The organism is Planococcus sp. 11815, from assembly GCF_051096385.1.
GTDB lineage: Bacteria > Bacillota > Bacilli > Bacillales_A > Planococcaceae > Planococcus > Planococcus citreus.
Map to the genome: position 1 here is coordinate 258,559 of NZ_CP096991.1, position 55,247 is coordinate 313,805.

At 50.0% G+C, this 55,247-nt stretch carries 62 protein-coding genes, 1 riboswitch and 1 other annotated feature (2 of these 64 only partly in view); of the genes, 41 read left to right on the top strand and 21 right to left on the bottom strand.

What is annotated here, in order from left to right; all coding sequences use genetic code 11:
- Positions 1-1,411, top strand: the 3' portion of a protein-coding gene (locus tag M1Q06_RS01420) for an ABC transporter permease (RefSeq protein ID WP_434401111.1). It extends 191 nt beyond the left edge of the window; 1,411 of the gene's 1,602 nt are visible here — the last part of the coding sequence; its start codon lies beyond the left edge, outside the window; the stop codon is at positions 1,409-1,411.
- 13 nt (positions 1,412-1,424) lie between these two features.
- Positions 1,425-1,802 (top strand): VOC family protein, encoded by a 378-nt coding sequence (locus tag M1Q06_RS01425; protein WP_434401113.1) that lies wholly within the window; start codon positions 1,425-1,427, stop codon positions 1,800-1,802.
- 100 nt (positions 1,803-1,902) lie between these two features.
- On the opposite strand, the gene M1Q06_RS01430 is transcribed toward M1Q06_RS01425, so the two are convergent.
- Positions 1,903-2,592, bottom strand: a complete 690-nt coding sequence (locus tag M1Q06_RS01430) for an LrgB family protein (protein WP_434401115.1) — start codon at positions 2,590-2,592, stop codon at positions 1,903-1,905.
- 2 nt (positions 2,593-2,594) lie between these two features.
- Positions 2,595-2,969 (bottom strand): CidA/LrgA family holin-like protein, encoded by a 375-nt coding sequence (locus tag M1Q06_RS01435; protein WP_434401117.1) that lies wholly within the window; start codon positions 2,967-2,969, stop codon positions 2,595-2,597.
- 334 nt (positions 2,970-3,303) lie between these two features.
- Between M1Q06_RS01435 and brnQ the strand changes: the two genes are divergently transcribed.
- Positions 3,304-4,677 (top strand): branched-chain amino acid transport system II carrier protein, encoded by a 1,374-nt coding sequence (gene brnQ / locus M1Q06_RS01440; protein ID WP_434401119.1) that lies wholly within the window; start codon positions 3,304-3,306, stop codon positions 4,675-4,677.
- 45 nt (positions 4,678-4,722) lie between these two features.
- On the opposite strand, the gene M1Q06_RS01445 is transcribed toward brnQ, so the two are convergent.
- Entirely contained in the window at positions 4,723-5,385 is a 663-nt protein-coding gene (locus M1Q06_RS01445; protein WP_058382044.1) for a GntR family transcriptional regulator, read from the bottom strand.
- Positions 5,386-5,548: 163 nt separating this feature from the next.
- On the opposite strand from M1Q06_RS01445, the gene M1Q06_RS01450 reads away from it, so the two are divergent.
- Together M1Q06_RS01450 and M1Q06_RS01455 are read left to right on the top strand one after the other, a co-directional pair.
- The gene (locus tag M1Q06_RS01450; protein ID WP_434401121.1) at positions 5,549-5,908 is read left to right on the top strand and encodes an STAS/SEC14 domain-containing protein; all 360 of its coding nucleotides are present in this window, start codon (positions 5,549-5,551) and stop codon (positions 5,906-5,908) included.
- A gap of 6 nt (positions 5,909-5,914) precedes the next feature.
- Positions 5,915-6,271, top strand: coding sequence for an STAS/SEC14 domain-containing protein (locus M1Q06_RS01455; protein ID WP_434401123.1), 357 nt, complete (start codon positions 5,915-5,917; stop codon positions 6,269-6,271).
- 1,485 nt (positions 6,272-7,756) lie between these two features.
- Here M1Q06_RS01455 and M1Q06_RS01460 read toward each other — a convergent pair.
- On the bottom strand, positions 7,757-7,960 hold the full coding sequence (locus M1Q06_RS01460) for a hypothetical protein (RefSeq protein WP_434401125.1): 204 nt from the start codon (positions 7,958-7,960) through the stop codon (positions 7,757-7,759).
- Positions 7,961-8,081: 121 nt separating this feature from the next.
- On the opposite strand from M1Q06_RS01460, the gene M1Q06_RS01465 reads away from it, so the two are divergent.
- The 6 genes from M1Q06_RS01465 (at position 8,082) to M1Q06_RS01490 (ending at position 15,015) form a co-directional block, all read left to right on the top strand.
- Complete coding sequence (locus M1Q06_RS01465) at positions 8,082-9,272, top strand: class I SAM-dependent rRNA methyltransferase (RefSeq protein WP_434401127.1); 1,191 nt, start codon at positions 8,082-8,084, stop codon at positions 9,270-9,272.
- Positions 9,273-9,416: 144 nt separating this feature from the next.
- Positions 9,417-10,631 carry an MFS transporter gene (locus tag M1Q06_RS01470; protein WP_434401129.1) on the top strand — a complete coding sequence of 405 codons (1,215 nt, stop codon included), beginning with the start codon at positions 9,417-9,419 and terminating at the stop codon, positions 10,629-10,631.
- Between the two features lie 32 nt (positions 10,632-10,663).
- A complete protein-coding gene (locus tag M1Q06_RS01475; protein WP_434401131.1) occupies positions 10,664-12,403 on the top strand; it encodes an ABC transporter ATP-binding protein in 1,740 nt (579 codons plus the stop codon).
- Positions 12,404-12,465: 62 nt separating this feature from the next.
- Positions 12,466-13,227, top strand: a complete 762-nt coding sequence (locus tag M1Q06_RS01480; protein ID WP_121300729.1) for a MerR family transcriptional regulator — start codon at positions 12,466-12,468, stop codon at positions 13,225-13,227.
- A 96-nt stretch (positions 13,228-13,323) separates the two neighbouring features.
- Positions 13,324-14,070, top strand: a complete 747-nt coding sequence (locus M1Q06_RS01485; RefSeq protein WP_121300730.1) for an endonuclease/exonuclease/phosphatase family protein — start codon at positions 13,324-13,326, stop codon at positions 14,068-14,070.
- Positions 14,071-14,166: 96 nt separating this feature from the next.
- A complete protein-coding gene (locus M1Q06_RS01490) occupies positions 14,167-15,015 on the top strand; it encodes an endonuclease/exonuclease/phosphatase family protein (RefSeq protein WP_121300731.1) in 849 nt (282 codons plus the stop codon).
- A 56-nt stretch (positions 15,016-15,071) separates the two neighbouring features.
- Here the strand turns inward: M1Q06_RS01490 and M1Q06_RS01495 are convergent, their stop codons facing one another.
- The 3 genes from M1Q06_RS01495 to M1Q06_RS01505 form a co-directional block, all read right to left on the bottom strand.
- Positions 15,072-15,701 carry a queuosine precursor transporter gene (locus tag M1Q06_RS01495; RefSeq protein WP_434401134.1) on the bottom strand — a complete coding sequence of 210 codons (630 nt, stop codon included), beginning with the start codon at positions 15,699-15,701 and terminating at the stop codon, positions 15,072-15,074.
- Between the two features lie 12 nt (positions 15,702-15,713).
- On the bottom strand, positions 15,714-16,208 hold the full coding sequence (gene queF, locus M1Q06_RS01500; protein ID WP_058382035.1) for a preQ(1) synthase: 495 nt from the start codon (positions 16,206-16,208) through the stop codon (positions 15,714-15,716).
- A 96-nt stretch (positions 16,209-16,304) separates the two neighbouring features.
- Positions 16,305-16,352, bottom strand: a riboswitch (PreQ1 riboswitch).
- Between the two features lie 704 nt (positions 16,353-17,056).
- On the bottom strand, positions 17,057-18,385 hold the full coding sequence (locus tag M1Q06_RS01505; RefSeq protein ID WP_434401136.1) for a cytochrome P450: 1,329 nt from the start codon (positions 18,383-18,385) through the stop codon (positions 17,057-17,059).
- A gap of 196 nt (positions 18,386-18,581) precedes the next feature.
- Between M1Q06_RS01505 and M1Q06_RS01510 the strand changes: the two genes are divergently transcribed.
- The 4 genes from M1Q06_RS01510 to M1Q06_RS01525 all read left to right on the top strand — a co-directional run bounded on the left by M1Q06_RS01510 (position 18,582) and on the right by M1Q06_RS01525 (position 21,007).
- Positions 18,582-19,511 carry a phosphotransferase family protein gene (locus M1Q06_RS01510; protein WP_121300733.1) on the top strand — a complete coding sequence of 310 codons (930 nt, stop codon included), beginning with the start codon at positions 18,582-18,584 and terminating at the stop codon, positions 19,509-19,511.
- Between the two features lie 77 nt (positions 19,512-19,588).
- The gene (locus tag M1Q06_RS01515; RefSeq protein ID WP_434401138.1) at positions 19,589-20,140 is read left to right on the top strand and encodes a TraR/DksA C4-type zinc finger protein; all 552 of its coding nucleotides are present in this window, start codon (positions 19,589-19,591) and stop codon (positions 20,138-20,140) included.
- 58 nt (positions 20,141-20,198) lie between these two features.
- Positions 20,199-20,564 (top strand): DUF4440 domain-containing protein, encoded by a 366-nt coding sequence (locus M1Q06_RS01520; protein WP_434401140.1) that lies wholly within the window; start codon positions 20,199-20,201, stop codon positions 20,562-20,564.
- A gap of 41 nt (positions 20,565-20,605) precedes the next feature.
- A complete protein-coding gene (locus tag M1Q06_RS01525) occupies positions 20,606-21,007 on the top strand; it encodes a thiol-disulfide oxidoreductase DCC family protein (protein ID WP_434401142.1) in 402 nt (133 codons plus the stop codon).
- A 71-nt stretch (positions 21,008-21,078) separates the two neighbouring features.
- On the opposite strand, the gene M1Q06_RS01530 is transcribed toward M1Q06_RS01525, so the two are convergent.
- Positions 21,079-22,272, bottom strand: a complete 1,194-nt coding sequence (locus M1Q06_RS01530; RefSeq protein WP_434401144.1) for a hypothetical protein — start codon at positions 22,270-22,272, stop codon at positions 21,079-21,081.
- A gap of 185 nt (positions 22,273-22,457) precedes the next feature.
- Between M1Q06_RS01530 and M1Q06_RS01535 the strand changes: the two genes are divergently transcribed.
- On the top strand, positions 22,458-23,309 hold the full coding sequence (locus M1Q06_RS01535) for an STAS domain-containing protein (RefSeq protein ID WP_434401146.1): 852 nt from the start codon (positions 22,458-22,460) through the stop codon (positions 23,307-23,309).
- A gap of 79 nt (positions 23,310-23,388) precedes the next feature.
- Here the strand turns inward: M1Q06_RS01535 and M1Q06_RS01540 are convergent, their stop codons facing one another.
- The gene (locus M1Q06_RS01540; protein ID WP_121300988.1) at positions 23,389-23,889 is read right to left on the bottom strand and encodes a metallophosphoesterase family protein; all 501 of its coding nucleotides are present in this window, start codon (positions 23,887-23,889) and stop codon (positions 23,389-23,391) included.
- 127 nt (positions 23,890-24,016) lie between these two features.
- Between M1Q06_RS01540 and M1Q06_RS01545 the strand changes: the two genes are divergently transcribed.
- The 3 genes from M1Q06_RS01545 (at position 24,017) to M1Q06_RS01555 (ending at position 25,741) form a co-directional block, all read left to right on the top strand.
- The gene (locus M1Q06_RS01545; protein ID WP_434401148.1) at positions 24,017-24,292 is read left to right on the top strand and encodes a hypothetical protein; all 276 of its coding nucleotides are present in this window, start codon (positions 24,017-24,019) and stop codon (positions 24,290-24,292) included.
- Positions 24,293-24,347: 55 nt separating this feature from the next.
- Entirely contained in the window at positions 24,348-24,881 is a 534-nt protein-coding gene (locus tag M1Q06_RS01550; RefSeq protein ID WP_434401150.1) for a dihydrofolate reductase family protein, read from the top strand.
- A gap of 236 nt (positions 24,882-25,117) precedes the next feature.
- Entirely contained in the window at positions 25,118-25,741 is a 624-nt protein-coding gene (locus tag M1Q06_RS01555) for a cell wall hydrolase (protein ID WP_121300739.1), read from the top strand.
- A 37-nt stretch (positions 25,742-25,778) separates the two neighbouring features.
- Here M1Q06_RS01555 and M1Q06_RS01560 read toward each other — a convergent pair whose 3' ends face one another.
- The 3 genes from M1Q06_RS01560 to M1Q06_RS01570 are packed head-to-tail and all read right to left on the bottom strand — an operon-like array spanning position 25,779 to position 28,747.
- On the bottom strand, positions 25,779-26,588 hold the full coding sequence (locus M1Q06_RS01560; RefSeq protein WP_121300740.1) for a carbohydrate ABC transporter permease: 810 nt from the start codon (positions 26,586-26,588) through the stop codon (positions 25,779-25,781).
- 16 nt (positions 26,589-26,604) lie between these two features.
- Positions 26,605-27,480, bottom strand: coding sequence for a carbohydrate ABC transporter permease (locus tag M1Q06_RS01565; protein ID WP_434401153.1), 876 nt, complete (start codon positions 27,478-27,480; stop codon positions 26,605-26,607).
- Positions 27,481-27,487: 7 nt separating this feature from the next.
- Complete coding sequence (locus M1Q06_RS01570; protein WP_121300742.1) at positions 27,488-28,747, bottom strand: ABC transporter substrate-binding protein; 1,260 nt, start codon at positions 28,745-28,747, stop codon at positions 27,488-27,490.
- Positions 28,748-28,937: 190 nt separating this feature from the next.
- Positions 28,938-29,139: a binding site (T-box leader), on the top strand.
- Between the two features lie 79 nt (positions 29,140-29,218).
- On the opposite strand from M1Q06_RS01570, the gene trpE reads away from it, so the two are divergent.
- Both trpE and M1Q06_RS01580 read left to right on the top strand, forming a co-directional pair.
- Entirely contained in the window at positions 29,219-30,571 is a 1,353-nt protein-coding gene (trpE, locus tag M1Q06_RS01575) for an anthranilate synthase component I (protein ID WP_434401155.1), read from the top strand.
- Entirely contained in the window at positions 30,568-31,176 is a 609-nt protein-coding gene (locus M1Q06_RS01580; protein WP_434401157.1) for an anthranilate synthase component II, read from the top strand. The genes trpE and M1Q06_RS01580 overlap by 4 nt, the downstream gene beginning before the upstream one ends.
- A gap of 50 nt (positions 31,177-31,226) precedes the next feature.
- Here the strand turns inward: M1Q06_RS01580 and M1Q06_RS01585 are convergent, their stop codons facing one another.
- The 3 genes from M1Q06_RS01585 to M1Q06_RS01595 form a co-directional block, all read right to left on the bottom strand.
- Positions 31,227-32,081, bottom strand: a complete 855-nt coding sequence (locus M1Q06_RS01585; protein WP_434401159.1) for a dimethylarginine dimethylaminohydrolase family protein — start codon at positions 32,079-32,081, stop codon at positions 31,227-31,229.
- Between the two features lie 169 nt (positions 32,082-32,250).
- Complete coding sequence (locus M1Q06_RS01590) at positions 32,251-32,628, bottom strand: nucleotide excision repair endonuclease (protein WP_101189296.1); 378 nt, start codon at positions 32,626-32,628, stop codon at positions 32,251-32,253.
- Positions 32,629-32,698: 70 nt separating this feature from the next.
- Complete coding sequence (locus M1Q06_RS01595; protein ID WP_434401161.1) at positions 32,699-33,343, bottom strand: SDR family oxidoreductase; 645 nt, start codon at positions 33,341-33,343, stop codon at positions 32,699-32,701.
- Between the two features lie 131 nt (positions 33,344-33,474).
- On the opposite strand from M1Q06_RS01595, the gene M1Q06_RS01600 reads away from it, so the two are divergent.
- The gene (locus tag M1Q06_RS01600) at positions 33,475-33,759 is read left to right on the top strand and encodes a DUF6509 family protein (protein ID WP_121300747.1); all 285 of its coding nucleotides are present in this window, start codon (positions 33,475-33,477) and stop codon (positions 33,757-33,759) included.
- A 325-nt stretch (positions 33,760-34,084) separates the two neighbouring features.
- Here the strand turns inward: M1Q06_RS01600 and M1Q06_RS01605 are convergent, their stop codons facing one another.
- Entirely contained in the window at positions 34,085-34,828 is a 744-nt protein-coding gene (locus tag M1Q06_RS01605) for a SurA N-terminal domain-containing protein (RefSeq protein WP_434401164.1), read from the bottom strand.
- Between the two features lie 229 nt (positions 34,829-35,057).
- Between M1Q06_RS01605 and hisC the strand changes: the two genes are divergently transcribed.
- From hisC to M1Q06_RS01640, 7 genes are all read left to right on the top strand, one after another.
- Positions 35,058-36,161, top strand: coding sequence for a histidinol-phosphate transaminase (hisC, locus tag M1Q06_RS01610; protein WP_434401166.1), 1,104 nt, complete (start codon positions 35,058-35,060; stop codon positions 36,159-36,161).
- Positions 36,162-36,303: 142 nt separating this feature from the next.
- A complete protein-coding gene (locus M1Q06_RS01615) occupies positions 36,304-37,212 on the top strand; it encodes an NAD(P)/FAD-dependent oxidoreductase (RefSeq protein WP_434401168.1) in 909 nt (302 codons plus the stop codon).
- Positions 37,213-37,282: 70 nt separating this feature from the next.
- Entirely contained in the window at positions 37,283-37,582 is a 300-nt protein-coding gene (locus tag M1Q06_RS01620; RefSeq protein WP_121300751.1) for a hypothetical protein, read from the top strand.
- Between the two features lie 61 nt (positions 37,583-37,643).
- Positions 37,644-37,826 (top strand): hypothetical protein, encoded by a 183-nt coding sequence (locus tag M1Q06_RS01625; protein ID WP_121300752.1) that lies wholly within the window; start codon positions 37,644-37,646, stop codon positions 37,824-37,826.
- Positions 37,816-38,187, top strand: a complete 372-nt coding sequence (locus M1Q06_RS01630) for a nuclear transport factor 2 family protein (RefSeq protein ID WP_135449617.1) — start codon at positions 37,816-37,818, stop codon at positions 38,185-38,187. The genes M1Q06_RS01625 and M1Q06_RS01630 overlap by 11 nt, the downstream gene beginning before the upstream one ends.
- Positions 38,188-38,454: 267 nt before the next feature.
- Positions 38,455-39,186 carry an ABC transporter ATP-binding protein gene (locus tag M1Q06_RS01635; RefSeq protein ID WP_434401171.1) on the top strand — a complete coding sequence of 244 codons (732 nt, stop codon included), beginning with the start codon at positions 38,455-38,457 and terminating at the stop codon, positions 39,184-39,186.
- Positions 39,183-39,932 carry an ABC transporter permease gene (locus tag M1Q06_RS01640; RefSeq protein ID WP_434401173.1) on the top strand — a complete coding sequence of 250 codons (750 nt, stop codon included), beginning with the start codon at positions 39,183-39,185 and terminating at the stop codon, positions 39,930-39,932. Before M1Q06_RS01635 ends, M1Q06_RS01640 begins: the two co-directional genes overlap by 4 nt.
- 31 nt (positions 39,933-39,963) lie before the next feature.
- Here the strand turns inward: M1Q06_RS01640 and M1Q06_RS01645 are convergent, their stop codons facing one another.
- Positions 39,964-41,034 carry a saccharopine dehydrogenase family protein gene (locus tag M1Q06_RS01645; RefSeq protein ID WP_434401175.1) on the bottom strand — a complete coding sequence of 357 codons (1,071 nt, stop codon included), beginning with the start codon at positions 41,032-41,034 and terminating at the stop codon, positions 39,964-39,966.
- 177 nt (positions 41,035-41,211) lie between these two features.
- Here M1Q06_RS01645 and M1Q06_RS01650 point away from each other — a divergent pair, with 177 nt between their 5' ends.
- Positions 41,212-42,201, top strand: coding sequence for a S8 family peptidase (locus tag M1Q06_RS01650; RefSeq protein WP_434401177.1), 990 nt, complete (start codon positions 41,212-41,214; stop codon positions 42,199-42,201).
- Positions 42,202-42,252: 51 nt separating this feature from the next.
- Here M1Q06_RS01650 and M1Q06_RS01655 read toward each other — a convergent pair whose 3' ends face one another.
- Positions 42,253-42,459 (bottom strand): hypothetical protein, encoded by a 207-nt coding sequence (locus M1Q06_RS01655; protein ID WP_121300766.1) that lies wholly within the window; start codon positions 42,457-42,459, stop codon positions 42,253-42,255.
- Between the two features lie 249 nt (positions 42,460-42,708).
- On the opposite strand from M1Q06_RS01655, the gene coaW reads away from it, so the two are divergent.
- Positions 42,709-43,512: a type II pantothenate kinase gene (gene coaW, locus M1Q06_RS01660; RefSeq protein ID WP_434401178.1), complete on the top strand. Its 804-nt coding sequence runs from the start codon at positions 42,709-42,711 to the stop codon at positions 43,510-43,512.
- Positions 43,513-43,546: 34 nt separating this feature from the next.
- Here the strand turns inward: coaW and M1Q06_RS01665 are convergent, their stop codons facing one another.
- Positions 43,547-44,104, bottom strand: coding sequence for a nitroreductase family protein (locus tag M1Q06_RS01665; protein ID WP_434402791.1), 558 nt, complete (start codon positions 44,102-44,104; stop codon positions 43,547-43,549).
- Between the two features lie 207 nt (positions 44,105-44,311).
- On the opposite strand from M1Q06_RS01665, the gene M1Q06_RS01670 reads away from it, so the two are divergent.
- On the top strand, positions 44,312-45,706 hold the full coding sequence (locus M1Q06_RS01670) for a protoporphyrinogen oxidase (protein WP_434401180.1): 1,395 nt from the start codon (positions 44,312-44,314) through the stop codon (positions 45,704-45,706).
- Positions 45,707-45,777: 71 nt separating this feature from the next.
- Here the strand turns inward: M1Q06_RS01670 and M1Q06_RS01675 are convergent, their stop codons facing one another.
- Entirely contained in the window at positions 45,778-46,821 is a 1,044-nt protein-coding gene (locus M1Q06_RS01675) for a LysM peptidoglycan-binding domain-containing protein (RefSeq protein ID WP_434401182.1), read from the bottom strand.
- Positions 46,822-47,120: 299 nt separating this feature from the next.
- Between M1Q06_RS01675 and M1Q06_RS01680 the strand changes: the two genes are divergently transcribed.
- From M1Q06_RS01680 to M1Q06_RS01690, 3 genes are all read left to right on the top strand, one after another.
- Positions 47,121-48,677: a fatty acid--CoA ligase gene (locus tag M1Q06_RS01680; protein WP_434401184.1), complete on the top strand. Its 1,557-nt coding sequence runs from the start codon at positions 47,121-47,123 to the stop codon at positions 48,675-48,677.
- 45 nt (positions 48,678-48,722) lie between these two features.
- Positions 48,723-49,106: a hotdog fold thioesterase gene (locus tag M1Q06_RS01685; protein WP_206662496.1), complete on the top strand. Its 384-nt coding sequence runs from the start codon at positions 48,723-48,725 to the stop codon at positions 49,104-49,106.
- Positions 49,107-49,248: 142 nt separating this feature from the next.
- Positions 49,249-49,803 (top strand): TetR/AcrR family transcriptional regulator, encoded by a 555-nt coding sequence (locus M1Q06_RS01690; RefSeq protein ID WP_434401186.1) that lies wholly within the window; start codon positions 49,249-49,251, stop codon positions 49,801-49,803.
- Positions 49,804-49,843: 40 nt separating this feature from the next.
- Here M1Q06_RS01690 and M1Q06_RS01695 read toward each other — a convergent pair whose 3' ends face one another.
- Positions 49,844-50,347 carry a methylated-DNA--[protein]-cysteine S-methyltransferase gene (locus M1Q06_RS01695; RefSeq protein ID WP_434401188.1) on the bottom strand — a complete coding sequence of 168 codons (504 nt, stop codon included), beginning with the start codon at positions 50,345-50,347 and terminating at the stop codon, positions 49,844-49,846.
- A 126-nt stretch (positions 50,348-50,473) separates the two neighbouring features.
- On the opposite strand from M1Q06_RS01695, the gene M1Q06_RS01700 reads away from it, so the two are divergent.
- From M1Q06_RS01700 to M1Q06_RS01725, 6 genes are all read left to right on the top strand, one after another.
- Positions 50,474-50,617, top strand: a complete 144-nt coding sequence (locus tag M1Q06_RS01700) for a hypothetical protein (RefSeq protein ID WP_157073521.1) — start codon at positions 50,474-50,476, stop codon at positions 50,615-50,617.
- Between the two features lie 113 nt (positions 50,618-50,730).
- Positions 50,731-51,672: a hypothetical protein gene (locus tag M1Q06_RS01705; protein ID WP_434401190.1), complete on the top strand. Its 942-nt coding sequence runs from the start codon at positions 50,731-50,733 to the stop codon at positions 51,670-51,672.
- 125 nt (positions 51,673-51,797) lie between these two features.
- Positions 51,798-53,462, top strand: coding sequence for a formate--tetrahydrofolate ligase (locus tag M1Q06_RS01710; protein WP_434401192.1), 1,665 nt, complete (start codon positions 51,798-51,800; stop codon positions 53,460-53,462).
- Positions 53,462-53,683: a hypothetical protein gene (locus M1Q06_RS01715; protein ID WP_434401194.1), complete on the top strand. Its 222-nt coding sequence runs from the start codon at positions 53,462-53,464 to the stop codon at positions 53,681-53,683. The genes M1Q06_RS01710 and M1Q06_RS01715 overlap by 1 nt, the downstream gene beginning before the upstream one ends.
- A gap of 134 nt (positions 53,684-53,817) precedes the next feature.
- Positions 53,818-55,101 carry a DUF4139 domain-containing protein gene (locus tag M1Q06_RS01720; RefSeq protein WP_434401196.1) on the top strand — a complete coding sequence of 428 codons (1,284 nt, stop codon included), beginning with the start codon at positions 53,818-53,820 and terminating at the stop codon, positions 55,099-55,101.
- Positions 55,102-55,129: 28 nt separating this feature from the next.
- Positions 55,130-55,247: the beginning of a TspO/MBR family protein gene (locus M1Q06_RS01725; protein ID WP_434401198.1), read on the top strand. It continues 380 nt past the right edge of the window; the window shows 118 of its 498 coding nt (coding positions 1-118); it begins with the start codon at positions 55,130-55,132; its stop codon lies beyond the right edge, outside the window.

Below are 55,247 nucleotides of genomic sequence, written 5' to 3' on the forward strand. Positions count from 1 at the left end.
CGCGATGGTCGGGCCCAATTACGGCGGGGCGGATTATACGACCGGCGCCATGACGGCACATGAAATGCTGGTCATGACCGCGGCGATTGTCGCCTTGATGAATATCCTGCTGGTCAGCCGCCATACACGCGGCGACGAGGAGGAAGGGCGGCTTGAGCTCGTCCGTGCGCTGCCAGTCGGGCAGTTGTCCAGTTTAACGGCGGTGTTGCTGGTGCTGACAGCTGTCAATGTGCTGCTTGCGATATTGACCGGTGTTTCGATGGCCGCGCTGCAAGTCGAGAGCGTCGACCTTCACGGTTCGCTCTTGTTCGGCGCAGCGCTCGGTGCGACTGGCTTGTTCTTCGCGGCGTTAACGGCCGTGTTTGCCCAGCTTACGCAAAATGCCCGCGCGACGACCGGCTTGTCGATTGCCGCTTTGCTAGTGTTTTACATGATCCGCGCGATTGGCGACGTCATGAGTGAGGCCTTGTCGCTCACTTCGCCGCTCGGCTGGATCCTGCGCGCCAAGCCGTTTGTCGAAAACTTATGGTGGCCGGTCATGCTATCGGTCGGTTTGGCGGTGGCGCTGTCTATCTTGGCGCTGTATCTGAACAGCATCCGCGATCACGACTCCGGCTTTTTGCCAACGCGCGCTGGCCGTACGCAAGCCCCGGCGACGCTCCGCGGGCCGTTCGGCTTGGCGTGGCGGCTTCAGCGCACCGGGTTGATTGCCTGGGCGGTCGCTTTGTTCATCCTGGGCATCTCGTATGGTTCGGTGCTCGGGGAAATCGAACGCTTTTTTGAAGGCATCGATTTGTTCCAGCAATTGATCGTCGAGCAGGAAGGCTTTAGCTTGATTGAGCTGTTCATCCCTGTGCTGTCTTCGGTCATGGCGATTCTCGCCTCGATCCCCGCAATCATGGTGATGCTGAAAGTGAAGACAGAAGAAAAGAACGGGCGCATGGAACACGTCATCAGCCGCTCGGTTTCCCGCTGGCGCGTGGCGTTCAGCTATTGGCTGCTTGCTGCATTGACGGCGATCACGATGCTGTTCTTGACCGGTATCGGGCTCGGCCTCGCAGGCAATGCCGTGCTTGCTGAAGATTTGCCGCTCGGCACGTATATCGGTGCTTCATTTGTGTATTTGCCGGCCGTGCTGATCATGATCGGTTTGGCGCTCGTGTTCATCGGCTTTTTGCCGAATTTTGCGAGCGTTATCTGGCTCTACTTAGGTCTATCGTTTTTCGTTGTTTATCTGGGCGAGCTGCTGCAGCTTCCGGATTGGGTGGAAAAGCTGACGCCTTACGGGCATATTCCAGCAATTCCACTGGATGAAGTCAATTACGGCGTGCTCGCGCTGATGATTGCAATCGCTGTTCTCCTGTCTGTGGCAGGGGCATACGGTTTCCGACGGCGTGATTTGAAAACTTAAGGAGGTTGATTACATGACTCAAACGATTACAACATTTTTATTGTTTCAAGGGCAAGCAGAAGAGGCGATGAAACTGTATACCTCCATTTTCAAAAATTCCCATATCGATTCAGTGAGGTATCGGGAGGATGGCAAAGTAGAGCAAGCGAGCTTTACGTTGGCAGGCACCGAATACATGTGCATCGATAGCCCGATTCCGCATGAGTTCACTTTTACGCCTGCTGTGTCGCTATTTGTCCAAGTGGATGATGAAGCGCAATTCGATAAAGTCTATAGTGCTTTAAGCGAAGATGGAAAAGTACTGATGGAACCTGGCGATTACGGCTTCAGCCGGAAATTTGGCTGGTGCAATGACCGCTTCGGCGTATCCTGGCAAGTGACGATCAAATAGAGAATCCCCGGTGCATCGGTGCACCGGGGATTTTTTTATGAAGCTATTGAATTGCGATGATAGTAAGAAGATATGATTCCTCGTTGTACTTGAAAACATGCTAAAGCAACAGCCAGGCAGCGAGCGGGCTGAGCAAGGCGCCAAGAACGGCAGACAAGGTCATCGCGACAGAACTCATCGAAGCATCTTCCGGGCCGTATTCGAACGCTTTCGCTGTGCCAAGCCCATGGGCAGAAGCGCCGAGGCCGATGCCGCGACCGATCGGGGAATCGATGTTCAATAACTGCAGCAAATACGGCCCGAGCAGGATGCCCGTGAAGCCGGCAACCATGACGAATACGGCGGCCAGCGATGGGATGCCGCCGATTGTGGTCGCGACTTGCATGGCGACAGGCGTCGTCAATGATTTCGGCAAGACCGTCAAGATCAATTCTTCCGTAAAACCGAGCCAACGCGTAAACAGGGTGCCGCTGACGAGGCCGGCGATGACACCCGCGACAATCCCGGCAGCAATCGGGACCAGGTTTTTCTGGAGCAATTCACGATGCTTATAGAGCGGGACGGCAAGCGCGACGACAGCGGGACCGAGAAAAGCCGCGACCCAGTCGCCGCCTTCCATATAGGTTTCATAAGGGACGTCGAACAGGATTAAAATAGCCACGAGCGCTACCGTCGCTGTGATGACCGGATTCAACGGCGTTTTACGAAAGCGCAAGTACACGAAATTGGCGATAACGTAAGTCGCTACGGTCAGGACAGAGAATACAATGGCTGCGGGAGTGAATGCCATGATTACGATTCCTCCTTTTGCGCTGCGCTTCGATTCGCAATGGACTGGCTTGCAAAACCGGCAGCTGCCATCGTGATAAGCGTACTGATGATCACAATCGGCAGCAGCAACACGCCTTTCCCGGAAAATAGGGGACCATAGTCAACGACGCCGACCGTTGCCGGAATGAAATATAAGGAAAGAAAGCTTAATAAAAAAGTAGCGCCGGCGTCTATCCACTCGAGTGGATAGATTTTCAGCAATAAAGCGCTGAACAACAGCAAAAAGCCGATGATGCTGCCGGGCATCGGCAAATTGAGTAAGGCCTGAATGGCTTCGCCGATCAGCAAAAAGCCATAAAGGACAAGCAATTGTAAAACGATGCGTACGATCTTCATTGGGAACCTCCGCCTTCCGGTCAGTTTTGGAAAACGATGGACGTCTTCATATATGTAGATATTTTACAGCAATCGACTGGAAATGCGAGCCCATAGTTTCGGGAATTGAAGCGGAATAACTGTAAGGAAAGGAAGAAAATGTTATAGCGCGAAAGCTCTATATAACAGGGTTTCAAGCGAATAATGAAATTTTCCGAAAATAAGAATTTAACACTTGCATTTTGTAGAGGATGTTGTAGTATTACCTTATGCAATATATCGCATACAATTATTCGCTGATAGTATTTTGGGATAAAGAAGAATGAATATTCAAAAAGTGAGGGAGTTAGTAAGTATGGACAGCAAATTATCGATGAAGGCTTATCTTATCATTGGGACAATGCTTTTCGCATTGTTTTTCGGGGCAGGGAATTTGATCTTCCCGGCGCAGCTCGGACAATACGCCGGTGAAAATGTATGGGTGGCAATGGCTGGTTTCTTGACGACAGGTGTCGGCTTGCCGCTTCTCGGCATCTTGGCGATCGGTTTTTCAAAAAGCCGGGACTTGCAAGATCTCTCAAGCCGTGTGCACCCGGTTTACGGCTTATTGTTTACCGCCGCGCTTTATTTGACGATCGGGCCGTTTTTCGCATTGCCGCGGACGGCAGCCGTTTCTTATGAAGTGGGCATCGTGCCATTTATCGGAGAGGGATCGATTACGATCGGTTTGATTGTCTTCTCGCTCATTTTTTATGTGGTTTCTTTATTGTTGTCGTTGAACCCAACGCAAATGGTCGACAGCATCGGTAAATTCCTAGCTCCGGCTATCTTGATCGTCCTTGGCGTCTTGCTAGTTGCGGCGTTCGTCTCTCCGATGGGCGAGGCTGGCCCTGCACAAGACGGGTACGCAAGCGGGGCCTTTTTGACCGGCTTTACGGAAGGATACAATACGATGGATGCGCTCGCTTCGCTCGTGTTCGGGATTATCGTCATTTCAGCGGTCCAGAAAATGGGCGTTACCTCATCTAAGGGCTTGCTGAAGGCGACGCTTCTCAGCGGTGCCGTGGCAGCTGGATTGTTGGCTGTCGTTTATACGGGAATCGCTTTCCTTGGCGCGACCAGCACTTCTCAGCTGGGCCTATTGGAAACCGGCGGGCCGGTTCTGAGCGGGGCTTCTGAACATTATTTCGGCACATTCGGCGCCATGCTATTGGCCGTGATCATCATCTTGGCATGCCTTACAACAGCAGTCGGCTTGACTGTCGCCACTTCAGAATTTTTCCATAAGCTGACGCCTGGCATCAGCTACCGCACATATGTCTTTATCTTCACCATCTTTTCGTTAGTGGTAACAAACGCTGGACTTTCGAATATCATCACGTATTCCATTCCGGTATTGATGTTCTTGTATCCACTCGCAATCGTCCTGATCATGCTGGCGTTCATGTCGCCGCTTTTCAACCACAGCCGCATCGTCTACGTATCGGCTATCGGCGTGACGTTCTTCATCGCGATCGTTGACGGATTGAAAACTTTGACAGGCTCGCTCGGCATTGAAAATCCAGCTTGGCTCCAAAGCATCATCGACTTTTATGCTGAGGTCCTGCCGCTTTACGGCGACGGGCTCGGCTGGCTAGTGCCGGCTTTGGCCGCTATCATCATTTCAGGTGTGGCCGCCCGTTTGAGAAATCGCGGGGAAGCGGAATCTCCAGCCTTCACAAATCGCTAAAAAAAGCTGTTCCCAACGTGTGCGACACGTTGTGGAACAGCTTTTTTAAATGCCTTTGGAAGCGGTCAATTCTTCAATAGTGCGGACCCAATTGGATTTCATCAAGTGTGAAATCTTTTCGGCGTCTCCGGCTTTGAGAGTTTCGATGATTTCGATGTGCTCGTCATGGGAGCGCATCGTCAAGACTAGGGAATGGTGGAAAAATTGTCTGCGGACATGTGATTGAAGCTGGCCGAGAATGGAATCTATATATGGATTTCCGGCTGCATCCACGATGATCTGATGGAATTCTTCATCGATTTTCAAAGCAGAGAAGGAATCGCTGTTGCGGATGGCGCGCGCAAATTTCCGGTTGGTTTCTTCCAACAGCCCAAAAATCTCAGGGGTCAAATTCGGAATGGCCAGCTCACCGGCAAGTGCTTGCAGCACAGCAAGAGGAGGCAGGAGGTGTTTGATGTCTTCGATATGGATATCCGTAACGCGTGTCGCTTTGCCGGGAAACATTTCAATGAATCCTTGTACTTCAAGAAGCTGCAGGGCTTCACGAATCGGCGTCCGGCTCAAATTGAGCGCTTCAGCGAGTTCGGTGTCAACCAGTTTCTCACCAGGCTGTAGGGTGCCGTCGATGATCCATTGCTGCAATTGTAAGTGGGCACTTTCTTTAGCGGAAACGCGTACCGGCCTTGTATGGTCTACAGGAATCGGCATAGTAAATCTCCTTTCGAAATTATCTGACTCCATTATACACTAATCTGCAAAGCAATAAAATGCAGAATGCGATATATCTAAAACGCTGATTTGCGAATGTCAGTTTGATGCCCTCTCTAGAGGGAATAACAGCATTATCAGGAAACTTTAAGGAGGAGCCGCCATGTTATCATTCGTTACCAGTAAAGACGAACAAACCCTTGCCATTGAAGTCGAAGGGAAAGTAACCAAAGACGATTTGAAAAAATTTGACAATGTGGTGTTCGAAAAATTCCGCAACGATCAGAAATTTAATGTGTACGCCGTGCTCGGCGATATCGACACGCCTACAGCGGGCGCCATGTTCGAAGAGTTGGCCATCGATGCCAAACGCTGGAGCCAATACAATAAACTCGCGGTCGTCAGTGAAAAAGACTGGCTCGACAAAGTATCGGGCGCACTCGACAAACTGCCTGGCGTGCAAGCCAAACATTTCCCAATGGACCAGATGGAAGCAGCCTGGGATTGGATAAAGGAGAGGTGACGAGATATGTTGTCAATTGTACCGAGCAAAGACATCGAAACGATTGCGATTGAAGTGGAAGGGCGTGCCAGCAAAGCCGATATAGAGAAACTGGATCACGTCATCCGCGACAAAGTGAGCGAAAAAGGACATTTCAATATGTATGCCATCATTTACAAAGTGGAAGATTCAACTTTGTTCGATGCGGCAGATGGTGCGGTAATCGACCGGCACAGCTGGAGCCAAGCGCGCAAATTCGCGGTTATCAGCGAAAGGGACTGGACCTCGGCAGCGAGCGGCTGGCAAGGCTTTGCAGACGGCCTGGAGACACGCCATTTCAAGCTCGACGAAATGAACGATGCATGGGAATGGATGCAAGAATAACCAATGAATATAAAGCGTTCCGCGTTACTGCGGAGCGCTTTTTTCTTTTGAGAGGATTATGCAGATATAAAGATAGAAGTTGAAATTTAGTGATTACAATAGCTTGCGCTATGAGACTTCGTTTCAGGGGGCTGCTTTCCGAGGGGCGGGTGTTGAGCCAATGTGCGGCAAAGAGAGCCGCACATTTGTCTCGCCAGCCCGCGCGGTCCCTCAGGAGTCAGCCCCCTTCCACTCCGTCTCTAGTTTTAGAGTGAAAGATCATTTTTTTGCTCATTAAATATTAAATGTAGAAACAATTCAGGTTTTCTAACTCAAGTTATCTTTGGAGTAGAGAAGCGAGCTAATCCTGATCCTGCCACCAACATTTTCGACTAAAGCACCAATGTGCCAGACTCTACATCACAGGAAGCGATTCCCCCGCTAGCCGGTAACTGACTAAAGAAGCAGACCTAGTTGAACGCACCTTAGGCAATGAAATCACTCAGCCGCCGAGCGACAAGGGTGAGCCGACGCAGTAAGACAAGTGTCCTTCTTGGCTTACGGCTAAAGGCCAACCCAAAGCACGGCGGCGACTACTCAGGCGAAACTCAAACAAAGGCAAAAACAATTCGACAAGTAAACTCTCACTAGCTTCTAGCTTCTAGCTTCTAGCTTCTTATACATTTCTTCCGGGAAGCGATTTCCCAACTAGCCGGTAACTGATTGCAGAAGCCGGACTGACTAAACATTCTTCACTCAATGAAATCACTCAGCCGACGAGCGTAAAGGGGTGAGCCGATGCCGTAAGACAGGCGTTCTTTCTGGCTTACGGCAAGAGGCCAACCCAAAGCACGGCGGCGACTATTCAGGCGAAACTCAAACAGAAGCAAAAACAATTCAACATCTAAACTCGCGCTATCTTTTCCAAACATGTCCCGGGAAGCGATTTCCCAACTAGCCGGCAACTAGCTACAGAAGCAGATCTGATTAAACAAAAGACACTCAATGAAATCTCACAGCGGCCGAGCGACAAGGGTGAGCCGACGCAGAAAGACAGGCGTTCTTCCTGGCTTACTGCTAAAGGCCAACCCAAAGCACGGCGGCGACTATTCAGGCGAAACTCAAACAGAAGCAAAAACAATTCAACATCTAAACTCGCGCTATCTTTTCCAAACATGTCCCGGGAAGCGATTTCCCAACTAGCCGGCAACTAGCTACAGAAGCAGATCTGATTAAACAAAAGACACTCAATGAAATCTCACAGCGGCCGAGCGACAAGGGTGAGCCGACGCAGAAAGACAGGCGTTCTTCCTGGCTTACTGCTAAAGGCCAACCCAAAGCACGGCGGCGACTACTCAGACGAAACTCAAATAGAAGCAAAAACAATTCAACATCTAAACTCCCACTATCTTTTCCAATCATGTCCCGGGAAGCGATTCCCCTACTAACCTGAAGCTCCGATAGAACAGCAAACGCATTTCCGCAAGCTAACCCTCACTATCTCCACTAAGCTTCTTCAATGCGCACAAGCTCAGCACGCACGATGTGGAAGAGGTTCAAGACAATCGTCTTGCCCGCTGCATCTTCTACCGGAAGCAGGCTGACGGCGATGCCGATGAAATGGTCTTCGAGTGCACCTTCAATGCGGACGCTTTCCAACATGTCTCCGTTTGTCAGCAGGATATTGTAGACGTAGAATTTCTTTTTCACGACGGCTCCTCCTTTCCTGATCCAATTCACTGAAAAGGGCGTTTGAAAGTGGGCAGGGCGACGGATTTCCTTTACACTGATTATAATGCAAAACGCAACGGCATAGATAGGATGAGGAATTGTGAGAAACGAAATGACGGTAACAGTGAAAGATGTTTTGAGAAATGAATTGGCGAAAGGGTCTCCGCTCATCACAAAAGACGGATTGATGAGTGAAATCGATGCTCCGGAAGGCACATTGCTGCGCCTCGTCGATAAAGATGGGGAATATTTGGGCACAGGTTATTACGGCGAACAGAACAAAGGCGCTGGCTGGATCTTGACGAGAAACCAGGACGAGGCAGTCGGCCAAGCCTTTGTCGAACGCAAGTTGGAATTGGCATTCAGCCGCCGCGAGAAATTCTTCAACAATCCGGAGACGACCGCTTTCCGTGTTTTCAACGGCGAAGGCGATGGTTTCGGCGGGTTGACGATCGATTATTATGCCGGATTCTACCTGCTGTCCTGGTATAGCGAAGGCGTCTATTCGTTCCGCGAAGACGTCGTGGCAGCTTTGGAGAATGTAGTGGAGTGCATCGGAATCTATGAGAAAAAACGGTTCGATACGAAAGGCCAGTATATCGAAGACGATGATTTCGTATCGGGCGAGCGCGGAGAATTCCCGTTGATCGTTCAAGAGAATGGGATGAACTTCGCGGTATATTTAAACGACGGCGCAATGACCGGCATCTTCCTCGACCAGCGCGACGTGCGCCAGGCGATTCGCACGAAATATGCGGACGGCAAAACGGTGCTCAATACCTTCTCTTACACAGGGGCCTTTTCTGTGGCGGCAGCGCTTGGCGGAGCGGACAAGACGACGAGCGTGGATCTCGCGAAGCGCAGCTCGGCGAAAACGATCGAGCAGTTCAGCATCAACGGCATTGATTTTGACGAGCAGGACATTCTGGTGATGGATGTCTTCAATTATTTCAAATACGCGAAGCGCAAAAACCTAAACTTTGATGTGGTCGTCCTCGATCCCCCAAGTTTTGCGCGCTCGAAAAAGCACGTTTTCAGTGCGGCGAAAGATTACACTAATTTGATGAAAGAAACGATCGATATTACGGCGCCGGAAGGCTTGATCGTCGCTTCGACTAACAGCGCTTCATTCAATATGAAGAAGTTCACTCAAATGATCGATAAAGCATTCAAAGATAAAAACCAGAAATACAAAGTAGTGGAAACTTATAGCTTGCCGGCCGATTTCCACGTCGACAGAAGATTTCCGGAAGGCGATTATTTGAAAGTGCTTTTCCTCCGTTTACTGTAAGGCGGGCTCATAAGCAGAAACAAAGAGCGCAGATGGGCATTCAAAGGCGAATGTGCAACTGCGCTTTTTGTGCATTTTATTGCTGGATAGGATTGGTTTATAATGGAAAAAAAGAACGTGATTACTTAATTTGGAGGCGGCATAATGGCAAAAGCAATATCCTCATCTTCGCTCGCAGGGAACCCGGTTTATCCGGTGATGTTCGCGATCGGCGGTGTCCATTTACTGAATGATTCCTTGCAGGCAGTGATTCCGGCGATGTTCCCAATTTTAGAGAAGGACCTGGGCTTGTCCTTCACACAGCTCGGGCTGATCGCTTTTGCGCTCAATATGGTGGCGTCTGTCTTGCAGCCAGTCATCGGGTTTGCGAGCGATAAAAAGCCGATGCCTTACGCATTGCCGCTCGGCATGGTGTTCTCGTTCATCGGGATCGCGGGCTTGGCGTTTGCGCCCGAGTATTGGCTCATCTTATTGTCGGTCATTTTTCTCGGTTTCGGTTCTGCGGTCTTTCATCCGGAAGGTTCGCGCGTGTCGTATATGGCAGCGGGATCAAGACGCGGTTTGTCGCAATCGATTTATCAAGTCGGGGGCAATTCTGGGCAAGCGCTGGCGCCTTTGATCAGTGCCTTTATCCTGGTGCCGCTCGGCCAAAAAGGCGCGGCGTTGTTTCTCTTCGTTGCAGCACTCGGCATTTTCGTGTTATCCAAAATTTCGGCCTGGTACAAGGCACAGTTAGAGCGTGACAAACTGGAGAAAGTGAAAAAAACGGTGCTGTCTTCTTTGCCGCCTTTGACGAAAAAGCAGGTGGGCACTGCTTTGACCTTGCTGTTATTGATCATTTTCGCGCGCACTTTTTACATAACGACGATCACCAGTTTTTATATCTTCCATTTAATGGATAATTATGGTGTGACGATTCAGCAAGGACAAATGTTTATCTTCCTATTTCTTGGAATCGGGGCGTTCGGGACCTTTTTCGGCGGCCCGCTTGCAGACCGCATCGGCCGCAAGCGCGTCATTGTGCTGTCGTTGCTCGTACCGATTCCGTTGGCGCTGGTGCTGCCGTATGTGGCCTTGCCGATTGTCGCTGTCATTCTTGCCGTATTGGGCTTTTTCCTTATGTTGAGCTTTTCTGTCATGGTCGTCTACGCCCAAGAACTCGTACCGAGCAGAATCGGCACGATGTCCGGGCTGACGGTCGGCTTGGCATTTGGCATGGGGGCCATTGGAGCGGTCGCGATCGGTGTGTTGATGGATTCGATCGGCGTTTATGAAACGATGGTCATCATTTCCGTGCTGCCGATACTCGGGCTGGTAGGCCTTGCTTTGCCGAAAGACCGGAAAATTGCTGCTGCGTAAATGGCTTGAACGGATAGATAGGAGATGAAGTTATGGAATCAATTCAGAGAAAACAAGGCATCAAGCCGTTTTTCACACTGTTAACCTCGATTAAAATCCCGAAATGGGCATTGATTTTTGGGTTGGCGACCAGTTTGGTCACGACGATCGTCGGCTTGCTCGTCCCGTTGTTGACGAGAGAGTTGGTGGACGGGTTTTCAGTAGAGGCATTGAGCGGAGGATTGATTGCCGCGCTTGCCGCTGCGTTTATCGTGCAGGCTGTCATTAACGGCGTATCGATTTATTTATTGAGCATGGTCGGGCAGCGGATCGTGGCAGGGCTACGCGAGCGCATGTGGCTTCATTTGCTGCGTTTGCGTGTCGGCTATTTCGACCAGCACGCAAGCGGGCAAACGGTGAGCCGTGTCGTCAATGATACCGGCATCGTCAGGAATCTCATCACCGATCATTTCCCGAATTTCGTGACCGGCATCATTACGATCATCGGGGCGGTCGCGATCCTTCTTGTGCTGGACTGGAAAATGACTTTGATCATGATGCTCGCAGTGCCGCTGACGATTGCCATCATGATTCCGTTAGGTCGCAAGATGGCGAAGATTTCCCGCAGCTTGCAGGATGAGACCGCCGTATTCACGGGCGATGTCCAGCAGACGCTCGGGGAAATCCGCTTGATGAAATCATCGACAGCGGAACGAGTGGAAGAGCAGCGCGGGCTTTCGGGCGTCCAGAAATTATACGGGCTCGGCATGAGAGAAGCGAAAGTCTATGCCTTGATCGGCCCGCTGATGTACTTGGTTGTCATGGTCGTTATCGTGATGATCATCGGCTACGGCGGTATCCGTGTTTCGGAAGGGTCGATGTCGACCGGATCCTTAGTCGCTTTTCTTCTCTATTTGTTCCAGATTGTTGTGCCGCTCGCTACGTTTGCGCGGTTCTTTACAGAGTTGCAAAAAGCGAGAGGAGCGACAGAACGCATTATCGATATTTTGGAATTGCCGCTTGAAGAACAACAGCGCGGCATCGAAATGGACATCACCGGCAAAACGCTGCGCCTCGAAGACGTCAGTTTTGCCTACGAAAACGGCGAGCCGGTGCTGCAGGGCGTGTCGTTTGAAGCACGGCCTGGCCAGAAGATTGCCTTTGCCGGGCCGAGTGGCGGAGGCAAGACCACCATTTTCGGGTTGATCGAGCGCTTTTACGAACCGACCGCTGGGACCATTACAATCGGTGATGTGCCGATTGGGGATGTGGCGATTGCTTCTTGGCGCGACCAGATCGGCTATGTGTCACAGGAAAGCGCCATGATGGGCGGGACGATCCGTGCCAATCTGACTTATGGTTTGCCGGATGCGGACAGTTATGCAGATGAAGAGTTGTGGCGCGTGTCCCGAATGGCGTATGCCGAGGAGTTCATCGCTTCGTTTCCGTATGGATTGGATACGCAAGTCGGGGAACGTGGTGTTAAATTGTCCGGTGGGCAGAGGCAGCGCATTGCCATCGCACGCGCATTTTTGCGCGATCCAAAATTATTGATGATGGACGAAGCGACCGCGAGCCTCGACAGCCAATCGGAAGGCATCGTCGGACAGGCGCTCGGGCGTTTGATGGAAGGGCGCACGACACTCGTCATCGCCCATCGCTTGTCGACGATCGTCGATGCCGATCAAATTGTCTTTATCGAAGGCGGGCGGGTCACCGGTATTGGAAACCACCGGGAGTTAACCGGGAAGCATATGCTCTACCGCGAATTCGCCGAGCAACAATTGACGTAATGTTTTTTCTTGACCTTGACGCTGCGTCAAGGTTTAAGATGAAGTCATCAGGAGGTGGCGGCATGTATACAGTGCAGAAATTGGCAACGCTTGCCGGTGTGAGCGCGCGCACTTTGCGCTATTACGATTCGATCGGCTTATTGACGCCGCAGAAAAACGAATCCGGCTACCGATTGTACGGGAGCGCAGAAATTGACCGTCTCCAGCTCATCTTGTTTTACCGGGAGCTCGGTTTTGGGCTTCATGACATCGCGAAGCTGTTGGACGAGCCGGGTTTTGATGAAACCGAAGCGTTGATCGGGCAGCGGGAACAGTTGATGCGGGAACGCAGCCGCCTGGACCTTTTGATTACAAATGTGGAGAAAACGATTTCCACAAAACAAGGGGAGAGTCGAATGGCAGATCATGAAAAGTTCGAAGGATTCAAGAAGCAGCTGGTCGAGGACAATGAAGCGGCTTTTGGGAAAGAAATCCGCGAGAAATACGGCGACGCGGAAGTCGACCGTTCAAATGCCAAAATGCTCGGCATGGGCCAGGAACAATATGAAGCATTCAAACGCCTTGAGCAGGAGATCCTGGAAAAGCTGGAGCATGCGCTGAAAGAAGGCGAACCGGCGGGAGCCGCGGGACAGGAAATTGCCGATTTACACCGGCAGTGGCTTGGGTTTACATGGGGCAGCTACGAGCCGAAAGCGCATGCCGGACTGGCGGAAATGTATGTCGCCGATGAACGCTTCGCGGCTTATTATGAAAAAGCCGGCGAAGGGGCAGCACAATATTTGCGGGATGCGATCATCGTCTATACAGATCAGCAAATTGAATAAAAATGGGCCCGCCTGCTTGCGGGCCTTTTTTGGTTTCAATCGGCAAGGCACGGGAATGGAAGTAAACAATAATAAGAGAAGACGGGGGTGGGGAAGATGCTAACAGTGATGAGCTTTAATATTGCATCAGGCAAGCGAATCGACGGAAAGCTGGACCTTGAACTAACGGCCCAAGCGATTGAACAAGGACAAGTGGATGTTGCCGGATTACAGGAAGTGGACCGGAACTTTTCTTCCCGCAGCCGTTTTTGGGATCAGGCCAAATGGCTTTCCAACCGGCTTGGCATGCACATGGCGTATGGGCCAAATCTGGTTGACAGGGGAGCCGGGGGCGTGCGGCCGAAGCGTGAATACGGCAACGCCATATTGAGCCGCTATCCGGTCGTGTCATTCCGCAACCATGATTTGAGCGCAGTCGAAGTCCATCCCGAAGAATTCGAGCCGCGCGGGATGCTCGAAGCGGTCATTGAAATGGAGGGGTTCCGGTTTTCTTTCTATAACACGCATCTATCGCTGATTGATGAGGAAGTGGACCGCAGCTTGACGGAAATCATTGCCATCACGACCGATAATCCGCTGCCGCAAGTGCTGGTGGGGGATTTCAATGCTGCGCCTTCTACCAAACATATCCAGCGATTTTCCAAGCATTTTTATAACGCGTTCGGTTCGGGTCCTTATCCCGATACGTATAAAAAACAAGGTGACCACGGACAAAAAATCGATTATATTTTCCACGATGCCCATTTTCAATCATTGGAGACATGGACCATCGATACCGAAGCATCGGATCATGTTCCAATTGTGGCAAAAATCAGAAATTTACAAAACTCTAACAATTTTTAACCTGTTTTTAACTTACAAAAGCGCCATCCTTGCTATAATTAAGGAGACAATTGCAGCTGCCACTGATTCGTTTCAACCAGAAAAGGAGATGGTCTCATGCACGGCGATGCCAGCAGGACACCAACAGTGAAAGTGATGTCGTTCAATATTGCCCATGGAATGGGAATGGATGGCGAAGTGGATTTAGAAAGAACCGCACAAGTGATTGAAGCGTCGGGAGCTACCATAGTGGCACTTCAGGAAGTCGACCGTTATTTTTCAGCCCGCAGTTTTTATATGGATCAGGTCGAATGGCTTTCCGAACGGCTCGGGATGTACGCCGCATATGGCGCCAATTTGAACCAAGCGCCGGATGACCCAGAACGCCCGAACCGCCAGTACGGCAATGCTACGTTAAGCCTTTATCCAATCAAGTACGCAGAAAACCATTTTTTGACGCAAGTCGTAACCGACATCTACAATAATGAGCAGCGAGGCGTTCTCGAGACAGTAATTGAAGTCGGAGGCACTTACCTCAAAGTGTTGAATGCCCATTTAGCGTTGAAAGATGAAGAGCTTGAAATGAGTATTGCGGAAATATTGGAGATTGCCGGCAAGAGTCATTTCCCGAAAATCATCGCGGGTGATTTCAATGCACCGCCGACCCATCGTCATTTGGCGCATCTTCATCAGACCATGACAGATGTCTTCTTGAAAGTGAAGCGCGGCGACGCCTACACGTACCCATCTCCTTATGAAAATCATGAAACTGGCGAATCGTTCAAGCCGATGACGCGCATCGACTATATTTTTGCCGACCGCGGCTTTGACGTGCGGGATGCAGAAAAAATCGAAACGGCTGTATCGGATCATTTGCCGATCACTGCAGAGCTCGTCTGGACACAGAAACATGACTCGGCTGCGATCATCGTACCTGCAGCCCAACCAGCCAAACAAAAAATTTAAACACAAAAGCCGCCGGCAATGTTTAACTGCCGGCGGCTTTTTTATGCATGGATCGATTACGCGAAGCTTTTTTGAGTGGCTGTCTTGGAACGGCGCGCGAGTTTGACGAGCAGATAGACAAGCGGCGTGTCCGCTGCTGCGACGACCCATTTGAATAAATACTGCGTCAAAATCATGGCAGACAACGCCGACAGCGGCATCGTCCCATAAAAAGCGATGGTGATGAAGATTGTTGTATCGACCAATTGGCTGACCATCGTCGAGGCATTATTGCGCAGCCACAACTTCGATTCGCCGTTACGTGCTTTTAATTTATGGAAAATCGTGACGTCCAAGTTTTGGCTGATGAAATAAGATACCAAGCTTGCGAGCGTTACCCGGAAGCCGGCCGAGAAGATCGATTCAAAAGCTGCCTGATCCGCAAAAAATGGCGCAGAGGGCAAATGAATGGCCGCAAAGATGAATGCCAGGGCTGCGAGTTGTGTGATAAACCCAGCCATGACCGTTTGGCGCGCGGCTTCTTTGCCGTACACTTCCGCGATTGTGTCAGTGATCGGGAACGTAAAGACGTAGACGATAACTGCAGCCGGCAGCACCGCCCATTCACTGATGGCAAATAACTTCACGGCCAAAATATTCGACAGGATGAGAAGGCCGACGAACGCACCGTTCAAATAAAGTAGCATGAGCGGTTCTCCTTATCGGTTGGTGATCGTTTCCGGATTCATGTCGTGGTTCATCATCCGGTACGTCGCCATTTCTTCGTATTTCGTGCCAGGCTTGCCATAGTTCGTGTACGGGTCGATCGACAAGCCGCCGCGCGGGGTGAATTTGCCCCATACTTCGATATAACGTGGGTCGAGCAGCTCGATCAAGTCGTTCATGATGATGTTGACGACATCTTCATGGAAATCGCCGTGGTTGCGGAAGCTGAACAAATACAGCTTCAAGGCTTTGCTTTCGACGAGTTTCTTGTCTGGAATGAAGCTCAAGTAAATCGTCGCGAAATCGGGCTGGCCGGTTTGCGGGCACAGCGAAGTGAACTCCGGGCAATTGAATTTAACGAAGTAATCGCGCGTGTGGAGATTGTCGATCGCTTCTAGAATGCCTGGGTCGTATTCGAATTTATAGCGCGTGTTCTGGTTGCCGAGCAAAGACAAATGCTCGAGTGTTTCTTCATTTCTTCCTGCCATGTGAGTGGCCTCCTTATATTCGGCCGGCTGGGGGAGAGCTATAAAAAATTCGGACAAACGAAAAGCCGAATCGCATGTGGATTCGGCTTGATTTCAAAATCCATAGTTTTTTATAGAGGGTGGAATGCTATGAACCTCTCCCGTTGCCGGGCTATTTAATTTCCTGCCTTATCGTATAAGATAGGGGCGGTTCTGTCAATTGTTGGTTTGTTAGGGAATAGCATCTTCAAGTTGCGGGTCATACATTTAAATATATGAAGGAGTGAGTAGAAAAGCTTCCGCTTCTCGACTTCGTTTCAGGGGGGCTGCTTTCCGAGGGGCGGGTGTTGAGCCAATGTGCGGCAGAGAGCGCCGCACATTTGTCTCGCCAGCCCGCGCGATCCCTCAGGAGTCAGCCCCCCTTCCACTCCGTCTCTAGTTATAGAAAGGAAGGGAATTTCTTCTGTCCATTCGATAGGAAATGCTGAGATGCTTCATATTTTTAACTAGACTCATCTTTAGTGTCGAGAAGCGACCCTACCCACAACATTTTAGACTGTAGCGCCAATGTGTCAGACGCCACATCTCAGGAAGTGATTCCCCCACTAGCCGGCAACTGATTATAGAAGCAGATCTATCTAATCATGCTCCACACTTTGAAATTTCTAAGCCGCCCAGCGCCACGGGTGAGCCGACGCAGTAAGACAAGTGTTCTTCTTGGCTTACTGCCAAAGGCCAACCCAAAGCAGGGCGGCGAATACCAACATGAAGCTCAACTAATGAACAGGAATGATTCCACAAGCAAACCCTGACTATCTTCTTTTCCAGAAATAAAAAAAGCTAGAGAAAGAATCTCTAGCCTTTCATTATTAATGGAATGGGCACCCTGATTGAACAGTTGTGTTCTTCTGTTCGTGATAGAACACATTGTCTGGGCGGTTTTTCAGTTTTTGGAGGTCTTTCAAGATCAAGCGGCTTTTTGGCATAGTTGGCATGCGGGACATGTCGTAGGACAAGTCTTGTTCAGGCACGCTGTATTTCAAGTTCTCCGCAAAATATTTAAAGATTGACTGCATATACATGACCGTCATCCATTCCCCCGCACAGCGGTGTCCAGTATGGTGGTCGCCGCCGCCTTGGGGTACAAAGGAGAACGGGCTGCCGTCCCATGTGCTGAAGCGTTCCGGGATGAACTCGTCGGGATTGTCCCAGGAATCCGGGTGATGGTTCGTGCCGTAAAGGTCCAGAATGACGCGCATGTCTTTTTTGAAGTGGACGCCGTTCCAGTTGAAATCCTTCTTGGCGATCGCTGCCATGACTGGTGCGAACGGATAATAACGGCGTACTTCCTGGGCGAAATTGTGGCTATAATTGTTTTCGTCTGCCTGGAGTTTTCCACGCGTGACCGGGTTTTCGTGCATCGCCATGACGCCGAAGACAATAAAGTAAGCGGTGGCGATCATCGGTCGGTAGGCATTGTTCAAATCGACAGCTGCCGTCTCGAGGTCGAGCAGTTTGCCGTTCGGTGTCCGGTGATGGGCGACGATATATGCTGCCGTATAGGCCGGCGGATTGTATTCGCCTTTACGGATTTGCTTGATGATTTTCTTCAGCCAGTCTTCGTGCGCATTGCGTGCTTTCATGCCTTCAAGGTAGCGCCCTTCAGTAAGGCCGAATGAATCGACCATCGTTACGAGCTCCCATGTGCGCTGCTTGACTTCGCTTTCTTTCATCGGCAGTCCGGCCCAGTGGATCATGGAGCGCGTGAAGATTTCTTCAATTTCATCCAATAAGACGACTTCGTCCATCTGCTCCCATTGTTCGGCCTTGGCATCAAGTTCTTGGATCATCATGCGTTTGGCATCTTCCAAACGCTCAGGTGTCATCATCGACAGGAACATGCGCTTTTGCTGGTGATGGTCTTCGCCGTCGCGGCCGTGGACCGCACCTCGCCCGAATAGCGTTTGCTCAAGCGGAAGCGGCGCTGCGCCACTGCGCTTAAAATAATCATTATTGTAGAACAGTTCAGCCGCTTCTTCGCCGGCCATGCAAACTACCTTTTTCCCGAGCAGGCGGGTTTCAAAAATATCCGAACCCAGCTCTTTGCGGCGGCCGGGCAGGAAATCAAATCCTTCTCCAAGAAGAGATAGGGTATTGTCCAATTCTTTTGCTTTCGGGATCGGGTGCTTCACTTTCATGTAACGTCAGCTCCTTCAGTATGTTCAATGCAGGTGATTCACCTGTTAAGTTGAAAATTCATTGTAGGAAACCATACCCTTCTGGGGCCTCGGTAAACGCTTCCGGAATTTCAGGGTAGCGCCTATCAAAAAGCTGGAGTAGGCGTTTTTTCATGGTACACTTAAAACAAAAGATAGGCTGAAAGGAGCGGCAAGGATGACAAATGGATTCGGCGGCTTATCCCGCCAGGCACTCGAATGGGTCGAGTCGAAATGGCCAGGAGCTGCATTGGAAGAAGCTATTCCCTTAGAAGGCGGGACTTCTTCACTGCTTTATGAAATTCGCGCAAGCAAAGATGGAGAGCAGCAGAGCATCGTGTTGCGGCTTCACCATAAAGGGGAGTGGCTCGACCAGGAACCGGACTTGGCGAAGCATGAAGCGATGAGCCTGGAGCTTGCAGAGAAAGCGGGCATTCCTGCCCCGCGCATTTTGGCGTTTGATGAAAGCGGCGAAGCATGCGGCATGCCGGCCGTGTTGATGACGAAAGTTCCAGGAGCGGTCATCTTGCCTCCTGCATATGATGGGGCATGGCTTGACGGGCTTGCCAAGACGCTCGCTGAAATCCACCGCCATAAAGCAGAAGGATTTCCTTATGAGTATTTTGCCTATAACGATGCACGACGCCTCGAGCGGCCGAAGTGGTCGCGCGTAGAAGGCGATTGGATGCGCGCGTTCTATATCGTAGCCGCGGGTGGGCCGCCGGTTGAGTATTGCTTAATCCACCGCGATTATCACCCAGGAAATATTTTATGGGAAGAGGGTCACGTCAGCAGCGTCGTTGATTGGGTGAATACATGCCGGGGGCCTGCGGGTGTCGATGTTGGGCATTGCCGTGTCAACTTAGCGCAGCTTTACGGCACACGTATCGCCAACGAATTTTTGGATGCTTACGAACGCCATGCCGGTGAATCGTTTGTGTACGATCCATATTGGGATTTGCTGTCACTGATCGATATCTTGGACGGCAAGCCGGCAGTCTACCCTGGATGGAAGACGTTTGGCATGACCGGTTTATCCGATGAATTGGTCCGTTACCGCTTGGATGAGTATTTGATGAGCTTGATGGACCGCTTCGATGATTTCTAAGCTGTGCCCCTGAGGTTTGATTTCTCCGAGAAAGGCAATATATATAGCACAAGCGAGTATTTGGAGGAGGAGTCATAATGACGGACGAACAGCAAAAGAACTTGAAGCAAGAACTCGAAGCGCAATTGAAATCGCTCGAGCAACGGATGGAACATACAGAGGAATTCGAAACCAGCGAATTATCCAATTACGATAATCACCCTGGCGATAACGCCACTGATTTGTATGACCAAGAACGCGGGATGGCGATGGAGCAATTCAAGGAAGAAGAGCATGAAGACGTGCTCGCTGCGCTAAAAGCCATTGAAGATGGAACCTATGGAAAATGTGCAGTGTGCGGCAAAGACATTCCATATGAGCGGCTTGAAGCCATTCCTACCGCACTGACTTGCATCGACCACGCCGACCACAGCTTGGATTTGGAAAGCCGCCCATCAGAAGAAGATGTCATCGGATCGTCAACAGACCGCCCGGCCAAAACGGAAGACAGCCGAATCCGCGATTACGACAACAGCTTTGAAGATGTCGAGAATTTCGGTTCCTCGGATGGCCCTCAAGACCAACCTGGGCAAGACCAGGAAGATTTCTACAAGGACGACGAGGCAGAGGAAGACGAACAATTTAAATAAGCTGGTCCCGGCGCTCGCCGGGGCTTTTTTTTATACAGATAGATGGAAGGGGATCCGGATGGAAAGCTTGCATAAACAATTTCTAGATTTAGAGAACAGCCATTTGGCGCCGGCTGCCAGGGAGTCGAACCGCACCATGGCGGAAATATTGGATGACGATTTTTTTGAATTCGGCATCTCCGGCGGGATTTGTCAGCGTTCTGATTTTAACGGGGACTATGCTTTGCAAGAAGATGATTATCGTATTTCCCGCTTTGAAGCAAAAGTTCTCGGCCCCGAGTCGGTCCTGACGCTGTACTTATTGGAGAACCGGACAACAGGGGTTTGGAGCCACCGCAGTTCGGTCTGGAAAAAACGCGCGGACGGTTGGAAGCTCTTCTTCCATCAAGGAACGAAGACAGATGGTTTCAAGAAATGGGAATAGGGAAAACGAAAGACAGGCATTAGTTTAAAGGAGGATCATCTATGGAGCATGCGATTGTGTTATTCGATGGAGATTGCAATTTCTGCGATTCCAGTGTGCAATTCATCATCAATCATGACCCGGCAGGTTACTTTCAATTCGCTTCCCTGCAAAGCGAGATCGGGCAGGAGCTTTCCGAAAAGCACAATGTGCCCGACGACGTCGACAGCCTGGTGTTGATTGAAGGCGGCGAAGCGTATGTGAAGTCAGAAGGTGCGCTCAAGATTTCACACCATTTGACGGGGCTTTGGAAATTGGCGTATCACCTACAGCCATTCCCGCGTGTACTTCGTGACGGCGCATACGACGTCATCGCAAAAAACCGCTATAAAGTATTCGGCAAGCTCGACAGCTGCATGCTGCCGCCTCCGCATATCCGCAAGCGTTTTTTGGACCAATTCTAAACACGCAAAAGGGCGGTTCCAGTCTTTCTGGAACCGCCCTTTTTTATATGGAACTGTTTTGCCCTTGTTCATTACAGGAAGTTCGAAAAGCGCCAATAATGGGCCGCGATTGGATCGGCCATCCAGGCAAGCCCTTCGCTTTCGGTCTGGTGAAGCGGCTGCCATGTCCCATCGTCGCCGAGCTTTAAGTAGATTTCGTGATTTGGCGATTGGTCATGGATGCCAATGAAATCATATACGCCATTCCGGTAAAACGTCGCAGATAATTCGTAATCGATGTTCGGCGATGTCGTCAACGGATTTCCGACGCTGTGGGTGATCAGGATTTCGGTTTTCAGGGGTGTCTCTTCCGATATTTTGGCACTGACGCCTTCACTCGAAGCAACGTCCGCTTTACGGAATTTCCGGCGCCAATTATAGGCGATGCTGGTGCCGATATCTTTGTCGAAATCGAACGTGCTCTGCTGTTCCACCAGGTTGACGATGGAGTTGGTGAGTGATCGGTAATGTTTCGATTCGGGATCGAATGTGCGATTATCCCCTTGAAAATAAGGGTTTGGCGACGTTAGGTTGGGATTTTTTAAGACATCATCGGGCAAAAAGGTCAGGTAGCGCAGATGCCATTTCAGCTCCGGCGGCTTGCTCTGGCCTTCCTTGAGCAACTGGTTGAGCGGGGCGATCTTTTTCGATAGCCAGAATTTTTCAACGGCTGCCTGTTCTTGCGACGAACCCAGGTTCAAGGCTCCGAATATATTGGCAGCGAGCGATTTGATTTTGCGTAATGGGCTTTCAGTCCGTTCAACGGGGCGTCTTGCGCGCACCCAATAAATCACTTCCCGGTCTTCCGGCACATTTCGGTCTGTGAATTGGGTCTTGGCGATTTTCGCTACTTGCTCGCCATCGCGGTAAATTTCGTATTCGTCGATGCCGTCGATTGCTCCCCAGGCAAGCGAGATCCGCTTGTGTGAAATAATGGTCGAAAAAACGATTTGCTCCAATTGATTGATGCAATCAGGGTCGCGCTTTTCGGTGCCGGTCAAAATTTTCAAGGAAAGTACCCAGCTGCCTTGTGGGGTTTGGCGTTCTATCGTATAACAGAACAATTCGCCAGGGCTCAGGCCTTCCTCGCGAAATGACGCTTGTGTGCCTGTATAGACGATCTCTCCGTCTTTTTTAATCCGTGAAACTTCATCTGTCGGGGTCCAGCTGAAAGAAATCATGCTATCGGTTTGTTCCAATAATTCAATGTCCCATTCTTTGTTCATGGATGAGCCTCCTTTCGCTTGTGATAAGGTATACCCGATATTTGGAAATAGTGAACATGCTAAAAAAACTGATTTTGTTACGCAATTTAAACATTTCAGATAATAAAGAGCGTTATAATGAAAGAAGACAAAAGAATTGGCGTTATTTTCGGTTCAAACATAAGTGGGAAAGGGGAGATGGCTGAATGGTGAGGGGAAATCTGGAAAAAATAAGGGATTTTAGTGATTTCGACGAAGCGGCTTCATATATTCTCCAAATTCTCAGCAAGCAAGCAGGCATGAACAGCTTCTATATCGCAAAGCAGGAAAGGGGCTCCCAAAAGATCGTCAAGGTACATAATACGAAGCATCATTTGATAGAAGAAGGGGAAGCTTCCCCGCTGCCATGCATGTTGTCAGCTTTGAGCGTCGAGCACGGGGCGCAAGCGTTAATCATCGAACGCATCGGAGAACATGAATTGACACGTTCTCTAGGAATTGCGGATGGATTCGAAGCAGGATGTTTTATCGGCGTGCCGATTTTTTATGAAGATGGCTCAAGCTATGGCACCGTCTGTGGTCTCGATGATGGCCCATGCGAGCTGCCGGCGGATTTGTCGTTCATCTTTGAAACCCTCGCCACTTTATTGACGTATGTCTTGGAACTGGAACGGGCATATGGGGAAATTGAATCGTTAGCTGCGCCAATGGTTCCCATTGTCGGGAAAGTGGCGATTTTGCCGATTATCGGCGAAGTCAGGGCATTGAGGGCACAGGCTATCATCGACCATGCCATGCACGGTTGTGCAGAAAAAGGCATCGAAGTACTGGTGATCGATGTATCCGGCGTATCGCAGATCAATTCACAAGTCGGCGAATATTTATTGAAGCTCGTGAAGGTGTTGGGCTTGATTGGCGTCCAGCCGGTCGTGACAGGTATCCAGCCTTTTATGGCGTTGAAAGTCCCCCATTTCGCCGAGGCCTTGAAAGGGACGATGATTGAAGCAAATCTCGAGACAGCGCTTAAGCGGCTCGGGTTCAGCTTCGAAAAAAATTGAGATGCTCTGTTTTGCCGATGCCGCTGATCTTCCGTTCATAAAAAAGGCCATTTCCTTTAAATCAGGAAATGGCCTTTTGTTAATCTTTATTATCGAAAAAAACGTGTTTGAGCTCCCAAGTATCACTGATTTCAAGCAGCCCAAACGAGTATTGCGGTTCACGGCGTTTATCGGTCGGTGAGCCGGGATTGAATAAAGTCAGGCCGTCCGTTTCACGCATGAGCGGCTGATGGGAATGGCCAAAAACAATGATGTCGACGTTTTCGCCTTCAAAACTATCTAGAGCCCGCTGTTCGGTCGTTTTGCGTATGCCATCTCCGTGGACAACACCGATTTTCAAGTCGCCGAATGTGAAAATCTTTTTCCGCCCGAAACGGTCTACGATATCCCAAGGGTCGACATTGCCTGCTACGCCATCCGTTTCAGCATAAGCTGATAATTCATGGTAGACATCGAGTATTTGCCAGTCGCCGGCATGGATGATGAAGTCGGCTCCATCACAGGCGTCGACAAGCGGTTGAGGGAGTTTTTTTCCGCGGTTCGGAATATGCGTATCAGATACGATGACTATTTTCTTCATCAAATCGCCTCCAGGATCAGTTTGTTCCACTTTACCAAACTCTTGCCCATACGTCTAAAAGCTCAAGAGGTTAAACTGATTGAAAAGGGGGAAGACAAGGTAGAAAGTACAAGTTGGAGGGATCGTTATGGGCATCAATATGAAAAAATTCATCGCATCAGGCGCGGCACTTGGCGCAGGATTGGTCTTGCTAAAGGCTTATAATGGTAAAAAGCGCAATGTTTGGGTATATGAAGACAGCGATATGCACAATAGCTACGAAATCGACCATGAGGAAAGCGTTAATGCTCCTTATGACCATGCAGAACAAGGATTGACCCAATTGGATTCGGCCTACCGTTCGGAATGGCAGGCAAATGCATTCCCGCAAACAAAAAAACAATTGGAAGAACTCGAATCCTGATTGGGCGAATGGCGAAGAAAGCGGCAGCAACCAACCGCTGAAGGAGGCATTTGCGATGGCTGAACGGAAAGTCATTTGTTATATCGCGCAAAGTTTCGACGGTTATATCGCTGACCCCGAAGAAACGTTGGACTGGCTATTGGATGTGGAAATGAATGGAGACGCGGGGTATGGGCAATTCATCGAAACGGTCGATACCATTCTGCTCGGCAGGCGCACCTATGAATGGGTGGTCTCGCATGAGAGCGGAGAATTTCCTTACGTCGATCAGCGTTCCTATGTATTCACCAGTCATCCGAAAGAAGACGAAGGCCAGATCACCTTCACATCGGAAGACCCAGCCAGTGTCGTGAAAAGGTTGAAGCAGCAACCCGGCGGAACCATCTGGCCGGTCGGCGGCAGCTTGCTGCTGGAGCGCCTGTTGCAAGAAGACCTGGTCGATGAATTCATCATTTCCATTGCGCCAGTAACACTTGGCGACGGCATCCCCTTATTTCAAAAAGCACAGCGCCAACTTGATTTCACTTTGGAAAATGTGGGGCAAGACGGCCAAATTGCGCAATTGCATTACTCGAGACGAAGAAAGTGAATCGATGGAAAGTATAGAAAGGCGGGCGTATAGCTCGCCTTTCTTTCATTTTCCCGATTGTGCAAGTGCGGTTTTGTAGGTCTAAAGAATGTACTGGATATAGAAAGACCTAGCGAGTTGATAGAAAAATTCGAAAACAAAGTAACTCCGTCATGTTGTTTTTGATATATGTCAAAGATATACTTTAAAAAGGAATCAATTGTCGATTCTTGTCAAAAAGGAAAAGGAGAGGAAGCATGAAAACAATTAAAGCGCTCTTATTCAGTTTAGCAACGATTTTCTTTCTAACATTTTCACATTCAGCAGTTTCCGCCCATGCACCTGATTTACACGAAGGTGTTTCCGGAAGCGAAGTAACAGAACTTCAAGCGAAGCTTCAAAAACTCGGCTATTTCCATCTCGCACCGACCGGCTATTATGGCTCGATCACAAAAGATGCCGTAGTCCAGTTCCAACGCGATTTCGGCGTGAAAGCAACCGGCTTTACTGGGCCGATGACACGCGAAAAGATGAAGCAAGTCGATATGATGGCACGCACCGTCCATGGCGAAGCCCGCGGTGAAATATTCGAAGGAAAAGTCGCGGTAGCGGCAGTCATTATGAACCGTGTGCAATCCCGCGCGTTCCCGAGCAGTACATATGGCGTCATTTTCCAGCGCAATGCGTTTACAGCAGTGAATGACGGACAATATTGGTTGACGCCAAACGCTTCCGCTTACCGTGCTGTGCGAGAAGCGGCGAAAGGCTGGGATCCATCTTCCGGCGCGACATACTATTACAACCCGGTCACGGCAACTGACCAGTGGATCTTTACTCGTTCGACCATCAAGAAAATCGGCAAGCATGTCTTTGCCAGATAATAAGAAAAGCCTCCGGAAAAATTCCGGAGGCTTTTTGTTATCCTTTGACAGCACCGGCTGTGATGCCTGCGACGAAGTAGCGTTGCAGGAAGACATAGGCGATGACCATCGGTGCTGAGGCGATGATGACGCCTGTGAACAGCATTGGATAATTGGTGGAATATTGCCCTTGAAACTCAAGAAGTGCGAGCGGCAAGGTTTTGTAGGCATTGTCCGTGATGAACAGGAGCGGGTACAAAAGGTCGTTCCAGTGCATGACGAATAGAAAAATCGCTGTAGCCGAGATGGAAGGCAAGGACAAAGGAATAGCCACTTTCGTGAACATCTTCCAATTGCCGGCCCCGTCGATCGTCGACGCTTCAAACAATTCTTTCGGTAAAGTTTTCATAAAGCCGGTCAGGATGAATACGGCAATCGGCAAGGTCGAGGAAATGTTGACGAGAATCAGCCCAAGAAGGCTATTCGTCAGTCCCAAATCCAGCATGAGCGAATAAAGCGGGACCATGATGACTTGTGCCGGTACCATCATGCCGAGCGTGAACACGGCGAACAGCACATTGCCGATCCAATTATTCATGCGCGTAATGCCGAATGCCACCATCGCGGCGAGCAGCAAAGTGAACGACACCGAGAACAAGGTGACGATGGTACTGTTGAGAAAATAGCCGGCCATCGTTTGTTCTTGGAAAATCGCGACATAATTATCGAATTTAAAGCCGCCGTCCGGTAAGCCGAGCGGGTCACGGAATGTTTCCTGAAGTGTTTTAACGGACGTCAACAGGACGACCACTAACGGAATCAGGATCAGCAGCGCATAGATGAGCAGTGAGAATTTCCTGAACAGCAAAATTGCCGCCTCCTTTCTAGTAAGATACGCGGTCTGAGCGCAAGGCCTTGAACTGCAGGTAAGTGATCAACGCGATGATGACCATGAAAATGATGGAAATCGCAGAAGCGTAACCGAATTGATAGCTCTTGAACGCGACATCGTAAATATACGTCGCGATAATTTCAGTGGAGTTATTAGGCCCGCCGCCGGTCATCGCAAAGACCAAGTCGAAGGCTTTGAACGACTGAATCGTCGTATAGGCGACAACAATGGTGGCGGAAGGTGCAAGCAGCGGCCAAGTAACGCTTTTGAACGTCTGCCACTTGCTGGCGCCTTCGATTTTTGCCACTTCATACAGTTCCTCTGGAATGGCTTGAAGTCCCGCGACAAAGATGATCAGCATCTGTCCCGCATGGAACCACACTTGGGTGATGGCCAGCGAATAAATCGCGATATTGGAATTGCCGAGCCAGTTTTGTGCCAGGAAATCAAGGCCGATGAGCTCGAGCACTTGATTCAGGATGCCCATCGACGGATCGTAGATGAACGCCCAGATGAAGGCGACCGATACCGAAGAAAGAATGGTCGGGAAAAAGTAAAGCGCCCGGAGAAATACATTCGTTTTCGTGTTCTTGATGACGATCAGCGCGAAAGTAAGTGCGACAAGCGTCTGGAACACGACGACCGTCAGCATGAACTTCAAGTTATTGCCGATCGTTTTCTGGAAAATTGAATCGCCCGTAAATGCCCGGGTGTAATTATCGATGCCGACAAACTGGAAGGCGGTGCTTAAGCCGTCCCAGTCGGTAAATGAATAGAAAAGGGCGCTGATGGTTGGGTACAAAAAGAACAAGCTGTATAGGACTAGCCCCGGAAGAAAGAACAGGTAAATGGATTTGGAGATTCTCATAGACTGGTTATTCCCTGTTTTCTTCTACGATTTGCTGGGCTGCTTCAGCGGCTGCCATCGGATCTTCGCCCCCAAGAACGTTTTCAATTGAACTGAGGACCGCATCTTCAATCTGGGCGTTGGTGATCAAAAAGCGCGGCTGGAAACGCGTATTGCGCTCGTCGATCCAATACGAAGTGTTTTGCAGCGCTTCAGACTCGTATTCGACGCCGTTGACCGTCAAATGCTGCCCGGTTTCATTGGCGTATTTGGAAGCCACTTCCGGCTGGCTCAAATAGTCGATGAACGCTTTCGCCTGGTCTTTCTTTTCGGAATTGCTATTGACGGCCAGCATGAATGTCGCCGTATTGATGCCTTCATAAGTGGCTTCGCTTTCTTCCACTGTAATCGGGGCAAGCAAGTCGAGTTCAAGGTCCGGGTTCAAGTCGAGCAGGGAATTCATGTGATAGGAACCGGTCGCAAGCATGGCTGCTTCCTCGTTCGCTACCATGGCCATTGCGGAATCCTGGTTGGTGCCGAGTGCATCGTCCTGGATATAGCCTTTATCCGCTAGAAGCTTAAAGTCTTCGAGTGTCTTAACCCACCATTCATTCGTTAAGGATTCTTCGCCGTTTTGGAGTTTGGCGAAGACATCTTCATCCGGTGCATTGTTCATCATCATGCTGTTCATGAATTGGTTCGGCCCGATGTCAGCGCCTGGAAACGCAATTGGCGTGATATCATTTTCTAGCAAAGTATCGGCCATTTCCTGGAATTCCGTCCAGCTTTTCGGCACTTCAAGGCCGAGTTCGTCAAACATGCCTTTGTTATAGACCGGCATATTGAATACTAGCTGGTAAGGCAGGGCATATTGCGTGCCGTCTTTCTGGCCGACAGCGATCAGGCTTTCGTCAAAATTCGAGACGAAGTCTTCTCCGCTCAAGTCTTCAAAAAAGCCGGCGCTTTGGATCGATTCAAATTGCGCGCCCGGGAAAGAAGTGAAGACGTCTCCTGTTGAACCTTCCTGCAGCATGCGCTGTGCCGTCGCCTGGTATTGGTCGGACGGATAGATGTTCTGCTCTACGCGAATATCAGGGTTCGCTTCTTCGAAATCGGCAATGATTTCATCAAGCACGGCTTTGTCTTCTCCGCGCCAGTGCATGAAGCTAATCTGCGTCGCATCGCCGCTCTCAGAAGAAGAATCACCGCCTCCACTTTCGCCTGCACAAGCGCCGAGTATGAGCCCGAGTCCTACTGTTCCTGTTGCCAGCCAAAGTTTGTTTTTCATTTTCTGATACCCCCTTCGATTTTAGAAACATTCTTCTACTATATTTATAACCCAAATCTTCTTATAAATACAGAATTATCTAAATTAAGCGTTTGCTTTCAGTTGACAGACGGCTCTGAATTCCATAAGATGGTCACAAGCTTTTAATTGCGCGGCAACTTTACAGGACTGCGGAAACAAAGCGCCACATAAAAAAACGTTGAATAAGAAAAGTAGCGCATGGATAGCTTCTGACAGAGAGCCGGGACAGCTGGAAACCGGTGTGGCACCTGCGTGAATGGACTTATGAGTGGCCATCTGAAAAGAAGGCCCGTCTGCCCCGCGTTATTGGGGTTCAAGTGGAAGCTGAGAGCTTCAAGATGAGGTGGCACCGCGGTCGATCCGTCCTCTGTACGAAATGATCTTATTTCGTGCAGGGGGCTTTTTTTTATTGAACCGGCGGTGCCCAGAAGAAAGAGGAGTTGAGCCGAGATGAGAAGAGATGTACAGATCAAGAAAGTAGAAGGAGATAGCTTGACGCCGATCATGGTGTTCCATCGTTTGCAAGGGCCTTACAAATGCCTGCTCGAAAGTTCGCTGAAAACGAGCGCAAGCGGCCGGTATTCATTTATTGCGGCGGATCCGTCAAAAGCGTTCATCGGATTGAAGGACCAATTGGAAGTGATCGATTACCGGAGCGGCGAGCGTTCAATAGAACAAGGGCGCCCGCTTGAGCGAATCAAGGAATTGATGCCGAAAGACGATCGTGATATTGAAGGCTTGCCGTTTACCGGCGGGGCGATTGGCTATATCGGCTATGACGCCATCGCGGCGTATGAGCCGGTCGAGAGTGCCCGTAAAGACAGCCTGAACATGCCGGACATCCATTTACAGCTATACGAAACGATTGTTGTGTTCGACCATGTCCGCCATGATGTAACGGTCATTTCATTTGAAGGGCGCGCAGATGAAATCGCAGAGCAGCTTGAGCAGGCAGCAGAGAAAGAACCGGGCGACCAGCCGGAAACATTGAATTTCCATTCCGCAACGACGGCTGAACGGTTCCGCGAACAAGTCGAACTGGCCAAACAGGAAATCCGCAAAGGCGAAGTGTTCCAGTTGGTATTGTCGCAGCGGTTGTCTGCGGATTACCAGGGCGATGCTTTCACTCTATATCGGAAACTGCGCAAGCAAAATCCGTCGCCTTACCAGTTTTATATCGACTTCGGCAACTATGCCGTCGTCGGCGCTTCGCCTGAAAGCCTATTGACGATCCGTGGTGGCGAGATGGTAACCAATCCCATCGCCGGCACGAGAAAACGCGGCAAGACCGAAGCGGAAGATACAGCGCTTGAGAACGAATTGCTGGGGGATGAAAAAGAGCGGGCAGAGCACCAAATGCTCGTCGACCTCAGCCGCAATGACGTCGGCCGCGTCGCAAAAGTCGGTACGGTCGCGATCCCGAAATACATGGTCATCGAGAAGTACCAGCACGTTATGCACATCGTGTCGGAAGTGACCGGCGAATTGGAAGGCGCAATGCATCCACTAGATGCGCTTGTGTCCTGCCTGCCTGCTGGTACGGTATCGGGTGCCCCGAAAGTGCGTGCGCTGCAGCTCATCCAGCAATTTGAAGAGGAACGGCGCGGCGTTTATGGCGGCGCTGTCGGTTACCTTGGCTTCAACGGCAATCTTGATGTGGCGCTCGCCATCCGGACTTTCGTCGTTAAAGACGGCACGGTCCACGTTCAAGCGGGAGCGGGCATCGTCTTCGATTCCGAACCGCAAGCCGAATACGAGGAAACGCTCCATAAAGCGCGTTCGTTGACGGAGGTGTTCGGATGATTTTATTAATCGATCATTACGATTCATTCACTTACAATATCTATCAAGCGGTGGCGGCACTCGGCGAAGATGTGGAAGTTGTACGCTATGGCCAATTGAGCTTGGATGACATCCGCAGCAAACAGCCTGAGGCGATTATTTTATCTCCTGGCCCAGGTCATCCGAGAGATGTCCCTGAATCGCTCGAGTTGATCCGTGAACTTTACCGTGAGGTGCCGATTCTGGGCATTTGCCTGGGACAGCAATTGCTTGGTGAGGCATTCGGCGGCCGCGTCACAGAAGCGCCGGCTATCCGCCACGGCAAAGTCTCGGAAGTTTCGCATAGCGCAACGGATTTGTTCGCGGGCATGAACGAGCGGGTTCCTGTTATGCGCTATCATTCGCTGGCTATCGAAAAGGCATCCTTGCCCGAATGCTTTACTATACAGGCAGAAGCGTTGGATGATGGCACGATGATGGCCATTAAGCACAAAGACTATCCGGTCTACGGGCTGCAGTTTCATCCGGAATCGATCGGGACGCCGGAAGGCACCGATATGATGGCGAGGTTCGTGGAACTTGCGCGCGAAAGCCGGCTCCACATGCAGCCAGCCGACCGTGATTAAAGATATGGACATAACAACAGCTGCCCGCTAATGCGGGCAGCTGTTTCTGTTCAGCCTCTGGCGACAGGCATCGTGCAGCAGCGGAAAGCGCCGCCGGATTTGATGATTTCCGAAAAATCGGTTTCGATCACGCGGAAGCCGTGTTCGCGAAGCTGCTTATTGACCTTGGTGTTTTGCGGCTGGCTGAAGACGCGGCGCTCGCCGATCGATAGCACATTCGTACCGAGCTTGAATTGTTCGTCCTTTTCGACAGAAATCAGCGCATAGCGCTCACTCAGCATTTCAATTGTCGCTTGTTCCAGCGCTTCCGGATAGATGAGTGCTTCGGTCGGCGATAAAATATTGAAGACGCAATCGAGATGCAAGTATTTTTCGTTGAGATGGATCGGGACAACGCGGAAATCCGGCATATGCCGCTGCAATTCCTCAATCGCCTCTTCAGAAGTGCGGCTGCTGATCCCGATGAATACCGTATCTTGATCGATCATGACGTCGCCGCCTTCGATGCGGTGCCCCGGCAAATGCTTGAAGCGGACGCCTTTTTCAGCGAGCCAGTTTTGCAGCACCTGTTCTTCTCCTTGGCGGACATTCGCGGCCATTTCACTGATGAAGACCGTATCGCCGATCGTGAAGCCGATGTCGCGTGTGAACACTTGCTCCGGATATCTTTCAGAGGCCTCTAGAAAAGCAGTATCGACGCCTTCTGCAGCTAGTGCGTCGACAAAGGCTGAATGCTGGCGCAAAGCTTCCGTTACGTCAATGTTTTCATCTTTGTATCTTTTCTGTACATCATTAATAACGTCTCGAATTTCCATGAAACGTGGTGGGCATAGGAGCACGTGGCGCAGGGTATCGTATTCGCTGCGGCAATCGGCCGCTGGGACTGGCTTGGCATGTGTAGACATAATAAGTTCCTCCAAAGAACGTGATTTTACAGTACTATTCCTTTTTCAAACTCTCATAAAACCTGGAAAAAGGTTTATTTAAATTTGGCTGGATACAGCTTACAGAAGAAGTGTGTATAAAAATCAATAATAGAAAAAACGGGCGCTCTATCGGGAGCGCCCGTTTTCCTTAGTCGCGATAAAATACTTTATCGACATTGTATTTCGCTTTTCCTGTATTGATCAGGTAAGTCTCATAAATTTCGCGTTCCATCGGGTCTTCCACGATGGAAACCGCAATGCGATGTACTTCATCGCGATGGTTTTTCAATGGCGAGACATTGTCTTCGAAATGCTTTTTCACGCGCTGGCGCAGTTTGCGGGCTTTGCCGACAAACAGCAACTCGCCGCTGTGGTTGAAGAATTGGATAATGCCGCCTTTGTCGCGCGGAATTTCATGCAAGTCGATAAACCCGTATAGCGGTTTGATGACTGCTTCATCGCCTTGGATTTCTTGTTTGCGCTGAGTGATGGTAATGTCAGCTTTCGGTGCTTGAATATTAATCATGTTATCACGTCCTCTATTATCGTAAAGCTAGTCTACCATAGAAATGCCGCGAACGCCATCCGCCTAAAGCTTACAGGCGGTCGAGTTCCTGGGAGATTTCAGCTTCGCCTTTGAGGATCTCGAAGACTTTTCCGTAAGTGTTTTTAAGGTCGACCACCTCAGCAAGTGTACGTGCTACATCTGCGCGTGGAATCGAACGGTTTTCGAAAGACTCAAAGTGTGTGGCTGCTTCGATACGGCCAGTTTTCTCATCATCCGATAATGGGCCGGGACGGACAATCGTATAGTCGAGACCGCTTTGTTCAAGAAGGTCATCGGCTGTGCGCTTAGCTACCAAATAAGGCTTCATTTCCTCGCCGCCGGCATCCGGGTCATCAGATCCGACCGAGCCAAGCTGGACGAAACGTTTAACGCCTTTTTGCTTCGCGTAATCCGCTGCTTTGACAGAACCCCACAAATCAATGGTCAAAGTCTTGTCAGCGCCTGTTTTCGGGCCTGAGCCTGCTGCGAAAATGACCGCGTCGACATCGTCGTATGCATGGCTGAAGTCTTTTTCCAAATCGCCAAGGACGATTTTCTTCGCGCCGCGTTTTTCCATTTCTGCGCGCTGCTCTTCTTTGCGGATCATCGCTACCGCGTCATGGCCTCTTTCGGTTAATTCTTCTACAATATTGCGGCCCACTTGGCCATTTGCTCCCAAAACTAATACGTTCATCAAAATCCACTCCTAATTTTTTATGTCTGTTTGGTGTTTTCCCGTATCCGGTGCACTTAAACGCCAAACCTTCCCGCCATGCTATCCAAATGGCAAGATGAAAGCTAAAATAGAGCAATGGAGGTGCAATAATGGAAATCATTAATTACGAAGTTGAAAAATTGCAAGACCCGACCGGCATCCTGACAGGTGAACGCTATGAGTACACGATGGCGATCAAAGTGGACGAGGAAGACGAACTGTACCGCCCGGGCGGCCTTGACTTGCGCCTGATCTTGGCGGTCGAAGACGGCAATGCGCGCATCGCCGATTATCATTTTATCGACAATGACAGTGAGAAGCCGCTTGATTTTGCGTTGGATGAAGAGGAAGAACAGGAAATTTTGGCGTTTTGCAAAGAGCGGCTCGCTGAATAGATAACGGCTGTAAGATCGAAAAACCCCTACCGATTACGGTAGGGGTTTTTCAAGCTGTCGAGAAAGGTAAAAAGCCGTATTTTCCGAAGCTTATCGCTCGCTTTCCGTGGGGCGGGAATCGAGCCTCCTCGTCACTTCGTTCCTGCGGGGTCTCTCAAACCCGCTAGTCCCACAGGAGTCGAGCGAATGCTTCTCCAAATACTCAGATAGAACATTGAATTTTGAATGTAGGAAAGGTGATTTCCTTTTTCATTCATAGCGGATTATAGACTTCTTCAACACTCCGAAAAAAACCCCTACCGATTGCGGTAGGGGTTTTTGGAAATTAAAGTTTTACTTCGACTTCAGCTTCTTCACGCAATTCCTCTACGCGCGCGAAAGTAGCTTCCTGGTCTTTTTGCTCTTGCAATGATTGGCGGATGGTCGGTTCCATCTCTTCTAAAGCCGGTGCTTCTTCTTCTGAGCTTTCAACGAATTGGTCATAAGCTGCCTGGACTTCTTCGTCCGTCACTTCAGGTGAGTCGATTTCTTCTTCCATATAGCTTTCGTAGACAAGCTGTTCACGCAATTGCTCTTCCATTTCTTCAAGCGTGAAGCCTGTTTCAGCAAGTGCTTCGTTCATGGCTTCTTCGTCCTCGAAGTTGGCTTTCAATTCTTCCATGCGCTCTTCTACGACGGCATCATCCGCTTCATGGCCTTTTTCCTTGGCATCTTGCAATAGAACAGCGTTTCCGATGACGACGGACATCGCTTCATCTTCAATCAATTGAAGGTTCTCTTCAGTTGAAGGGTCCTGTCCTTGTGAAGTCAATGTCGATTCGAACTGGCGAGCGACGCTGTTATACACTTTGCCTTGGATTTCTTCGCCGTTGACGACTGCTACGACTGCGTCTTCTTCAGGAAGTTCGAGTGCCGATTCAGCAGGTGCTGCTTCTTCAGTTCCTTCTGCCTGTTCGGTTTCTGGAGCCGCAGCTTCTTCGTTTGCGGTAGATTCTTCATTATCAGAACATGCGCCGAGCACTAAGGCGAGGGCGAATGGGGCAAAAATAAATGTCATTTTTTTAATCATGTGAAAACTCCTCTTTCTTCAGTCTCGTTAAAGTAAACCACATTTAGGTGAGGGTTTCAAATTGTAGGCCGTGCCCCTTTCAGGAAACGGATTTTTCTGTAATAATAGAAACTATTATTTTTCTTTAACTAAGGTGGATATGCAGGAAATCCAGCTTTAATGGTATCATTATTGATGGCAGTACATATTCATTCAATATTATCAAAAATAGATGACGGAGGCGTACATAATGGCGAATTTGGAGAATATCAAAGCACGCAAAACCTTGGATCAAATCCAACCTTACTCACCAGGCAAGCCGATTTGGGAAGTGCAGGAAGAACTGGGCTTGGAGCGCGTCATTAAGCTGGCGTCCAACGAAAACCCGCTTGGCCCGTCGAAAAAGGCTGTTGCGGCCATCGAACAAGGCGTTCTTGGCTTGAACCGCTACCCGGATGCGGATGCGAGTGATTTAAAGGAAGCAATTGCCAAAGAGCATGGCGTCGAAAAAAACCAAGTCATTCCGACAAACGGTGCGGACGAGTTGATCACGCTCATCTCGGAAGCGTTTCTCGAACAGGGCGATGAAATCGTCGTGCCAGACCCATCATTCAGCGAATACGATTTCGGTGCGCACATCATGGGTGCGAAAGTCGTAAAAGTGCCGTTCGCACAAGGCTTCGCATTTGATGTAGATGCCATGATCGCGGCAGTGACCGACAAGACGAAAATCATCTACATTTGCTCGCCGAACAACCCGACCGGCACCTACATGAAGAAACAGGATGTCCAAAAATTATTGGACGCTGTGGGAGATATATTGGTAGTGTTTGACGCCGCGTATAGCCATTACGCGGACGCGGACGATTATACGGACGGCACTGAATTCATCCGCCAAGGCTATCCGTTGCTGACCTTGAAAACTTTCTCGAAAATCTATGGCATTGCGGGAGTGCGCGTCGGCTTCGGCATCGCGGCTGATTCAATCATCACATCAATCCTGAAAGTGAAAGAGCCCTTCAACGTCAATACGCTGGCACAGCTCGCTGCGGCGGCGGCAGTGACAGACCACGAACACGTGACGCAATCCCGCGAGGCGAATAGCCGCGGGCGTGAGTTCCTTTATGAAGCATTCGAAGAACTGGGCCTCCCGTATACGAAGAGCATGGCCAACTTCGTCTTGGTCAAATTGGGTGATGAAGGAGAAGCGCTTTATCAAGATCTGATGAAAAAAGGCGTTATCGTCCGCTACGGCAAAGGGTGGGGCCTTCCAGAATACGTCAGGGTTTCAGTCGGCACCGAGGAAGAAAACAAATTCTTTGTCCAGGCATTACGTGAATTGATCCAAAAATAAAGCGTGCGGCACGAAGCCTGCGTTTAAAAACCGATTGTCCTGGAGATCCTGGGCAATCGGTTTTTTTAGGCTGTCCCCCTGTTTAATGCAGATGCGAAGGGGGAAGAGGGGAGGAAAACGAAAGTAGAAAAGGATGAACGCTATGCTATACGATTGTGCCATTATCGGCGGAGGCCCTGCAGGTTTGAATGCTGCATTGGTGCTTGGCCGTTCGAGAAAGAATGCTGTGTTATTTGATGATGACAATGGGCGCAATTTGGTGACCCGCGAAGCGCATGGGTTCATTACAAGAGACGGAATTTGCCCGGAAGAGTTCAAACGGCTCGGGCATGAGGAGATCAGCAAATACGGAAGCGTCAAAACGGAAAACGAACGCGTCGTCAACATCGACCGTATTTCTAAAACCCATTACGAATTGACGACCAAAAGTGGAAAGGTTTTTCATAGCATCAAAATCATTATCGCGGCGGGATTGAAAGAAGAACTGCCGAATGTGCCGGATATCGAGAAGTTTTACGGGACGACTCTGTTCAGCTGCCCTTATTGCGATGGCTGGGAAATGCGCGATCAGCCGCTCGCGGTCATTGCCGATAAAAAAGTATTTACGCTAGCGAAGGAAGTCTATACGTGGAGCCGCGACTTGGCGGTCTTTACGAACGGTGAAGGGCGTCTGGAAGAAGAGGAAAAGCAGAAGCTGCTCGCTAAGGGAATCAAAGTTTACGAAGATACGATTTCCGGCCTGGAAGGGGAAAACGGCAAGCTGAAAAGCGTCCGGCTGGAAGATGGCACATTAATCGACCGCAGTGCCGGGTTCGTCACGCCTTTATGGAGCCATGCGACTAATTTTGCCAAAGAGCTCGGCTGCAAACAAAACGAGCACGGCGGGATCTTGACGGATGATTACGGGCGCACGAATGTGTGGAATGTGTATGCGGCAGGAGATGCTTCGCTGATCGTTCCGTCGCAACTCGTCATCGCAGCTGGTGAAGGCAGTGCCGCAGCCATCGGGGTATGCGGGGATTTGATAAACGAATATTTCGATGAAATGTAGGCGCCGTATCAGTTGCATAGTCGCGCGCAGGTGCAGTAGACTTTAGGAAAACAGCCGGGAGGCGAACCGAATGGATCCGAAAAGTTTACTGTCTTCCATCACTTATGTCGACACGGAACGCTCGATCGTAGCCGGCCAGATGAAAATCACGCACACCGAATATGAAATTCATTTATACGAAGATAAATTGACCGCTTCGACAAACGAGTTCAATTTGATGCATGTCTGGGATATTTCCTATAAGACCTTTTCCGACGATGCAAATTTATTGTATTTGCACACGCATCGCGGCGTCTTGACCTATAAAGTGCCAAGAGATCCTGACCGTTTCGTCAAGACCTTTAAAAAACTAAAAAACACCAATTATTGAGAAGCCGGAATTTTTTCGGCTTCTTTTTTTCGAGTAGAATAGGAGAAAAGGGGGAATGGATATGGGAAACGAATACGCAGTCGGATGGGGAACACTTGCGCTGATCAATGCAGGTCTCGCCCAAGGCAAAAATCGGAGCGGCCTTATGTGGTTCCTGGCGTCGCTCCTTCTGGGACCCGTCGCTACGCTGGCCTTGGTGATATTCGAAAAATTACCGGAAGAAGGGGGCATACATGATGATTGAACCGATCAAGCTTGCGGAACGCTTTACCGATTATGTCAATGAACAAAATGTCGACGGAGTGCTTTCCGTCACGGACCATAATGTTGAATTGATCAGTCCCGGGAAATCAGCTGCCGGCCACGAAATGCTTGCCGAATGGGTGAAAGGCTCTGGCATGCAATTGGAGACGCTCAACAAATTCGCCAAAGACAATCGGGTCATCTTCGAACAGCTCGCCAAAAAACAAGGCGAGCCAGGAGAATCCCACATCTTCAATTATTTTGAGATGGACGATAAGAAAATCCATCGCATCGGGCGCTTTGATGAACTGGATGAAGCTTTTGGGGAAAGTGGATTGAGCGAGAGCGATCAAGTAAAGTAAGCAGAACAATTCCTACCGTTTGTGGGAAACAAGATACGCCCTTCTGCAAGTTCCAACTGGAATTTGTGGAAGGGCGTATCTTGTGAATTTTAAGTTTTTAATGATAATAATTATCGTTTAAAGATGCTTTGAAAACGCATTAATTGATATGTATTCTCAATTAAAAATAGTTATTCTCAATTACTTGGTTGAGCTGTGAAGTTGTGATATGATATCTACATTAGAATAATTATAAATAAGAAACTTGAGAATTTGGGAGGTGTGGGCATGAGCACCCAGTACAAACCTGCAATCCACTTTCAGCACGTGGATTATCGCATTGGAGACATAGAAATCTTGAACGATATTACCGGTTCATTTCCACAAGGCCGTATCACGACCCTAGTAGGGCCTTCCGGCGCCGGGAAGTCGACGCTGCTGAAATTATGCAACGGCCTTATTTCTCCGGCAAATGGAGAAATTTTCGTAAAGGATAAAGCGATTGGCGAATACGATCCGGTGGAATTGCGCCGGATGGTCGGGATGGCGTTGCAGAGCGCGCCGATGATCAGCGGCACTGTATACGAAAACTTGAATTTGCCTTTGGAATTGCAAGGGCAGCAATTGGCGAAAGAAGACGCGCTTGAGCTGCTCGAAGATGTCGGCTTGAAAGGGGATTTGCTGGACCGTAAAGTGAAAGAACTGTCAGGCGGGCAGCGCCAGAAAGTTTCCATCGCGAGAACGCTTGTCAACAAACCGGAGATTCTCTTGATGGACGAAATCACTTCTTCACTCGACCGCGCTTCAAAGCTTGAAGTGGAAGAGTTGATCAGCAAAATCAACCGGAAATATGGCACGACAATCATTTGGATCACCCATAATCTTCAGCAGGCACTCGAAATCGGTGATTACACATGGGTCATGATGGACGGCCAAGTGGTGGAGACCGGCGAGAGTTCGCTGCTTGAAGATCCGCAGAATCAGCGCGTTAATGAATTTGTGAAAGGGGTGGTGTCATGAGTTATTGGGCTTTATCGCTGACGCTCATTTTTGTCCTCATCCCGTTAGTATTGTCGAAAACATTGAATTTAGGGCTGGGCCGCGATATGACGGTCGCAACAATCCGCTCAATCATCCAGCTGCTCGCTGTTGGGTATGTCTTGAAATTCGTCTTCGACTCCGAAAGTTTGCTCTACATCTTCTTGATGGTCGCACTGATGATCGTTGCGGCAACCCATAACGCGCAGAAAAAAGGCGCAGCCATCCAAGGGATTACGTGGAAGATTGCCGTCACCTTAATCTTTGTGGAAGTGTTGACACAAGGGATTTTGATCGGCTTCAACATCACGCCGGCTACAGCACAATACATCATCCCGATCAGCGGCATGGTCATCGGCAACTCGATGGTGCTGTCGATCCTGTTCTTGAATCGTTTCACGGCGGAAGTCGAAGACCATCAGGACCAGACGGAATTGATCTTGTCGCTTGGCGGAACGCCGAAACAAGCCATTCACCGCCAATTGATCAACTCGATCAAGGCGAGCATGATCCCGACAATCGAGAGCCAGAAGACGGTCGGACTCGTCCAATTGCCGGGCATGATGAGCGGACAGATCATCGCAGGGGCAGACCCGATACAAGCGGTGCAATTCCAGTTGCTCATTATGTTCTTGTTACTGACGACCGCTGCAGTAACGAGCGTGTTCCTCGGATACTTGTCCTATCCAACCTTGTTCAATAAACGCATGCAATTATTAAAAGGCTGACGCCATGTCAGCCTTTTTGTTTTGGGTAAATCTAGTGGGCGGTTCCCGGATAAAAGCTGTCGATTTCAAAGCGTCCTGACCCGGGTAGGCTTTCAAGCAAATCTGGCCCGAACAATGCGGCGGGGGTCCAACTGCCGCCTGGGTAATCGCGTGACAATATGCGCTGCGTCACTTCGAGTGCACCGTAAACGGTCAGGTCATAGACGTTTGCGGTATCGATTCGGCATGTCTTGATGACACCGACCGCGTTTTTGGCTTGTCCCCAAATGTAAGCAGCACTGCCGGCGCGTTCTTCCTCGTTTGGGCCTTTGACGCGCCGGTCGATCCAGTTCAGCAAAGGCTTTTTCACTTTTTCAGAAGACAGCAGGGGACTCGCCACATTCATGAGCCGTGCCACTTTAGCAGCCGGTTTCGGTGTCGGAATCCACGCCGTGATATTGGGAATGCCGGTGGTGTAGTAAGCAGTAGCCACATCACCCCAGGGAATCGCCATGGCGGATTTCCGGCCGCGCCCGAAATCGATCATCCGCTGGTGCTTGCCGATCGCGACAGTAGTGAGCTGTCCGTCTTTACGGATGACATTGCCTCCGCCGAGCCCTTCGACCATCGTTTTCATCGTGCCTGGCGAGATGCCGGAATCCGAATCGAAGCCGAGTGCGAGCTCGACAGCATCGGGCAACGCTTGTTTCAGCTTTAATGCAGTGCAATCAGTAGGGATGACATCGAAGCCCACTCCAGAACATAAAATGATATTTTTCTTTTGCGCTGCTTTGTGCAAAGAGTGGGTATGTTCGAACACACTGATCTCCCCAGTGATATCGAGATAATGGGCACCGGCTTCCAAGCAGGCGTGAATCATCGGCTTGCTGGTTTTTTCGAATGGGCCAGCACAGTGCAGCACGAGACCGATCCCCTCCAAATGCCGGGCTGTTTGATTATCCAATTCAAAAATGCGGAATTCCAAACCGAGTTCTTCGGCGAGCGGTTGGACTTTTTCCTTGCTGCGCCCAGCCAAAATCGGCCGCAATCCGCGTGCAACTGCTTGTTCTGCAATCAATTTTCCCGTATATCCTGTCGCTCCGTACAATAGCCATGTAGTCATTGTTATGGTCTCCTCGTTATTCGGCATCTTTCTTGTGTTCTTCAATAAGCAGGAAATTCCTGTCTCTTTCTTGAAACTAATAAGAACAACTTTCCAATTGAAAATACGAACAAACGTTTGATTTTAGTTGCGCCAGTCATGTAGAATGAAGGAAATGATCTGAAGGAGGAATTTTCGATGAAAAATATTCATTTGATTCCATACCGCGTTGAACAAGTGACGGCCGCACCGCCGCGCATCCCGGAAGGCGTACGGATGATCCAGGCTCCTGAAGTGTGGGAGAATGCCGAACACGGCAAAGGCAACGTGGTCGCCGTACTGGATACAGGCTGTCAGACCGATCACCCCGATCTGGAGGCGCGAATTGTGGGCGGACGAAACTTCACGCATGATGACGGAGGGGACCCAGAACGATTCGAGGATTATAACGGGCATGGCACCCACGTCGCCGGGACGATCGCCGCTTCCTTAAGAGACGAGGATGGCGTAGTGGGCGTAGCGCCGCTTGCTGATCTGCTCGTTGTCAAAGTACTCGATAAAGAAGGCAGCGGCAGCTATGAAGGAATCATTGGAGGCATTCATTATGCCATCGATTGGCGCGGTCCGGAAGGGCAAAAGACGACGGTCATTTCGATGTCGCTTGGCGGCCCTGAAGACCACCCTGAATTGTACGAAGCCGTGAAACGGGCGGTGGATGCTGGGATTCCGGTTATCTGTGCAGCTGGAAATGAAGGAGACGATGCGCATGATACCGACGAATTCGCCTACCCTGGCGCGTACGGCGAAGTCATTCAAGTCGGCGCTGTCGATTTCGACCGGCGCATTGCACCGTTCAGCAATACCAATAACGAGATCGATCTTGTAGCGCCGGGCATCAATATCTATTCGACTTACTTGGAAGGGAAATATGCCAGTCTGTCCGGCACTTCGATGGCGACGCCGCATGTGTCGGGAGCCTTGGCATTGATCCGCAATATTTCCGAGCGTGACTTCGACCGGGAGCTGACAGAGGCGGAATTGTATGCGCAGCTTGTCCGGCGCACGATTCCACTTGGTTATCCGAAAACCGCGGAAGGCAATGGTTTATTGGCGCTCGACATCCTCAATAAATTCGATCAATTGTTCAAGATTCTCAGCAATTCTTATGCTAATGGATTGGACCGGTAACTGAAACCATTCAAAAACCCCCAGACACAAAGTCTGGGGGTTTTCTTGCATTTAATCCATCACTGATTTATCCGTTTTCCGCTGCTCTTCAATCCACCACTCAATGTGGTTTTCGTCGAACAGGATCATATCGCCATAAGGCCGGGCATGCGGAATTGTTCGTTCCGACAGGAGCTGCTGAATCTGCTCTTCTGTCATGGGGCAACTTCGCTGCTCCAGATATTCGAGCAATTTCGGTATTCCCTGGATCTTCCCCATTTAATCACCTCCCACAAAATCTTCCTTGCAGAAGCAAAGAAAATTCAGTACGAGTTATTAAACGGTTTGCTGAAGATTCTATTCCCATATTTTCTAGAGGTTAATCCTAAAAAATGAAAAACTTTTAAAGCACAAAGTGGAACGGGGCAAACTCCTCCCGCTCGCTGCGCGAATATGTTAGAATTTCCCCATATGTTAAAAACTATGTAAGGCAGTAAAAGTGCTTTTAAGAAGAGAAGGTGCAGATAGATGAAAGTCGGAATAGATGCGGGCGGGACACTGATCAAGGTGGCCTATACCGATGGGGGCCCGATTCATTTTGCAAAATACCCGATTGCTGAAATCAGTTTGGTAGCGGAGTGGATCAACGGGCTTTCGGCTAGTGAAGTATGTTTGACCGGCGGTAAATCAGGTGTGCTTGCGTCGCTGCTGGAGAAATCCGTCCAGGAAATGGTGGAATTTGAAGCGACTCATTTGGGCGTCCAAGTCTTGCTTGAACGCATGGGGCTTCACGAGGAAGCTTATTTGGTCACCAATGTCGGAACCGGCACGTCAATCCACTGCGTGCAGGATAATACGCAGGAGCGTCTCGGCGGTACCGGAATCGGGGGCGGCACGCTGATCGGCCTCAGCCATTTGCTGACGGGGATCACCAGCTTCGATGAAATCGTTGAACACGCGAAGCGCGGATCGCGTGAACGCATCGATTTGAAAGTGAAACATATCTATGAGGGCAAAGAGCCGCCGATTTCGGGTGAGTTGACTGCCAGTAATTTTGGGCAAGACCTGTTCTCCATTTCACATGAATTGTCGAAAGAAGAGCTGCTTGCAACAGTCATTGGATTGGTCGGTGAAACGGTCAGCACAGTCAGTGTTCATGCAGCGCGCCAATGCCGCAGCTCGACGATTGTCTATATCGGGTCTTCATTCAGCGACAATGCCCTTTTGAAAGAAGTTGTCACAAGCTACACTATTCTGCGCGGCTCGACGCCGTTGTTCCCGGATAACGGCGAGTATTCCGGCGCAGTGGGTGCTTTATCTGTTTTGAAATAAAAAAGAGCATCAGCCTTGATGCTCTTTTTCTTCGTTATTGATCGATGATTTCCAGCTTTTCGCGAATGTCAGTGCGGGCTTGTTTTTCCGGCACATGGGCAGGGTAGCCCATCATCATGGTAGCAACGATTTTTTCGCCTGGTTGGACCCCGATGGCTTCACGGAAGACGGGGTTGTAAATCCAGTCGTTCGAACGCCAGATCATGCCGATGCCGCGCTGCCAAGCAGCCAATTGGAAATTTTGCAGCATGGAACTAAGTGCGCCATAATCTTCATCGAAGCGTCGCTGGCGCGGGTCGACCGGCATGATGGCCACCAAGTGGAGTGGGATGTCACGGAAATACTGGGCTTTATTGAGTACTTTTTGCGGAATGTCGCCGTCCGGTGTTTTCATCGAATCGAGGAATGCCTGGACGAATTTTTCTTTGCCAGCACCCGCATAGAGTTGGAAGCGCCAAGGTTCGTTCACTTTATGGTTAGGTGCCCATTTGGCAATATTCAGCAAGTCGATGATCTCTTCGACATCGACAGCGTCTGGTTTGAACTTTTTGATCGATCTTCTTTCCATGATCAATTGATCAATCGGATTCATCAATTTGAACCTCTCCTATCCTTTAAATGACTACGGTTAAATCCTACCACGAATGGCGAAAATCGTGTTGAAAATGATATATTGATGGATGGGAAATGTGCAGCTTCTTGGTAAAATATAGATAGAAGCAGTAAGCTGAATAAATTCATTTACGACTATTTCCGTTATAGAAAATGCGGAATTATATATAAGCAAGGAGTGATTCGGATGAAGAAAGCCGTGGTCATCGGCGGAGGAATTACAGGCCTTTCCGCCATGCATTATTTAGAACGAATGAAAAAGCAGCACGGGCTCGAGTTGGAATTGGAGCTTGTTGAAAAAGATGAGGAGCTGGGCGGGAAGATCCGCACGGTGAAAAAAGAGGGCTTTACGATGGAAGTGGGCGCGGATTCCATCGTCGCTCGCCATGCCAGCGTATTGCCGCTTGTGGAAGAGCTCGGGCTTGAACAACAGATGGTCTATAACGGGACCGGCATTTCTTATCTGTATACCGACAATCAATTGCATGCCATCCCGAAAGATACAGTATTCGGCATCCCGATGGACCGCGAAGCGCTGTTTAGTTCGACGCTCGTGTCACAGCAGGGAAAAGAGCGGGCGATGCAAGATTTTGAGACCGTAAACGACCGTTTTACGAAAGACAGCTCAATCGGGGAATTCCTGGAAGCGTTTCTCGGCAAAGAATTGGTGGACCGCCAGATTGCGCCTGTCTTGTCCGGCGTTTATTCGGGTTCATTGCGAGAATTGACATTAGCGTCCACCTTGCCGTATTTAATCGATTATAAAAATGACTACGGCAGCATCATCAAAGGGTTCGAAGCGCATAAGGAAACCTTCCAAGGTGCGGCGAATAAGAAATTCATTTCATTCGACGGAGGGATGGCGGCTTTGATCGACCGCCTCGAAGAACAGATGGAAACGGCTCTCGTCCGAAAAAGCGTCGAGACGAACTCGTTGGAGAAGCGAGACGGACGCTATAAATTAGGCTTTTCAGACGGCACATCGAGCGAGGCGGATTTCATCGTGTTGGCGATTCCGCACCAGCAAGCCCAAGCATTGGTGAAAGACGACACGCTTGATGAGGAATTTGGCCAATTGATCAACTCATCGTTAATCAGCGTGTATCTGGGATACGACTTGCCAGACGAACAATTGCCGGCGGATGGCACCGGCTTTATCGTGTCGGAAGGCAGCGACCTGGCGTGCAATGCCTGCACCTGGACGAGCCGCAAATGGCCGCATACCTCGGCGCAGCAAAAATTATTGGTGCGTTTGTTCTATAAGAGCACAAACCCGCTATTCGCTGAACTGCAAAACAGCTCGGAGGAACAGGTCGCGGCTATAGCGAAAGCGGATATCCAAAAAAGCCTGGGAATCGAGGAACAGCCTGCTGTCGTTGAAATCACGCCGTGGAATGAGCTCATGCCGAACTATCATATGGGCCATAAAACGGCGGTCATGTCGCTTGAAGCGCGTCTAGCTGGTGGCTATCCGGGCGTCTATCTGGCCGGCTCTTCCTATTACGGGGTTGGCATCGGCGCTTGCATCCAAAACGGCAAAGACCTGGCGCAAAAAATCGCACAAGCAATGGGAGAAAGATAGAAAAAACAAAAATACTTGCATCAACACGCAAAAAAGCTCCGGAAAATTCCGGAGCTTTTTTATATGCCGCATTATCTCATGGCGTTAAGTCGTTTGTAGCTGTCGAAATGCTTGCCCCAATAGCTGTCGTTGAGGCTGGTGATTTGGACGCGGTCTCCGCCAGCATGGATGAAACTATTGTTGCCGACGTAGATACCGACGTGGGAAATCCCTGGGCGGTACGTATTTTTGAAGAATACCAAGTCTCCAGGTTGCGGAGAGCTGACTGTAAATGAACTTGCGTAATAGCCGATCGTGTTCGTGCGCGGGATCGTGATGCCTGCGCGGTTGTAGACATAGTACAAATAGCCGCTGCAGTCGAAGCCGCTTGAAGTAGTGCCGCCCCATGCATAAGGAACTCCGAGCTGCGTGCGTGCGATAGAGAGCACTTGCCCGGCTTTTGAAGAAGAAGCCGGATTGGAAACTTGAACAGGCGAAGGAACAGGAGTCGCGCCTCCTTGGATTTTCAGCACTTGGCCAACGTTGATATTGCTTGTGCTCAAATTATTCCAGCTCATCAATTGCGCAACGGAAACTTTATGGCTTCTGGAAATCTTGCTGAGCGTGTCGCCTGAGACAACACGGTATGTAGTCGTATTGGCTTGTGCTGGCGGTGCAGCGGGGGCCGGTGAAGGCGAAGGCGAAGCAATGACAGCTGATGCCGTACCGCTAACTTTCAACTTCTGTCCGATGCGGATAGTGGAGTTGCTCAAATTGTTCAATTGCTGGATTTTTGCGACCGATGTGGAGTGTGCCTTGGCAACTTTATAAAGAGTATCACCGGCTTTGACAGTATAAGTGCTAGTCTTTGCGGCAGCTGGTGCGGCCGGGGCGGATGGCGCCGGAGTGCTCGCTGCAGCTGGTGAGGTCAAGCGCAGCACTTGGTTTGGATAGATGGCATCCGTGCTCAGGCGATTCCATGTTTTCAAGTTGGCAACAGATACATCGTTGCTTGAAGCTACTTTCCATAAGGTGTCGCCTGGTTTGATTTTGTACGAACTTGCTTCTGTATCTGCAGCCCCGAGTGCCAAGGATAGGACTCCTGCCGTGATTGCCATGCCGATCAGCTTCTTCATGCTCATTCCCCTTTTGATATCCGCAACATAACTTGCGTATGCAATTTTCTTTAAGTGTATTCAGTTTCACGAATATAGGCAATAAGTTTTATATTACATTTGTGTTACAAAAATCTAAAGGCTTAATTTAGAGTTTTATTTTGCCTATAAAAATAATAATGGTAAAAATTTCTTCTGGTCTATTAGATGTGGATTATAACAAGCTATCCTTAAAACAATTGTTGAAATATTTATTCTAATCTGACATTATGGAAGTAGTTTGTTGGTGAATCACCATTCAGTAGAGGGAGGAAAAAATAATGTATGCGACACTCGGAAGTATATTTGACCATACGGTTTCCCTGCACCCGGAACGTGAAGCGTTTGTCGATTTAAGAAGAAATAAGCGCTGGACGTATGCGCAGTGGCGGGACGACGTGCATCGCTTAGCGAATGCGCTGACGGCAGCTGGCGTTGCTAAAGGGGACCGCGTTTCCACATATCTTTTCAATAATCAAGAGCTGGCGACTGCATTATTTGCCTGTGCCAAAATCGGCGCAATCTTCAACCCGATCAACTTCCGCCTGAAAGCGGAAGAACTGGCATTCATCATAGAAGATGCCAAGCCTGAAGTGGTGCTGTTCGAAGCAGTGCTAGAAGGCGTCGTACAGACCATTGCGCCGCAGTTTCCAGCGGTCCAGTTCTGGACAATCGATGACAAGACGCCATCGTTTGCAAAGAATTATCATGAACAGGTCGCAGGAGCTTCATCGGAAGATCCGGGTGTCGAGATGGATGAATCGGATACATATGCCATCATGTATACGAGCGGAACGACAGGGCGTCCGAAAGGCGTCATCCACCGGCATCGCAGCATGGCCGAACAGAGCATGATGTGCATCGCCATGCTCAAAACGACAAAGAATGATGTTGGTTTGGTCGCCGCGCCGATGTTCCATTGCGCAGAGTTGCATTGCAACATCATCCCACGCGTCCAGGCGGGGGCATCGAGTATCATCATGCATCAATTCGACCCGTTTTTGGCGCTGGATACGATCGAGAAAGAACGAGTGACGGTGATGTTCGCGGTGCCGACGATGTGGAGCATGATTGCCGAAATCGACGGCGCGCAGCAGAAAGTAAAGAGCTTGACGCGCGGTCTTTACGGCGCGGCCCCGATGGCACCTGTGCTTGTAAAACGTGTCAAAGAGGTGCTTGGCATCGATTTGATCCAGGCATATGGGCAGACGGAAATGGGACCGGCCATCACTTTTTTATCGGAAGAGGACCAGTTGGCGAAAGCAGGCTCTGCGGGACAACCTGCCTATAATCACGAAATCCGCGTCGTCCGGCCGAATGAAGACGGCCCGTCAGAACCGGAAGATGTGCTTGCGCCTTTTGAAGTCGGAGAAATCATCGTGCGCGGGCCGAGCATGATGGCAGGGTATTTCCAACGCGAAGACGCGACAGAAAAAGCGCTTTATAAAGGCTGGTATCATTCGAGTGACTTGGGCTATATGGATGAACAAGGGTATTTATACGTCGCTGACCGCGTCGATGATATGATTATCAGCGGCGGAGAGAATATCTATCCGCGTGAAGTGGAAGATGCGCTTCATGGCCATGATAAAGTACAGGATGTCGCAGTGCTTGGCGTCCCAGACGAGAAATGGGGCGAATCGGTGTTGGCTTTCGTGGTCTCGAAAGACCCATCATTGACTGAGCAGGATTTGGAAGAATACTGTGTCAATCACGAAAATCTCGCGCGCTACAAGCGCCCGCGCTCGTACCGTTTTGTGGAGGAACTGCCGCGCAATGCCAGCGGAAAGATCCAGAAATTCCTGTTGCGCGAACAATATCGAGAACTATCGTCTTGAATGGGCGATGAGAAAAGAGGGGCAAATATGGTGAAGATGAAGCCTATGGAAGAAACGATCATGGGCGTGCTCGGCATCGAGCTGACGGAGCAGTCTGCTGAACGGATTGTCGCGACGATGCCTGTGCATGCAGCGACGCACCAGCCATTCGGCCTATTACACGGCGGGGCATCGGTGGTTCTCGCAGAGACGGTGGCAAGTTTCGGGACCTGGCATGCGATTGACCAGCAAAACGAGATTGCGGTCGGGCTGGAAATCAACGCCAACCACATACGTGGAAAAAAAGATGGCGTCGTGACAGCCATCGGCACGCCGCTTCACAAAGGGCGCACGACGATGATTTGGGATATTAAAATCCTGGATGAAGAAGAGCGGCTCATTTGCGTGTCGCGCTGCACGGTAGCGATTGTCCAAAAACCAACTGAATGATGGCAAAAGGCCGGACCTCGCGCTGAGGCTCCGGCCTTTTTAGCCGCTCCAGAAATTAATTCGACGAAGCGGCCATGTTATAGTGAAAGAACAAGGAATCCGGGGTCCGGAAAGGCTGTGACAAGTGTTGAAAAGGGAAATTATGCAACAGAGCATTGGGCTATTTGTCGACAAAGGCTATAGCGCAACGTCGATACAAGACATTGTAGATGCGCTCGGCGTGACAAAAGGCTCTTTCTACTATCATTACAAAAGTAAAGACGCATTGTTGATGGACATCCACCAGCAATACATCGATGAATTGCTCGTGCGGCAAAAATTGATCCTGCAGGAGGCGGCGCCGGCGAAGGACAAGCTGGCAGCGATTGTCCGTTTGTTGATCGGCGACATGGAAAAGCAAGGGCCCATTGCCAATGTCTATTTCCGCGAACTGCGTCATTTAAAAGAAGAAAACGCCAAGACGATTCGTGCAAAACGGGCGCAATTCCGCGAACAGATCGAATCGGTCCTGCTGTCAGGCATCGAAAGTGGTGAGTTCCGCAAAGAGTTGAATCCGAAGATGATCGCTTTCGCCGTGCTCGGCGTAACTAATTGGAGCTATCAATGGTTTCAGCCGGGGGGTGAACTGGCGACTGGCGAGTTGGCAGAACTTTATACCGATTTCGTTCTCCATGGCATTGTGCCAGCGCAAAAGTAAAAGCAGTTATCCATCAAGTCGGATAACTGCTTTTACTTATTCATTTTCTTTCCGTTTCCAGCAAATGATGTTTCAGTTCCATACCGCCCCGAAAGCCTGTCACACTGCCGCTTTTCCGGATGACCCGGTGGCAGGGGATGAACAGGAGCAAAGGGTTTGCGCCCACTGCAGAAGCGGCTGCTCGGACAGCTTTCGGTTTGCCGATGCGTTCAGCCAGTTCGGAGTAAGAAATGGTGTGCCCGTAAGGAATTTCCTGTAAGGATTGCCAGATGGAACGTTGAAATTCAGTGCCTGCGACATCAAGAGGCAACGAAGATGTTTCGCGGGAACCTGCAAGCCAAGCTTCGATTGCATATTGATATTCCTTTAGCGCTTGTGGGTCTTGGACGAAGTCGGCGCTTGGAAATCGTTTTGCGCAATGCTGCTGCATTTCAATAAGGCCTTCGCCCGGCGAACCGACATAACAAAGACCCTTGCCGCTTTTGGCGAGAAGCAGGCGGAATTCATATTGCTCGGCGTACGCCCAGCGGATGGTCTGTGCCATAGCCATCATCCTCCCGTATTTTAGTTTCAGTATAAGCCGAGCTACGCCGTTTTTCAGCAAGTAGATTTCTTGTTTGAGCTTTTGGAGAACGGGAATACGGGGGATAAGACATAAGGAGGGATCTACATGGCAAGAGACAAGAACAAAGAAAGACTGGAAGAAGAGCGCCGCGAACAAGAGTTGCGTGAAGAACAACAGGCTTTTAAGGACAGTGCCAGAAACCTCGACGAACAGAACCGGATGAACGATACACAGAACCAGCAAAAATAAGCCATATGCCAAAATCAGCCCGTGCACCGGAAAATCCGGTGGGCGGGTTTTTTTCACTATGCGTGCGGGCGTGGTAGTATGGTACATAATACTTTTAGGAAAGAGTGGTTTTCATGTTTGACACCCTTGAACAACTAATGGAAGAAAAAGGAATAGAAAGCAAGCGTTCGGTCGCATGGAAGAAAATCAGCGAGGAAGAGCAGTTATCGGAAAAGTTTCTCGCTGATAATGCGCGTAATATCCATTGGCAGTTGGTTTCCAAGCATCAACCACTGTCTGAAGAGTTTATCCGCCAATACAGCGGCTTTCTTTACTGGGATGAAATCCTCCGCCATCAGCAAGTATCGGAGCGCTTTCTAGAGGAATTTTCAGTCCCTGAAAAATGGCAGCCCGAAGAAGGCCAGCTATCCCCAAAGCAGTTGAAAGCCTTGGAAGCGCATGGCCAGCCTTTTGATGAACGGGAATACTGGAAGCTCGTGTCCGCCAAACGCTTATCGCCGATGTTCATCGAGAAGCACCAGGACCAAGTCGATTGGCAGACGCTCAGCGACCAGCAGGAATTGCCGATGACATTAATTGGCCGCCACGCCGATAAAGTCGACTGGCTCGCTGTGACGCGTGGACAAAAATTGACAGAACGGTTTATCGAAAAGCACAAAGGACAAGTAGAATGGGAAACGCTGTCGTTCCATCAGGCGTTGTCAGAGCGGTTCATCAATCGGCATAGCGATAAGATGGCGGCGATTTCTGCAGAACAGCCGCGCTCAGAAGCTTTTCTCTATATGCATCTGGAAAAGATGGACCCAGAGACGATTCTGGCGTGCCAGCAGATTGGCGAGGCAGTGGAATACGAGAGCTTCAAAGTCTATAGCATTTCCCGTAATAGCCGGAAAAAATACATCGTGGAGTTCAATCATTACGATGAACCGGATTCCCCGCGTTTTCTAAAACTGGACGATGAAGGCTTCTATGATTTGCTGGAAGAGTATGAGTTGCAAGACCATATTGAAGCGGATTTCCCGGAACTTTTGTTCATCGAAGAAATGCGCTTCTGACCAAACGCGCCCAATAGTGGGTGCGTTTTTTTAAATTGGCTGAAGGGATTTGGGGACGCTGGCAGGCTTGTGTTTTCCGGCATCCCGTTTATAATGGGAAGAAAAATTGAAAGTTGGGACTATGCATGGCGATGACCGATTTGACGATTGCAAAAGAAGCGGCTATCCGGCCGATCCAGGAAATTGCACAGCAAGCTGGGATTGCGGAAGACGCTTTGGAATTATACGGGAAATACAAAGCGAAAATCGATGTGAATAAATTGCCGAAAACCACGAAGGACGGGAAAGTCGTACTCGTGACAGCGATCAGCCCGACACCGGCAGGCGAAGGAAAATCAACGGTGACAGTGGGACTTGCGGACGCATTGAAACAAAGCGGCGAGTCGGTCATGGTGGCGCTTCGCGAACCTTCTCTCGGACCAGTCATGGGTGTCAAAGGCGGCGCGACAGGCGGCGGCTTTGCACAAGTGTTGCCGATGGAAGACATCAATCTTCATTTCACAGGCGATATTCACGCCATCACGTCGGCAAACAATGCGCTCGCTGCATTGATCGATAACCATTTGCACCAAGGGAATGCACTTCGCATCGACCCACGCCGCATTACATGGAAGCGTGCGCTGGACATGAACGACCGGGCGCTGCGCCACGTGACGATCGGTCTCGGCGGCCCTGCGCAAGGCGTACCGCGTGAAGATGGTTTCGATATAACGGTCGCATCGGAAATCATGGCGGTGCTGTGCCTCGCCACTTCTCGAGAAGACTTAAAAGAACGCTTGGCCCGCATGGTCATCGGCTATACGTATGATCGCGAGCCGGTAACGGTCCGTGATTTGGAAGCACAAGGCGCGCTCGCGCTGCTCTTGAAAGAAGCATTCAAGCCCAATTTGGTGCAGACGATCGAAGGAACGCCCGCGATCATTCACGGCGGCCCGTTTGCGAACATCGCGCATGGCTGCAATTCCTTGATGGCGACGAACACGGCGAGAAGCCTGGCGGATGTCGTCGTCACAGAAGCAGGCTTCGGCGCGGACCTCGGCGCTGAAAAATTCATGCACATCAAATCACGCAAAGGCGGCTTCCATCCGGATGTGGTCGTCATCGTTGCGACGGTGCGTGCGCTGAAAATGCACGGCGGCGTGGATAAGAAAGAGCTCGGCGCAGAAGACGCGGATGCGGTGCGCCGCGGCATCGTCAATTTGACGAAACACGTGGAGACGATCCGTCAGTTTGGCATCGAGCCGGTCGTAGCACTCAATCGCTTCACGGGCGATAGCGATGCGGAACTCGCGCAAGTGATGGACTGGGCGAAAGCGGAAGAAGTAGCGATTGCGCTGACGGAAGTATGGGGCAAAGGCGGAGCTGGCGGGCTTGACCTTGCGGCACTCGTCAAACGGCAACTCGATAAAGGCGCTGATTTCGGCTATCTGTATGCAGAAGAAGACGCCGTCGAAGAAAAGCTTCGGACAATCGTTCAGAAAGTCTACGGCGGTGCGGATGTCCAGTTGACGGATAAAGCAAAGAAACAATTGGCCGAACTGAAAAAGTACGGCTGGGACGCATTGCCGATTTGCATGGCGAAAACGCAATATTCCTTGTCGGATCAGCCGAAACTGCTCGGGCGCCCGGAAGGCTTCACGGTGACGATCCGCGAATTGATCCCGAAGCTCGGCGCAGGATTCATCGTCTGCCTGACAGGAGATATCATGACCATGCCAGGCCTGCCAAAATCACCTGCTGCACTCAATATGGATGTGGCAGAAGACGGGCAAGCGCTCGGATTGTTCTGATGACAGCCAGCGTGCAAATTGTGGATTATGTCGAACAAGGCCAATCCCTCTATATTCAATTGAAAGTGGTAGATGCAGAGACAGGGGCGGCAGTTGAAGGCGAGGTCCGTTTTCTGGGAGAATTGCTTTACGGAGAATTGATTCACGAAAAGAAATCGCCGCTGACAGACGAAGCGCGCATTGAAACGATCGCTTATTTGAGAACCCATTTCGGAAGATGATTTCCGGAGTGGGTTTTTCTTTGGTTTTAGTGACTGAATATTCAATTATTAATGGTCGCTTCCATGCCGAATGTGCTAAGGTGAAAGAAATGAATAGGCTGAATGAATAATCGATTCAAAAAGGAGCGGTTGCCATGAAACTGCAGTCTACACGAAGCGAGCAAAAACATTTATCAGTGGCGGCGTATAACGGGGGATTTGCGCTTGTGCGGGAGATGCGTTATTTGAAATCGGACGGCCCAGTGGAAGAAGTGCAATTTTTGGATGTTGCCGAACGGGTGGAGACGGATTCGATCATTGTGAAAGGGCTCGATGTCCTGGAGCAGAATTACGATTATGACCTGGTCAGCAAAGGGAAATTATTGGAACGCTATATCAACCGCCATGTCCATGTGCGCAACAATGAGACTGGGGAAGAGCTGGAGATGCGCCTGCTCAGCGTGTCGGAATGCATCATCGGCGAACGGGCCGATACGAAAGAAATCGTCATCGATCCGGCCGGGGAACTGATTCTGCCGGCATTGCCGGAAGGCTTATTGCTGAAGCCCGCACTGGTGTGGAAAATAGCGCCAGCAGCGGTAGATCAAGAAATCAGGGTTTCGTATTTGACGAAAAGCCTGGAATGGCATGCCCATTACACATTGGAAATCAAAGACAACGGGTTTCAATTTGACGGCTGGATAAAAATTTTGAATCATAGCGGTGCGCATTACGAAAAGGCAGAGCTCGCTTTGGTGGCTGGGCATGTCCATCGGGAAGAGGAAATGAATAATGGCGATTCACCGATTTTGTATTCGCGCATGCAAGAGTCATTGATTACAGCGGAAACCTTGCCGGACCGTCTTGTCTACCGGATCAACCGCCCAGTCACAGTCATGAACGAACAGCTTAAGCAATTATCGCTATTCTCGGCGCACGGCGCACAATTCAAACGGGCTTATCAAGTGAGGTCAGGCGATACACATGCAGATATCCAACTCGAATTTCCCAACACGAGCGAAAATGGGCTCGGCATGCCGCTTCCGGAAGGCGTGGTGAAAGTATACGAAGCCGGGTATTCAGGTGAAGTGTTTTTCACCGGCGAAGATCGAATCGAACACACAGCGCCTGGGAAAAACCTACGTGTCCATATCGGAAAAGCGGCGGACATCACGAGCGACAGCCATGAAAAATTGCGTGAAAAACATGGCGTCCATGAATACATCACTTATGTGTACAAACTTGAAAATGAAAAGACGGAAAGTATCCGTTTACTGGTCGAACACGTGATAGTTGAACCCATCTGGGAAATGGAATCGTCCAGTCACGATTATGAACGAAAAAGCAGTTCGAAAGTGGAATTCGTCGTGCGGATCCAGCCCGAGACCACGGTAGAATTGGAGTTCACGTACAAAGTCGATAAACGGCGAGAAGAGTGAGGCTATTAGAAAAAAGGAGGAGAATATCATGGAAGACGCATCAGTCAATGGACGCATACATGTGAGGAACTTGGACGCAAGCATACTGGTCCCAGTCGTCGGCGGATCGATTGTCGGAGCGCTCGCCAATAGAGGCACCCGCGAGC

Bases quoted from the DNA above. Each gene is read 5' to 3' on its own strand.
- M1Q06_RS01425 (WP_434401113.1), top strand. From the start codon at position 1,425: ATGACTCAAACGATTACAACATTTTTATTGTTTCAAGGGCAAGCAGAA.
- M1Q06_RS01430 (WP_434401115.1), bottom strand. From the start codon at position 2,592: ATGGCATTCACTCCCGCAGCCATTGTATTCTCTGTCCTGACCGTAGCG.
- M1Q06_RS01435 (WP_434401117.1), bottom strand. From the start codon at position 2,969: ATGAAGATCGTACGCATCGTTTTACAATTGCTTGTCCTTTATGGCTTT.
- brnQ (WP_434401119.1), top strand. From the start codon at position 3,304: ATGGACAGCAAATTATCGATGAAGGCTTATCTTATCATTGGGACAATG.
- M1Q06_RS01445 (WP_058382044.1), bottom strand. From the start codon at position 5,385: ATGCCGATTCCTGTAGACCATACAAGGCCGGTACGCGTTTCCGCTAAA.
- M1Q06_RS01450 (WP_434401121.1), top strand. From the start codon at position 5,549: ATGTTATCATTCGTTACCAGTAAAGACGAACAAACCCTTGCCATTGAA.
- M1Q06_RS01455 (WP_434401123.1), top strand. From the start codon at position 5,915: ATGTTGTCAATTGTACCGAGCAAAGACATCGAAACGATTGCGATTGAA.
- M1Q06_RS01470 (WP_434401129.1), top strand. From the start codon at position 9,417: ATGGCAAAAGCAATATCCTCATCTTCGCTCGCAGGGAACCCGGTTTAT.
- M1Q06_RS01475 (WP_434401131.1), top strand. From the start codon at position 10,664: ATGGAATCAATTCAGAGAAAACAAGGCATCAAGCCGTTTTTCACACTG.
- M1Q06_RS01480 (WP_121300729.1), top strand. From the start codon at position 12,466: ATGTATACAGTGCAGAAATTGGCAACGCTTGCCGGTGTGAGCGCGCGC.
- M1Q06_RS01485 (WP_121300730.1), top strand. From the start codon at position 13,324: ATGCTAACAGTGATGAGCTTTAATATTGCATCAGGCAAGCGAATCGAC.
- M1Q06_RS01490 (WP_121300731.1), top strand. From the start codon at position 14,167: ATGCACGGCGATGCCAGCAGGACACCAACAGTGAAAGTGATGTCGTTC.
- M1Q06_RS01495 (WP_434401134.1), bottom strand. From the start codon at position 15,701: ATGCTACTTTATTTGAACGGTGCGTTCGTCGGCCTTCTCATCCTGTCG.
- queF (WP_058382035.1), bottom strand. From the start codon at position 16,208: ATGGCAGGAAGAAATGAAGAAACACTCGAGCATTTGTCTTTGCTCGGC.
- M1Q06_RS01505 (WP_434401136.1), bottom strand. From the start codon at position 18,385: ATGAAAGTGAAGCACCCGATCCCGAAAGCAAAAGAATTGGACAATACC.
- M1Q06_RS01510 (WP_121300733.1), top strand. From the start codon at position 18,582: ATGACAAATGGATTCGGCGGCTTATCCCGCCAGGCACTCGAATGGGTC.
- M1Q06_RS01515 (WP_434401138.1), top strand. From the start codon at position 19,589: ATGACGGACGAACAGCAAAAGAACTTGAAGCAAGAACTCGAAGCGCAA.
- M1Q06_RS01520 (WP_434401140.1), top strand. From the start codon at position 20,199: ATGGAAAGCTTGCATAAACAATTTCTAGATTTAGAGAACAGCCATTTG.
- M1Q06_RS01525 (WP_434401142.1), top strand. From the start codon at position 20,606: ATGGAGCATGCGATTGTGTTATTCGATGGAGATTGCAATTTCTGCGAT.
- M1Q06_RS01530 (WP_434401144.1), bottom strand. From the start codon at position 22,272: ATGAACAAAGAATGGGACATTGAATTATTGGAACAAACCGATAGCATG.
- M1Q06_RS01535 (WP_434401146.1), top strand. From the start codon at position 22,458: ATGGTGAGGGGAAATCTGGAAAAAATAAGGGATTTTAGTGATTTCGAC.
- M1Q06_RS01540 (WP_121300988.1), bottom strand. From the start codon at position 23,889: ATGAAGAAAATAGTCATCGTATCTGATACGCATATTCCGAACCGCGGA.
- M1Q06_RS01545 (WP_434401148.1), top strand. From the start codon at position 24,017: ATGGGCATCAATATGAAAAAATTCATCGCATCAGGCGCGGCACTTGGC.
- M1Q06_RS01550 (WP_434401150.1), top strand. From the start codon at position 24,348: ATGGCTGAACGGAAAGTCATTTGTTATATCGCGCAAAGTTTCGACGGT.
- M1Q06_RS01555 (WP_121300739.1), top strand. From the start codon at position 25,118: ATGAAAACAATTAAAGCGCTCTTATTCAGTTTAGCAACGATTTTCTTT.
- M1Q06_RS01565 (WP_434401153.1), bottom strand. From the start codon at position 27,480: ATGAGAATCTCCAAATCCATTTACCTGTTCTTTCTTCCGGGGCTAGTC.
- M1Q06_RS01570 (WP_121300742.1), bottom strand. From the start codon at position 28,747: ATGAAAAACAAACTTTGGCTGGCAACAGGAACAGTAGGACTCGGGCTC.
- trpE (WP_434401155.1), top strand. From the start codon at position 29,219: ATGAGAAGAGATGTACAGATCAAGAAAGTAGAAGGAGATAGCTTGACG.
- M1Q06_RS01580 (WP_434401157.1), top strand. From the start codon at position 30,568: ATGATTTTATTAATCGATCATTACGATTCATTCACTTACAATATCTAT.
- M1Q06_RS01585 (WP_434401159.1), bottom strand. From the start codon at position 32,081: ATGTCTACACATGCCAAGCCAGTCCCAGCGGCCGATTGCCGCAGCGAA.
- M1Q06_RS01590 (WP_101189296.1), bottom strand. From the start codon at position 32,628: ATGATTAATATTCAAGCACCGAAAGCTGACATTACCATCACTCAGCGC.
- M1Q06_RS01595 (WP_434401161.1), bottom strand. From the start codon at position 33,343: ATGAACGTATTAGTTTTGGGAGCAAATGGCCAAGTGGGCCGCAATATT.
- M1Q06_RS01600 (WP_121300747.1), top strand. From the start codon at position 33,475: ATGGAAATCATTAATTACGAAGTTGAAAAATTGCAAGACCCGACCGGC.
- M1Q06_RS01605 (WP_434401164.1), bottom strand. From the start codon at position 34,828: ATGATTAAAAAAATGACATTTATTTTTGCCCCATTCGCCCTCGCCTTA.
- hisC (WP_434401166.1), top strand. From the start codon at position 35,058: ATGGCGAATTTGGAGAATATCAAAGCACGCAAAACCTTGGATCAAATC.
- M1Q06_RS01615 (WP_434401168.1), top strand. From the start codon at position 36,304: ATGCTATACGATTGTGCCATTATCGGCGGAGGCCCTGCAGGTTTGAAT.
- M1Q06_RS01620 (WP_121300751.1), top strand. From the start codon at position 37,283: ATGGATCCGAAAAGTTTACTGTCTTCCATCACTTATGTCGACACGGAA.
- M1Q06_RS01625 (WP_121300752.1), top strand. From the start codon at position 37,644: ATGGGAAACGAATACGCAGTCGGATGGGGAACACTTGCGCTGATCAAT.
- M1Q06_RS01630 (WP_135449617.1), top strand. From the start codon at position 37,816: ATGATGATTGAACCGATCAAGCTTGCGGAACGCTTTACCGATTATGTC.
- M1Q06_RS01635 (WP_434401171.1), top strand. From the start codon at position 38,455: ATGAGCACCCAGTACAAACCTGCAATCCACTTTCAGCACGTGGATTAT.
- M1Q06_RS01640 (WP_434401173.1), top strand. From the start codon at position 39,183: ATGAGTTATTGGGCTTTATCGCTGACGCTCATTTTTGTCCTCATCCCG.
- M1Q06_RS01645 (WP_434401175.1), bottom strand. From the start codon at position 41,034: ATGACTACATGGCTATTGTACGGAGCGACAGGATATACGGGAAAATTG.
- M1Q06_RS01650 (WP_434401177.1), top strand. From the start codon at position 41,212: ATGAAAAATATTCATTTGATTCCATACCGCGTTGAACAAGTGACGGCC.
- M1Q06_RS01655 (WP_121300766.1), bottom strand. From the start codon at position 42,459: ATGGGGAAGATCCAGGGAATACCGAAATTGCTCGAATATCTGGAGCAG.
- coaW (WP_434401178.1), top strand. From the start codon at position 42,709: ATGAAAGTCGGAATAGATGCGGGCGGGACACTGATCAAGGTGGCCTAT.
- M1Q06_RS01665 (WP_434402791.1), bottom strand. From the start codon at position 44,104: ATGAATCCGATTGATCAATTGATCATGGAAAGAAGATCGATCAAAAAG.
- M1Q06_RS01670 (WP_434401180.1), top strand. From the start codon at position 44,312: ATGAAGAAAGCCGTGGTCATCGGCGGAGGAATTACAGGCCTTTCCGCC.
- M1Q06_RS01675 (WP_434401182.1), bottom strand. From the start codon at position 46,821: ATGAAGAAGCTGATCGGCATGGCAATCACGGCAGGAGTCCTATCCTTG.
- M1Q06_RS01680 (WP_434401184.1), top strand. From the start codon at position 47,121: ATGTATGCGACACTCGGAAGTATATTTGACCATACGGTTTCCCTGCAC.
- M1Q06_RS01685 (WP_206662496.1), top strand. From the start codon at position 48,723: ATGGAAGAAACGATCATGGGCGTGCTCGGCATCGAGCTGACGGAGCAG.
- M1Q06_RS01690 (WP_434401186.1), top strand. From the start codon at position 49,249: ATGCAACAGAGCATTGGGCTATTTGTCGACAAAGGCTATAGCGCAACG.
- M1Q06_RS01695 (WP_434401188.1), bottom strand. From the start codon at position 50,347: ATGGCACAGACCATCCGCTGGGCGTACGCCGAGCAATATGAATTCCGC.
- M1Q06_RS01700 (WP_157073521.1), top strand. From the start codon at position 50,474: ATGGCAAGAGACAAGAACAAAGAAAGACTGGAAGAAGAGCGCCGCGAA.
- M1Q06_RS01705 (WP_434401190.1), top strand. From the start codon at position 50,731: ATGTTTGACACCCTTGAACAACTAATGGAAGAAAAAGGAATAGAAAGC.
- M1Q06_RS01710 (WP_434401192.1), top strand. From the start codon at position 51,798: ATGGCGATGACCGATTTGACGATTGCAAAAGAAGCGGCTATCCGGCCG.
- M1Q06_RS01715 (WP_434401194.1), top strand. From the start codon at position 53,462: ATGACAGCCAGCGTGCAAATTGTGGATTATGTCGAACAAGGCCAATCC.
- M1Q06_RS01720 (WP_434401196.1), top strand. From the start codon at position 53,818: ATGAAACTGCAGTCTACACGAAGCGAGCAAAAACATTTATCAGTGGCG.